Below are 55,287 nucleotides of genomic sequence, written 5' to 3'. Positions count from 1 at the left end.
CCACACTCGGCATCGTCATCACGGCCCTGAGCGTGGTGATCATGCCCTTCCTGTCGCTGGCAGAGCGGCGCGCTGGCCGCGAGCTCGGGTCGGCGACAGCGGTCGCCGACTCGAAGCAGACACTAATCTGCACCTATCTGTCGGGAGCCGTGCTCGCGGGTCTCGTGCTGAACAGCCTCTTCGGCTGGTGGTGGGCAGACGCCGTGGCAGGGCTCGTGATCGCGGTCTTCGCCATTCGCGAGGGCATCGAAGCCTGGCGCGGTGACACCTGCGCGACCTCCGTCGGCATGCTGCTCGACGACGAGACGACGAGCACGACGAGCACGACGAGCACGACGACTGAGCTCGACGACGACTGAGGAGACGCCCGCGCCCCGACCCGGCCGACCGAGCTGCCAGCACTAGTGGCTCGAGTGCCTCGATTTGTTGACGACGAAGGCGAGCAGCCCGACTCCGAGGGCGCCGACGAGCAGATTGCGCTTCGAGTTGCGAGCCTTGCCGTGCCATCCGCCCGCCACTTCGGCATCGCGGGGGTCGTCGTTGGTCGCGTAGAGGGTTCCGGCCGTCAACGGCGCCATCTCTTTGTGCGACAACTGCATCGCCTCCGTCTGCGCGCTCAGCTGCGCCTCGACGGGTCGCGGCGTGCGGCGGTGCTGACGCACGAGAGTCTTGCCGAGCGCGCCGACGACGATCTCCGGTCGTGGGCGCCCGACCGCGGCGACGATCTTGCGGGCCACGAGATCCGGGCTGTACACGGGAGGCATCGCCACAGGACGCCGACCCGTGTAGTTGGCGGCGTGCCGAAAGAACGGGGTGTCGATCGTGGCCGGCATCACCGTGACCACGTGGATCTTCTTCTGTCGCTGCAGCGCCAACTCGCTGCGCAGCGTGACATCCAGGGCATTGATCGCCGCTTTCGACATGCAGTACGCGGCCGTATAAGGCTGGGGAACCTCGCCCAGTATCGACGAGACGTTGATCAGCACTCCGTGGCCCTGTCGCGTGAATACATCGAGCGCGACCCGAGAACCGTAGACGGCTCCGTACATGTTCACGTCGATGACCCGGCGGAAGTCCGTGAGCGGCACCTCTGTAAAAGTGCCGAAGACCGATGCGCCCGCGACGTTCGCCCACACGTCGATTCGACCGAAACGCTTCTCTGCCGCTCGACCCAGGGCCTGAACAGCATGCTCGTCTGACACGTCAGTCGGCACCGAGATCGCCGTCGCGCCCAGCGACTCGCATTCCTCGACGAGCTCGCGAAGCGCCTCCGAGCGCCGGCTCGCCAACACGAGCGAGTGCCCGCTCTTGGCGAACCTGAGGGCGGTCGCACGACCGATTCCACTGGATGCCCCGGTGACGACCACGACGGATGTGCCTGACATGCGATTACCTCTATCTCCTCGGTGGATATCTCTTCATTGGGGCGTGATCAGTAACCGTGCTGCTGCGTTTCCTCGTCGGCCACTCGCACGCCGTATCGGTAGGTCAATTCGCCGCCCAAGAAGCCCGAGAAGCCGACACAGAGCATGGCGACGAGACTCAGCACGAACCCGGCGACACTCGCCTGATCGGGCTGGGTGAGCCTGACGATGAAGCTGCCCGCGAAAAGCAGAATCGCGACGGTGTTGAAGACCATGTGGGTGAGGGCGATGAGGCGTGCTCTCGTGCCGCTCGTCAGCTTCGAGAGATCCATGAGGCCGAAGAGGGCGGCCAGCAGTGCGCCGACGATGCCGATCGCGACCAGCCACTGTGCCGCAAGCGAGAAGGCCTCAGGCTCCACGCCGAACAGGGCGAGGATGTCGAACACCAGACTCGCGGTCCAGGCGCCGATCGGCACGGTGATCATCAAGGCGTGAAACGGATGCCCATACGGGCCCGCGAGGATGCTGCGGGGGCGCTTGGCCCGTCGCAGAGCCGACTCCTCGTCGGGTAGATGCGGAGCGGTCCAGGATGCTCGTGGACTCATGGTGATCCCTTCGTCTGTTCTGTTCTACCCGCCGCCGACGAGCCGGTTTCGAACCGTTGACAAAGAAGGTGCGCGCCCGATAACGACCCATCACCTCATCTACATGACCATCATTATCGATTGCATAAATACATTGTCATTTGTTTATACGTGTGGTGGACTCGAGTCATGGCAGCAGAAGCAGGACTCGAAGCCACCGCGGCACTCTTCAAGGTGCTGGGGTCGGAGTCTCGGCTGATCCTGCTGAGGCTTCTGTCGAGCAAGCCGGCGACGGTCGGCGAGCTCACGGGTCTCAGCGGAATGTCGCAGCCGCTCGTATCGCAGCACCTCAAGACGCTGCGTCAGGCGGGCATCATCACCGTCTCTCGCATAGGCCGCGAGGCCGAGTACCAGCTCGCCGACCACCACATCGCGCACGTCGTAGACGACGCGATCGCACACGTCACCGAAGACACACCCGAAGAGAAAGAGTAAACACATGAGCACCACTGAGATCCACGCCGAGCACACCGTCGTCGAGCACTCCCACGGAGCGGACTGCGGCCACGAGGCCGTCGCGCACGAGGGTCACACCGACTACGTGCACGGCACCCACCACCACGCGCTGCACGATGACCACTACGACGAGCACGAGAGCGTCGCCGAGCACACCGTCGACGAGCACGCCCACGGAGCGGACTGCGGCCACGAGGCTGTCGAGCACGGCGACCACACCGACTACAACCACGACGGTCACAAGCACGCCGCGCACGGCGAGCACTACGACGAGCACTGATCTCGCTCAGCACGTCACGACGAAGGCCCGGGTCAATGACCCGGGCCTTCGTCGTTCTCTCCGTGGCGGCCACAGCCCAAGGCCGTTAGTCTGCGGATCATGCAGAAGTACGACGTCAAGAAAGAGCATTTAACGCTCTACTCCCCGTCGTCCACGACGTTCACCGACGTGGTCGTGCCGCCAATGAACTACCTCGCCGTCGACGGCGAGGGTGACCCGAACACAGCCCCCGCCTATGCCGCGGCCATCGAGGCACTGTTCTCGACCTCGTACACGATCAAATTCGCCAGCAAAGCTCAGGGGCGCGACTTCGTGGTGGGCCCGCTCGAAGCGCTCTGGACCGCCGATGACGCCGGCGCCTTCGTGTTACGCGCCAAAGACTCGTGGCGGTGGACGGCGCTGATCAATCAGCCCGAGTGGATCACGGAGGACGACGTTGCGACCGCCCTCTCGACGGTCGCCGCGAAGAAGCAGAACCCAGCCCGGACGCTGGCGCGACTGATCACGCTCGACGAGGGGCGCAGCATCCAGATTCTGCACGTGGGGTCGTATGACGACGAGGGGCCGACGCTCGCTCGACTTCACGACGAGTATCTGCCGCAGAACGGGCTGACGTTCAACGGGCTGCACCACGAGGTCTATCTGAGCGACGCCCGCAGAACGGCGCCGCAGAAACTCAAGACGGTTCTGCGTCAGCCTGTGCGCCCGTATTGATCCAGAAGCGCATCTCGCCCTCGCTATTGAGACTGTCTTCGACGCCGCCGTTGCGCCGGACCACCGCGATCGAGGCAGCGTTCTCGGGCGCGACGGTGAGCAACGCCCGCTCGATGCCCAGGTCGGCGCACTTCACGAGAGCCTCCCGCAGCATCCGGGTGGCGTGGCCTTGACGTTGCCAGGGATACACGACGTGGTAGCCGATGTGCCCGCCTCCTTCATCGTCGGTGAGTTCGTGTCTGATCACGAGCGAACCGATGTAGTACTCGCCCGCGGCAAACCAGAAGAGCTCAGACGCGACGCCCCAACGATCCCGCACACCCACTCTCTCGGCGACGAACGCGTCGAAGTCGAGGCTCGCGGCCTTCAGCCACGACGCATCCGACCCCCGATGTCGCATGTCGGCCTGTTCGCCGACGAGATACGACGTCTTCAGCGCGGTCGACGGCGCGGTCAGTCGAGGCGGCTCGGGGAGTTCGATCATGGGATGAAGGCTACGCCCCGCGACGCTGGGGCAGGGCACGGTGTTATCGTGCCCGCATGGATGATCTGCCGGAACGCCAGCGCGTGCGTCGCGACCTCGAGAAGGCCGACAGGGGTGCGCTCATCGGGTCGATCGTCTCCGGCGTCTTCGGCGTGGCATGGGCTTTCTGGGGGTCGTCGGGACTGCCACACGTCGCAGCCCTCTGCACACAGCTCGGTGCGACGCTGCTCGGCCTCATCATCGTCATCGCGGCCCTGAAACGACAGGCAGGGATCCCCCGAAGCGACGCCTCCCGCAACCGCACCCTGTTCTCGTCTCGCGCCTACATCGTCATCGTCGTGGCCGAGGTGCTGGCGATCGTCGGAGGGAACGTGATTCTCACCGCCACAGGGCTGGATCAGATCAGAATCGCCCTCGTCTCGGCGGTCGTCGGGCTCCACTTCGTCGTGTTCGGCCGACTCTTCTGGTCGGGCTTCTACTGGCTCGGCGCAGCAATGCTCGCATCGGCAGCGGTCGGCACTGCGGTGGGGGCGATCGCCGACGACGCGAACCTCATCCTCGTCATCGTCGGGTTCGGCTCAGCGGTGAGCCTGTTCGTGGCGGCAACACCGGCGCTCCTGCGCAGGGTTCCCGCCGACGAGAGGGCGCGACCGTAGCCGCCAGGCATCCGACCCGCGTCTAGGCCCCCGGCGTCATGAACCCGCACTCGTAGGCGAAGACCGCCGCCTGCACCCGCGTGCGCGTGCCGGTCTTCGCGAGCACGCTCGAGATATGCGACTTGATCGTGGGCACGCTCACCCAGAGCTCGGCGGCGATGTCGACATTGCTGAGTCCGCGTGCCACCGCCTGCAACACCACGCGCTCACGCTCGCTCAGCTGATCGAGCAACGCGAGCTGCTCGGGATCGGGCGCGCGAGTCGCCTCAGGCCGAGCGGGTGCGACGGTCTGTTCGATCAGGGCCCGGGTCATGGCAGGGTCGATCAGCGAGTCTCCACGAGCCGCCGACCGCACAGCCGCCGCGAGCAGATCGGGCCCGGAGTCTTTCAGCAAGAAGCCCGAGGCGCCCGCCGCGATGCCATCGAAGAGGTACTCGTCGTCGTCGAAGGTCGTGATCAGCACGACCGCGCACTCGAGCTCGGCCAGGATGCGCCGGGTCGCCGAGATGCCGTCGAGTCGCGGCATCCGAATGTCGGTGACGACCACATCGGGGCGTAGAGCGAGTGCGTCGCGTACCGCGTCTTCGCCATCCGCACTCTGGCCCGCCACGTCGATGTCGAGCTCGGCGTCGAGCATGGCGGCGATGCCCGCTCGGGCGATCGGCTGGTCGTCGACGACGAGCACGCGGACGGTCATGGGGTCTTCTCTCGTCGAGCGGGGGCAGCTGAACGGGGGATCTCGGCGGTCACTGCCCAGCCGCCAGCGTCGGCTCCAGAGGAGACCCTACCTCCGAGGTGCGTGAGGCGATCCTCCAGAGAGGCCAGCCCGGATCCGCCCTTCGGCATATCGGGGAACCGCTCCCTAGCGGGCCCCGGGTCACTCACTCGCACCGTCCACACGAGCGGTTGCTCGGCGACGACGACCCGCAGCCAGCGTGACGCGGAGTGCAGCATCGTGTTGGTCACCGACTCTTGCACCACCCGGATGATCGCCACCGCGTGCGCTGGCGGAACATCGCCGCCGAGCTGCACACTGCTGTCTACTCGGTAGCCGATCGATCGGACCCGCTCGAAAAGTGCCTCGAGTTCGTCGGCGAGGGGCAACGGAGCATCCGTATCGCGCACCGGCGTCGATTTGAGAACGCGCACCACGGTCCGGATGCGTGCGAGAACGTCCTGGCCGCCCTCGGCGATGTCCTTCACAGCCTGGGTGAGTTGCTCGGGCTGTGTGTCGGCGACTCTCATGGCCGCCTGCGCGCGGATGACGAGGGCGGCAACGTGGTGGGCGACTTCGTCATGCATGTCGCGGGCGATTCGCGTGCGCTCCTGCTCGGCGATACGGGCGATCTCTACGGCCCGAAGCTGGGTGAGTTCCAGGTTTCTCAAGGCCAGCTCGGCGGCGACTCGTCGCTGTCGACGCAGCATCAGGGCGAAAATGACCACCAAGACGCAGGCGACCAGTTCCGCCAGCAGAACCGACCTGTCTTGCCCGCTGTCGAGCAGGAGGGCCTGATCCAGCGGTTGGTTCTCGAGAAGAACGCCGACGATGTCTCGCCACGGCAAGATCGTGATCAGGGCGAGGGTGCCGAGGGTGGCGACCGGTGCGATCACGGGGCCATCGTCCGAGATCATCATGAATGCGACGATCGCGAGGGGCACGAGGGCCTGCGGCGCTCCCACGTACAGACCGTAGAGCTCCACCGGCAGAGGAACCAGGGTCGTGTACGCCGTGAACGAGGTGACGAGCACCAGGGTCTCCACTGGCCAACGCCGCGTGGTCGCAGCGCCGGCGACCGCGACTACCCCGAGGTAGACATAGCCCGGAAGCCCTTGCGGGTACCACTCGAAGCGCAGTGCGACCGCCAGCGCGACGAGATACGCGGCCCCCGCAGCACCGATGACGACGAGGCGTCGTCGCTCGGATGCGGCGAAGAACGCGCGAAGCCGCCCGGTCGTAAACACGCCGCTCACGCTACCGTCACCGTCTCGTCGACCTCTCGTTCGTGGGGATGATTCCCACGAGGGCGGCGAGCTCGGCGGCTTGGCCGGCGGGGTCCGCCCCTGTCGGTTGGGGAAACGGACGAGGGTCGAGGCACCGCACGAGCAGCGCCTCGACGAACGCGGCTCGGTGAACGATGTCGGCCGCGTGCAGCGAGCCGGGCAGGATGCGCACTTCCACCGTGTCGCGCTGGGGCGCGTCGGTGAGCAGCGCGGTGAGGTTGACGTCGAAGTACTTGGTCAGGCCGGTGGCCTTGGCGGCCGTCTGCAGACCGCCCCAGTGTTCGGCCTCGGCGAGGCCGACGGCATCCGGTTGATCGACGAGATCGACCAGCGCCGGTGGCAACGGTTGCAGCCGAGTGCACGCCGGATTGGTTCCGAGCGCCGCGCGCAGCGCTTCTCGCCAGTGCCCGAAAAGTCGCACCAGGTTCGAGAACGCCGCCACCGAGCGGTACGGAGCCCCGTCGAAGTGCAGATGCACCGCCGCTTCGACCGGCACCGTGAACCCGAGCTCACGAGCCGGCCGAAGCAGCGTCTCGAGAGTGGCCTCGTGATCGCGGCTCAAGGGCGTCGTGACGATCTCGCACGGGCGCTCCCGCCCTCGTGCCAGCGACGTGGCCATCGCGATGCTCGCTCCCGCACGATCGCGCAATCGGCGCACGGTGTCGATCGTCTCGACCCGGGTGCCGAAGAGAACGCCCACATCGTCGAGCACCCTCGTGAAAGGCGTATCCGGATGCGTGTGGTCTGCGACGAGACGCAGCAAGCGCCCGTCGTCGGAGAGGATGCGATACGAGTCTTCGTCGGCCCCCGCCCGCGAGCCGGGGGCCTGGTACCCGGTGGCCCGCGGCACGTCGAGCCTCAGGTCGGCGACGATCGTGATGTCGTCGACGAGCGAGGCGAGAGGCGCTCCCTGCCCATCGTGCACCGTGAACCCGGGGGTCAGGTGCCAGAAGTGCCCCATTCCCGGCACGAGCGACGGCTCAGAGTCAGTGTGAAAGAACCGCTCGACCTGCCCACCCCGATCCCGGGCGATGCGCTCCGCGAGAGTGCCTCGATGGGCTCCCGCCGGGGCGAGGAGCTCGATCTCGAAGCCGATGCGCTCGTTGAGAAGAGTCGTCACAGAGGAAGTTCGTGTTCCGCGAGCAGCTCCGCTCCGGCGCGCAGGATCGCACTGTGCGTATCGGTCTGCCACAGGCCGGCGAGCTTGACCGCATCGTCGTCTGTGTATCCGCTCAGGCCGAACACGCGAACCTTATCGTCATCGGAGAAGACTGCCGGCGGGGCGGGCAGCGATTGATGTGCGAGAAGGAGAGAGCCCATCTTGGCTTTCGCGCTGTCGAGATCTGTCGAACCCCAGACCGCGGCTACCCGCGCGATGCCATGGAAGTCCACAGTCGTCAGCTGCAGCGCGAGGCGCTCCTGGTCGGGCGTATAGGCGACGGTCGTCGCCTGCCCCGCGGCGAAGGGCAGGGGAATGCCGGCCGCAATCTTGGCGCCGGCCTTGCCTTCGGCCCACTCGACACCGGTTCCCCATATCACCGCCAGGTTGAGGGCCTCTTCGGCATAGGGTGATGCCGCGAAGGCAGCCCGATCTGCATCGGTGAAGGTCGCCTTGGCCGCCGAGTGCGACATCGAGTCCGACTCCGACGCGTCGGCGGCTGCCGGTGTAGCGACCGATGAACTGCTCGGCACTGCGAGGGCGCCCATGGCGCCGAGCCCGATGATCGAACCAGTCACGGCACACGCCACCGCGACCGTTGCTCCGACCCTGCGGAAGGCCGATCCTGTGCTGCGGCCGCTCGAGCCGAGGCTGTCCTGTGAGTGATCCATGTCGTTCTCCTTGCGTTGGGCCGGCGGGGTGAGACGGAGCACGTCTTGTGCCGACAGAGCTAGACGCTACGAGCCGCCCAACACCGGCGACAAGGCTTACAGCCGCCGTTCGTTCGCACGTCTTCCAGTCTTATCCCCACGAACGACCAAACCCGCCTACAAGCTCATCCGAAGGGATGAATTACGGTGCCGAGTTGCCAGTTCGGGCCACCTGGAGTGCGCGTGTTGGCAGTTCGCGTCAACCGAACTGGCAACTCGCGAAGCGACCGGCACTACCGGCACTACCGGCGCGACGAGCTCCGCCCGCGTCAGCTGAACGACCCCAGCTGCTGCTCGATCGGCACAGATCTCTCGGATGCGACGTCGCCCGTGTGCGCGGTGGTCACCGTTTCGATGAGTACGATCTCGACCTCGCTCTCGGCCACGGGGTTGTGCCGCACCCCACGGGGCACGACGTAGAACTGGCCCGGGTCGAGCACGACCTCGTCGCCGCCCTCCAACTGGATGCGAAGACGCCCCGAGACCACGAGAAACATCTCGTCCTCCTGGTCGTGCGCGTGCCACACCAGCTCGCCGAGCAGCTTCGCGACCTTGATGTACTGGTCGTTCACTCGACCCACGACCCGAGGCGTCCAGTGCTTGTCGACCTGCTGCAGTTCGGCGGCGACATCGATCCCGAAAACGTTCGTCATGCATCCAGTCTCGACGATGCCAGGCGATCCTTCTACGCGTCTCCGCTTCGGCGATCGCGGTCGCCGATCTTCAGCAGCCGCTCGTTGTAGGCGCGCAGCTCGGCGTCGCCGTCGCGGTCTGCCGTGCGGTCGGTGCGCTTCGCCGTGCGCTCGTCTGACACCACCCACTGCCGCACCACCATCAGGGCGACCAGCACGACCGGAAGCTCACCCGCGCCCCACGCGATCGCGCCGCCCACCTGCTGATCGGCGAGCAGCGCCGCCGTGTCGGTGTAGCCGAGGGCGTGCCACCAGTCGATGGCGAGCACGTTCGTGGCCGACATGATGGCGAGGCCGAAGAAGGCGTGGAACGCCAGCGTCGCGAGCAGCAGGATGAGCCGCAGCGGGTAGCTCGGCCGGCCCGGTCCGGGGTCGACTCCGATGAGCACCCAGAAGAACAGGTAGCCGCTGGCGAGAAAGTGCAGACACATGAGGATGTGCCCCTGGTGGGTCTGCAGCGAGTACTGGAACCAGTCGGTGTAGTAGAACGCCACCAGGCTGCCGGCGAAGATCACTCCCGCGACGGCCGGGTACGAGAGCACCTTGAGATAGCGCGAGTGCACCATGATCAGAATCCACTCGCGCGGCCCGCGGCTGCCGTCGTGCCGCTTCGGCAGAACCCGCAGGGCGAGCAAGATCGGTCCACCGAGAACGAGCAGCGGCGGAACGAACATCATGAGTCCCATGTGCTGGATCATGTGCGTGCTGAAGTGAACGGCGCCGTAGACCCCGGGGCCGCCGCTGGTCGTATAGATCAGCCCGACGCATCCGGCCACCCAGCTGACCGTGCGCATCACGGGCCACGCGTCGCCCCGCCGACGCAGCCGAACGACTGCGGCGATGTACAGCCCGGCCAGAACGACGCCGGCCGAGAGGAACAGCCAGTCGACGTGCACCGAGGTGAGCATGCGCCAGGTGTCGACGGGCTCGGGAAATGGGAAGCCGAGCAGCCCGCGGCGGGTGTCGCCGGCGCCGACGGGCTCCTGCGACACGGGTGGCTGACTGCGAGACAAGGCGACCGAGACACCCATGGCCACGGCCATCAGCACGATCTCGGCGACCGCGAGGCGGGCGAACAACGAGGGACGATCGGGGTGCCGCACGAGCTGCGGAATGACCCGCCGTCGGTGCCAGATTCCGGCGAGTCCGAGAAGAACGAGGATCACGATCTTGATGAGAATGAGCAGGCCGTAGCCGCCCAGCAGATCTGCGGGTGACGAGAGGCGCAGCATCGCGTTGATTGTGCCCGACACCGCGACGGCCACGAATGCCCACCCGGCCAGCAGCGAGTAGCGAGCCACGACGACGGGCAGGCTCGACCCCAACCGTCGCCGCAGCAGAATGAGGGCCGTGAGTCCCCCCGCCCAGACGGTGACTCCGATGAGGTGGATCGCCAGGCTGTTGACCGCGTTGGCGTGCTCGTCTGATCCGGCGGCGTGGCCCGACAGCGACAGGGGCAGCAACGACAGGATGCTCATGACCGTCGCGAAGGCAACCCACGACACGCGCCGGGTCAGCAAGAGTGTCACGAAGGCGATCAGGATGCAGACGATCGACACGAGCAGCGACTGACCGAGTTCGAGTTCGGTCGCGAAGAAGATGAACTGGGTCGTGAACACCGACGACGAGACCGGGCCCATGGCGTTCGACGCGGTGAGAAAGAGGCCCACGATCGCTGCTGCGGCCCACACGGCGGCCGATCGGGCGGCCCAGCGCGCGGCAGTCCACTGCGTGTAGCTCACGACGCCGGGCACCTTCTTCTGCCCGGGTAACGCCACCGACGCCAGCACGAGAAGCCCGATCGTCACGGCGGCGGCGGCGTCGTGCACCACTCGGGCGATGGGCAGGCCTCGGGTCGTCAGCACCCCGGGGTCCATGAGGATGTTCGTGAACGCGCCGGTGTAGACCATGCCGGCGAGCGCGAGGGCGACACTGCCCGGCACGCACAGCAGCAGCACGATCTCGATCCAGCCGATGTGGGCGAGCGACACGGTGCGTGTCGTCATCTCGCCTCGTGTGGTGTCGACGTCTGTCTGTTGGGTCACGACGGATGCTCCTGGTTGCGCGGCCGGACGGAAGGCTGAGAGCCGCGCGTTCGCGCGTGCCCGGCTGCAGATGATCTGCGGAATCGAGGGGGACGACTCCCGCCGAGGCGCGCGTCGCAGAGAGCGGCGCTAGACCAGGGAGGAGACGGCGGAGAGCGCACCGACCGGCGGACCGCGGTGCCTCAGCGCCGAGAGCACGACCCCGAGGTCGTCGCGCAGGGTGCGAACGGATGCCGGCACGGCCGCGAGCGCGGCGCCGGTCGTGCGCACGGGCACACCGACGAGCGTGCCGATCAGAACCACGAAGAGACGACGGGATGCCGTGGCCAGCACCCGCCAGACGGCGCGTTCGCCGCGCCAGAGGAAGGCGATGGTGAGCACGGCGGCGACCGCGTGCCAGACCCACATCGACGCGTCGCCGTGAGTCATCTGCGTGCCGGTGCCCGCCGCACCCGTCGTCACCGAGACCACGCCGTGGTGGCCGGCCTGGTGGAATGTCGAGGTCGTCGAGGCTCCGACAGAGAACAACAGGTGGAAGGCGAACTGGCTCGCGATGACCGACGCGGTCATGCGAACCACGTTCAGACGCCTGCCCACCATCGCGATGCTCGCCAGAGTGGCGAACGTTAGAGCAAGCCCCAGGCCGACGCCGCCGGGAGCAGAACCGCCGGCGATCGCGTGCGAGAACATGGCCACGAAGACGGAGAAGGCGGCGACGAGGAACCCGCGCGCGACTCGCGCCCACCTCGAACTCATCACGCGTCTCCGACCATCAGTGAGTCCAGACTATCCCGCGAGGCGGCGGGGCCTGCCGAAAGAGCTACTCCGCGTCTTCGAGCTCGGGCACGGTCAATGCCCAGGCATTCATCGACTCCAACACCGGGCCGAGTTGCAGGCCGAGCGGCGTCAGCTCGTACACGACGCGCGGCGGGATCTCGGGGTACGAGGTGCGGGTGACCAGCCCGTTCTCTTCGAAGCGCCTCAGCCGGTTCGTGAGGGTGTGGGCGCTGATTCCGACGAGACCGTCTTTCAGCTCGCCGAACCGAGCAGGGCCGTGAAGCAGGTTGCGTACGATCAGCGTCGCCCACGGGCCATCGAGCAGAGTGAGAAAGCGCGCGATGCCGCATTCAGGCCACGGCTCGTTCGAGAAGGTCATGACCAAAACCCTATAGTGCATTTGACGTAACTGGTGCATCGTATGCACTAATGAGGTATGACAACAATTATCCACGGCGCCACCGGCGCCCAGGGCGCCCCTGTGGTCGCCGCCCTCCTTGCCCGAGGCCAGTCCCCCATCGCTGCCGTTCGCACTCCCGCCTCGTATAGCGGCCCCGCCGAAGCGATCGCCGTCGACCTGTCGTCGGTCGACTCGCTTGCCGAGGCTTACACGGGAGCAGACGCGATCTTCGCCCACCTTCCGATCGGTCCGATGGAGCTGCAGCGCCAGCACGCCGAGACCATCGTCGAAGCCGTTCGTCGAGCACGCCCCGCTCGCGTCGTCGTCTCGACGAGCGGATATCCCTTCGGTGCCCCGGCCGGCGAGGAGACCCCCATCGACACACTCGTCAACGGCCTGCGCACCACGGGCGTCTCGGTGGCGATCGTCGCCCCGAAGCTGTACCTCGAGAACCTCTTGCTGCCCGTCGTGACCGCGGGCATCGAGGCAGAGGCAATTCTCCGCTACCCGATCCGTGACGACTACCGCGTGTCGTGGAGCTCGCATCTCGATGTCGCCGACGTCGTGGCGCGTCTGATCGCCGACCCCGAGGTGACGGGCGTGATCGAGGTCGGGGCTCTGCCCGGGCTCCTCGGTAACGACCTCGCGGCCGGCTTCTCGGAGCACTCCGGCAAGACCGTCACTTTCGAAGCACAGTCGCCCGACGACTTCCTCCGCGCGATAATTCCGCTCTTCGGCGAAGCGTCCGCTACGCCGGTCGTCGATTCGTACCGGTGGCGTGCGACCCAGCCCGAGGAGCTCATCTCGAGCGAGACGAGCGCGCAGTCGCTGCTGAACCTGCAGCCCCGTAGTGTCGCGGCCTGGTTGAAAGACATCTCGGCCTGATGCCGAGCCCGGCCCGGATGCCGTCACGATGCATCCGGGCCGAGCCCCACGGCCGGGCCCCACAGCTCGGCCCGGCGACCCTACGAACTGAGCGTGACCTTGATGAGCGCGATGCCCACGCCGACGACCGCGAGCCCAACGCCCGCGACGAATGTACGGAACGACGCGGGTTCGCTGCGAATCGAGGCCACGACCGGGCCGATCAGCGCGAGACGCACGATGAGGTAGGCCATGGCGGCGATCTGAGCCAGCAGGCCTGGCACGTCGGTCGCCCACGCGAGCGCCAACGCCGCGACGGGCACGAAACCCGAGGTGAGCACGGGCAGGGAGTCGCGCAGCTCGGCGCGGATGATCGCCGGAGTCAGCGGCTCGTCACTGCGTGCGCGACGCCCGATGGATTCGGCGAAGGTGTGCACGAGGAACGTCGAGAACGAGGTCGCCAGCACGTACCAGAAGCCCAGCCCGCTGTTCGCGCTGGCGGTCGTGAGCGCGGCGACCGTCGCCAGCGTCACGACGTTGCCGTAGACGTAGGCGGTGATGCGGCTCGATGCGTCCTCGCGGGACAGGGGCGATCTCGTCGCGGTCGGCTTCATGGGTCTCACCGTAGCAACCACTAGTCGATCGTCTGATGAAAGGTCGCTGAGCAGGTCGCCTATGTCCTCACCGCGACGACTGTTCTATCGTGGAGCCATGGGCACCTGGAGCGGACAACCTTTCGGAAGCGACTCGGCGAGCGACTGGGCGTACGACCTGGCCGAAGCGCCTGACTGGTCGATCGTGCGCGAGGCGCTGACGACGGTCGCAGGCGAGACCGAGGTCGACTCAGACGACGCGGTCATCGCGATCGCGGCAGCCGAGGTGGTCGCGCACGGCCTCGACCGACCGACGCAGACGGATGCTTACACCGAGTCCGTAGCGTCGTTCGCGCAGCGAGCCGGTCGCCCCGATGCCGACCTCGTGGCTCTGGCACTCGACGCGCTGACCGCCGCCACGTCTCCCGACAGCGAGCTGACCGAGCTGTGGGAAGACGAGGACCCCGAGGAGTGGGTCACGGCAAACGCGACGTTGAAGCAGGCCCTCGCTTCGGCCGGGCCTGCCTGACCAGCTCGTCGACCACGAGCTCCGGTCGAGTGATGAACGGGTGATGCCCGGTCTGCACCTCGACCGAACGGGTGGCGCGCGCCGCGTGGAACCTCTGCAGATCGAGTGAGGTGCTGCGATCGTGCGTGCACACGAGGTACGTCGAGTCGACTCCCTGCCATCCGACCGCGGTCGTCGGAGTCACGAACGCGCTCGCATCCTGAGCCGTGACGCGCTGCCACGCTTCGAGCTGGGTCGCCGCATCGGCATCCTGCAGGAACCGCGCCCCGAACGACGCGACGTCGTAGCCCGAGACACCGAGCGTGCCATCGCCGTTGTCGGCGATCGACACCGGGTCGGGCTCGCCACTCATGATCGCGCCCTGCGCCTGGCCGATGTCGGGTAGATACGACGAGATATAGAACAGGCCCTTCACGGCGGGGTGCGCTCCGGCCTCGGCGATGACCGTTCCGCCATAGGAGTGACCGACCACGATCACCTCGTCGCTGTTGTCGAGTTCGCGGCGCAGCGCCGCGGCGTCCGCGACGAGCCCGCCCGCGGCATCCGAATCGCTCTCGCCTTCGCCCGCGGCACGCTCGCCGCACGACGGCAGCGCCACGGCGCGACTCCGGATGCCCGTGCGCCGCTCGAGCAGGTCGGCTGCGGGCCGCCACCACCAGGCTCCGTCACGAACGAGCGCGCCGTGCACGAAGAGCAGTTGCATGGTGGAGTCCTTTCGAGAGCAGTGATGACTCAGACACTAGGGCTCGACGTACTCGGCACGCCCGGCCAGCGTCGAGGTTCGCTCTCGGCGCTCGTCGGGATGCGCGATTTGGAACCCCAAGAGTGGCGCGCGCCGCGTTGGCAGGAGACGCGCGCCACAGCTTAGATGTCGCCGAGACGTGCTCCTCGACGATTCGGCAGTTCGACCGGTGCAGCGTCGACAAAGCTGCGTGCGAGCACAGCGCCGTCAGCATCGACGAAGTGCAGAGCCAGCCGGGCCGCAGCGGTCGGCGGTTCGATGGTGATTACGATCGGTGACCCCAACTCGAAGGGCTCCACCGGCGGAACATCGACCGTGGTGGTCGCCACGAGAGCATCGGGCAGTGGCGACCCAGCGGCGATCCATTCGGCTGAGAGCCGACCGCCCACCGGATGCCGACCGTGATGCGACACGTGCAGCACCAGATCGAAAGGCTCGGTGGGTACCTCGATATCCGCACCCGCAGCTCGGGGAACGAGGTCGATCACGAGCACGGTGTCGGCGTTGACATCGGCGGGTTGCAGTCCGCCCCAGTCCTTTCGCCGACGCGCGGCGTCGAGCAGGCCCGCGTTCTCGTGCTCGACGTCGGCGAGCTCGGTGTAGACGTAGCCCGAGTAACGCGCGTGACGGCGCAATTCCTGGGTCTGCCAGCGCAGGTGCCAGGCTCGTTCGAGGCTTGTGTAGCCCTCGCCGTACTCGCTGTTGAGAAGCGGCACTCCCGTGCGAGGAAAGTCGGCTGAGCCGTAGAGGCTCTTGTCGACCACGAAGTCGGGCCCGAGCTTCACCGGGAACGTCTCCCGCTCACCCGAGGCCAGGTCGCGAACACTTGCGGCCCAGATTGCCGGGTTCGGCTCGTAGTAGTGCCAGTCGACGATGTCGCTCTTCACATGCGCCCATCCGGAGTTCTCGACCAGGGGCCGCGTGTGGTCGATGCTCGCCATTCTGTCGTAGGCGTGCACGGCCGCGTCGGCGCGTCGGCGACTGCCCGGGATGTCCCAGTCGAGTCCCCATTCCTCGTTGTAGAGGCCCCATACGACGATCGACGGATGATTGCCGTCGCGTGCCACCATCGGCTCGAGTTGATCTTCGAACAGAGCTGCGGCCTCTGGGCTGAACCGGCTCGGCGCGGCCGGTTCCGCCCAGACCAGCATGCCGATCTCATCGGCGCGGTGGAGCCATCGCGGCTCTTCGAGTTTGAGGTGTTTGCGCACCATTGTGTAGCCGAGCTCTCGGGCCAGGTACAGGTCATCGACGAGGGCCTCGTCGCTCGGTGCGGTCAGGCCGGTGTCGGGCCAATAGCCCTGATCGAGCACACCGCGCAAGAACAGGCGCTCGCCATTGAGATACAGCAGCCCGTCGCGCGATTCGATTGAGCGCAGGCCGGTGGTCGCGACGACTCGGTCGGCCGCAGCATCCTCGCCGACGCTGACCTCGACCCGATAGAGGTGCGGGTCGACCGGCGACCACAGGCGAGGCTCGAGCAACTCGATGCGGCCCGTCGCCGTCCCTTCCGCATTGCCGGTCAACTCCAGCACGATCGGTTCGCCAGCCCGGGCACCCAACAGCTGGATGCGAACGGGCGCGTCTCGAGGCGCATCACCAGCCAGCTCGACGGCGACGTCGATCCCTGTGAGGCTGTCACCGCGTAGCGTCACCGATTGCGCGTAGGTGCGGCCGCGCGCCTCGATCCACACGCTCTGCCAGATTCCCGACGTGGGCGTGAATGACACCCCGTCGTAGTCATCCCGAGGAATAGACCGCTGCTTGCCGTGCACGATCGACCGTTTGTCTGCCGGTGATTCGACCGCCACCTCGACGGTGAAGTCTGATCCCGCGTGCACGTGCGAGGTCACATCGAACTCGAACGAGGTGTACCCGCCCACATGCTCGCCGACGATGACACCATCGATCGAGACCGCCGCCCGGTGGTGCACCGCTCCGAAGCAGAGCACGACGCGCGAGCCGGCCCACGACGACGGCAACGACACGATTCTTTTGTAGGTGGCGGACTCGAGCCAGGTGCGCTGGACTCCCGACGCGGGCGTCTCCCAGGCAAAGGGAACGGTGATCCGGGTCGAGCCATCGATGCTAGAAAAGTCCCACAACCCGTTGAGGCTGAGCCACCGCTCCGACCGGTCGAGGTCGGGTCGCGGGTATTCGGATTTCGGGGTCACCGAGGCCCTCTCGTCATTGGGAGACGAGGGTGCGATGTCTGTGGTGAGTGTCATGTGTGGTTCAGCCCTTCACGCTTCCAGCGAGGATTCCGTTGATGAAATGACGCTGCAAGGCGATGAAGAGCACAAGCAGCGGAATGAGTGCGATAGAGCTCGCGGCGAGAAGCTCGCCGGTCACCGTCGCGTAGTCGGCACCGATCCGGTTGCCGGTGATGTTCTGAGAGAGGGTCGAGAGTACGACCTGCAGCGTCGCCATGCGCTCCGACGAGGCGATCACAACCGGCCACACGAAGTCGTTGTAGATGTTCATCACGGTCAGCACCGCGAGTCCAGCGAGTCCGGGGCGAATGACCGGCAGCACGATTCGCCAGAAGATGCCGAATTCGCTGCAGCCGTCGACCCGCGCGGCGTCGAGCAGTTCGTCGGGCACCGCGCTGATCACCTGCCGCATCCAGAAGATCGCAAAGGCGTCGACCGCTCCCGGCAGAATGAGCGCCTGATAGGTGTTCACCCACCCCAGCTCCTTCATTTCGAGCAGCAGGGGAATGATCAACACGATCGTGGGCAGCATCAGGCTGATCAGCACTGCGCCGAAGATCACGTTCTTGCCGATGAAGGTGTACTTCGCGAACGCGAATGCGGCCAGGGGCGCGAAGAACACGGTGATCGCGCCCTTGAACACGAGCACGATCGCCGTGTTCATGAATCCGGATGCGATGGGCACGTCTTGGAACATCGCGACATAGTTGTCGAGCGTGAACGTCGACGGGTCGAACGCGAGCGGCGAACGGATGATGTCGTTCGCCGGCTTGAACGCCGACAGCAGCGCCCATGCCACGGGTGAAAGGAATGCGACCGTGAGCAGCACCAGAAAGAGCTGCGAGCCGATGGCGGGTCGGCTCCGACGTGTGGTGCGCGTCGCGCCGGTCGCGGCTTCGGCATTCGCCATCGGCGCTCGCCGGGTGAGTAAGGTCATGCGTTCAGTCCTTCGCTCGAAGCAGTCGCACGAACACAAGCGACAGGGCCATCACGATGATCACGAGCAGGAACGAGTTCGCTGCTCCCGTGCCGAGATCTGCACGCGTGATGTGGTTGTAGAGGTAGTAGCCCGCGGTGGTGGTCGAGTTGTACGGTCCGCCCTGGGTCACTACGAACGGTTCCGCGAACATCTGGAACACGGCCAGCGTCTGCAGGATCACGGCGAACATCAGGGTGCGACGCAGCAGGGGCACCGTGATGCTCCACAGAGTGCGCAGGCGGCTCGACCCGTCGAGTGAGGCGGCCTCGTACACTGCCGAGTCGATCGATTGCAGCCCCGACAACAGGATGATGATGATGAACCCCGTCGTCTTCCAGAGAAAGAGCAGGGCCAGCGTCGGTTTCGCCCATTCACTTGTACTGAGCCAGCCGACATCCGGCAGCCCCACCAACCCGAGGAGACCGTTCACGGCGCCGTAGTTCGTGTCGAACACCACCACCCAGATCTGTGCCACGGCGACCAGCGGAGTGACGAACGGAACGATGAACGCCACCCGGTAGAACCCGCGCAGGCGCAGCTTGGCGTTGTCGAGGAGCACGGCGGCGATCAACGCGATCACCAATTGCGCCGGGATGATCAACAACCAGAGGACACCGGAATTGGCGAGCGAGTTCCAGAACCCCGGGCTCGTGAGCAAGTAGGTGTAGTTGTCCCATCCGACCCACTCCGCCGCGCCCGTGCCTCTCCAATTGGTGAAGCTCAGGCGGGCGGTGAAGATGAGCGGGTAGACACTGAAGGCGATGAATACCGCTACGAACGGCAGCACGAACAGGTAGGGAGCCAGTTTTCGCCGGGCTCGCGCGGCAGTCATCGTCGTCATCGTGTGCCGTGCGCCCTTACTGCCGGTCGATCAGATTGGACTGGATGTCATCGGTGGCCTGCTTGAGCACCTCGTCGGGAGTCAGATCACCGTCGAGCATGCGCTGCAGGTCTGTGCCGAGGTAGTCGACCGCGCCTCCCCACCACGACGGTGTCGGAACGCTCGCGGGGATCTCCGTGCTGGCCTTGGTGGCGACCGCCCACAGATCCTGATCACCGAGGGCGGGAACAGGCTCGAACAGGGGAGCCTTCGGGTCGGCGGCCGGAAGGTAGCTCGGAATCGAGGTGTTGAGGCCGGTCGGGTAGACATCGCTCGCGCCCCAGACGGCGCTGTAACCCGCCTCGTCGAACATCAGGAAGCTGTAGAACAGGGCCGCGAGCTCGGAGTTCTTTCCGTCACGCGGGATGGCGAACGACGAGCCGCCCATCGCTCCGCTGCGTGCTCCGCCGTCTTCCCATGCAGGAAGGGGCATGGCCCGCCAGTCGCCCTTCGTCTGGGTGAGCAGTTGCTGCGGCGCGAAGTCGAACCAGATGGCCCAGGGATAGAAGACCTGGTTGCCGTTCTCGAGTTCGGCGATATCGGTCGGGCTCAAGTATTCGGCGCGTGTGCCGAGGCCCTCTTTTTGCACCGTGTCGAGATAGGTCAGAATCTGCTTGTATTCGGGGCTGTCCAGTCTGAGCTGACCATCGGCATCCGCGATGCTTGTTCCGAGCTGGCTGGCATACATCTCGAGCTGCAGCTGGCTCAGGAACCCGGCCTGCTCGAGGTGGATCGGTGCCGCCGATGGCACGGCCTCCTTGTAGGCGCGAGAGGCCTCCAGCAGTTCGTCATACGTCGTGATCTTCGTGGCGTCGATGCCTGCGGCCTCGAGTGCCGCGGCGTTGTAGTAGAGCAGACCGGGGTTGGAGTCGAACGGCACCCCGTAGATGCCCCCGCCCACCGAATTCACGTCGAGCTTCTGAGGTGCGATCTGCTTGGAGTAGGGCGCGAGAACGTCGGTGAGATCCAAGAGGTAGTCGGAGAAACCGGCGATCTTCGCGTCGTCGAGGAATACGCCATCTGGAACGTCCGTACCCGTGATGAGCGTGTTCTGAAGTTTCGCGTCGATGTCGACGGCCTCGTGATGAACCACGACATCGGGGTACTTCTTGTTGAAATCGGCGATGGCTTCATCGAACACCCCATAGAGGTCGCCCGACCTGTCCCAGATGGTGATCTCGCCGGACGGTGATTTTTCGGCAGGGAGCTGAAGCAGGTTGCTGTCGGCATTCGTCGAGGATGCGGATCCGATGTCGGGTCCGCACGCCGTGAGCCCGAGGGCGACCGCGGCCGCAAGCCCGAGCGCGATGGCTCGAGTTGCCGATCTGGGTAGGTGCTGGTGCAAGAGACACTCCTTTGTGACTGTGTGGCGATGCGTTTGCCAACGTGTGCAAAAGCATATCCCGCGTTTGCTCACGATGCAAACGATATGCTGGCGAGACCGTTTTGAAGGAGGCGACCGCATGCCCGCTACACTCCGTGACGTCGCCGAGCGTGCCCGGGTATCCATCCGCACCGTGTCGAATGTCGTGAGCGGCTATGAGCATGTGAGCGAGCAGATGCGTGCCCGGGTCAACAAGGCGATAGATGAGCTCGACTACCGACCGAACCACGTCGCCCGCACCCTACGAACAGGGCGCACCGGCGTGCTGGCACTCGTTGTTCCCGAGATCGACGTGCCCTACTTCAGTCAGCTCGCGCGCGACGTGATCAATGCGGCGGGCGAACTCGGCTACCGCGTGATGATCGACCAGACCGGCCATGATCATCAGCGCGAGCGCGACCTTTTGACCGGCGGCAACCGTTCCATGCTGTTCGACGGCGTCTTGTTCAGCCCTCTTGTCACAAAAGCCGAGTTGAGTGACATGAATGGTGATGGCGGCACACCTCTGGTCTTGCTTGGAGAGCACGACTTCGACGGACGATTCGACCACGTCGCCATCGACAACGTGCAAGCGGCACACGACGCCGTTATGCATGTGACCGGTGCGGGCAGGACGCATATCGGGGCACTCGGTGCGCAACCGGCCGAAGGCTATGCCACCCCGCAGCAGCGCTCAGCGGGCTACCGCAATGCTCTGCACGATTCCGGCCTGGACTTCGTGCCAGAACTCACGCGCCCGGCCGCGCACTACAGCCGCACCGAGGGGTATCTCGCCACCCGCGACCTCCTGGACTCGGGCCGCGAGCTCGACGCGATCTTCTGCTACTCCGACCTCCTTGCGATGGGCGCCATCCGTGCTGTCTTCGATGCCGGCCGACGAGTGCCGGAGGACATCGCCGTCATCGGAGTCGATGACATCGAGGAGGGTCGGTTCTCACGACCGACCCTCAGTACGATCTCACTCGATACGCCTTACATCGCATCGCAGGCGGTCTCCCGAGTCGTGGAACGAATTGCAGACCCCGGCCGAGAGGCCGTCGAGGTCGTCGCACCCCATCGCCTCATCGTGCGGGAGAGCACCGCCTGAAGACGACATCTGCGCACGGACGGTCTATGCCCCGAACGCGCACGTCCGGGGCATAGACCTCGTTGAGCGGCTCAGGCGGGAAGGCTCCACACCTGGGTCGCCAGACCATTGCAGTCATAGATCTGCAGATCGGTTCCATCGGTGTAGTTCGCCTGCGGAACGTCGAGGCACCTGCCGGACTGCGGATTGCGCAGACTTCCGTTCGGCTGCGGTACCCACTGCTGGGCGCCGGCGTTGGGAAGACAGTCCCACAGCTGCACCGGGCTGAAATTGGCGGTGCCGTTGTTCGAGATATCGAGACACTTTCCAAACGAGCGAATAGTTCCGTTCGCTGACACCGACCACCGCTGACCCTCCGCAATGCCGCAGGTATAAAGCTGCACGACGCGTCCTGCCACCGCGGTGTTGGTGTCGACATCCAGGCACTTGCCCGTGGAGGTCTTGATAGCGCCAGTGCGGCCGGTAAGGCTACCGATTCCGAACTTCAGTTCGCACTGCGTACCCTGCTTGAGCGTTGCTGCGAAATACACGAAGCCGGTGCCGTCCTCACGCGGTATCGCGGGCGTCGAATAGCCCGGGCACGACGGCGCGCCTGGCGCGTAGCCACCCGTAGGATTCACCGTCACCGGCGCCTCCAGTTCAGTCCACGGGCCCACGCCCAGGTTCGTGTTCTGAAAGAGAACGGTGCCCGATTCAGCAAGAACGGTCTTGTTTCCGGTGGGCCCGGACACAACGCGTTGGCCCGAGATCAGCAACGTTCCGTTCGGACCTCCGCCCGACGCCCATGACACGTAGGGCGTGTGAAGCAGCTCGCGTGCATCGGACGTCGCGACCAGCGTTCCCGCGTTGCCCAGCGAGCCCCAGTTGAGCCCGTCATCGCTGAACTTGATGTAGACCTCGCAGGCGTGATCGGGGTTGGTAGCGTCGCGGCACATCTCGTACGACATCACGAACTGTCCGTTCGGCAGCTCGGCGAACGTCTGCATGCCAGGACGGCGAAGATTGTCGGCGGGGAAAGCGACATCCGGCGTGGCGCTTGCACTCCACGATGCGCCACCGTTCGTCGATGTGTAGTGGCCGATGCTCTGATTGTTCGTCGCCGAGTTCGCGGGTCGCTCGTCAGAGATGAAGCAGGCGAGCGTGTTGTTGTCAGCGACAAGGAAGCTCGGCTCCCAGATGCCGTGCCCGATTGAGTTCGGAAGCCCGGAGGTCTGGGTGCAGTTCGATAGGTAGCTCCAGGTCTGACCCTTGTCTGTGCTACGGAAGACTTCGACCTTCTGCTGCGTGTAGTTCCCCGTGGACCACGCGGTTCCCGCCGCGAGAATGTCTCCCTGGTTGAGGCCCGGAATCGTTCGAGGCACCTCGAAGATGGTCGGCGCTTCGATAGTCCAACCGGTCGTGTTCGACGAGATCGACGAGATCTGACTCCAGCTCGCCCCGGCGTCTGTGCTGCGGTAGATCGGCATAGTGCCCGGACCGTTGTGACCGCTCTGCGCAAACGTTGCGAGCATCGTCTGTGCGGATGAGCCGTCGTGGTCTACCCGGATCGCGCGCGGGTAGCCGACCGTGCCGGAGGGAAACGCGCTGAGATTCGGAGAATACAGAACTTGCCCCGCCTGCGCGGCGTCCGCGGCAATTGGAGATCCGCTCACGGAACCGGCGATCATGACTGCACCAAACAATATGGCGGTGATTGCAGCGATTCGTGGCTCGCGCCTGAGGCGTTCGAATAACGACATTATTATCCTTCGATTGGAGAACGCGCCAACGCACTGATCACTATGTCCAATCTTTGCCAACGTTGCAACCGCCAGTTTTCGGCGAGATCGGCGACTTCGTCATCCAGATCGGTCGAGCCAGTAGTCGACAGCCTGCGGGGAGGGGCGCGGGGCGACAGAGGTGACGTCACCGAACTCGAGCACGACATCCGGAGCCTCTTGCACGGAGGGCCAGCGATCGATCCCCGAATGGTTCGGGTCGTGTCTGGAGGTGAAGGCGATCCACGACCCGGTCATCTCTGATTCGAGTCGGTAATCGACGTCTGTGTATTCGGCGTCGCCGTCGGCGCCGAGGTTGCCGTAGGCGTACATCACCTCCGAGCCGTGATAGGCGCCGTACTCGAGAAGATCTGGATCCGGTGGGGTTCGAGTGAAGTAGTAGGCGTAGACGGGAGCGCGCCCGGTCTGGGCGGCCGCCATCGCCCACCGTCGCATAGGAGCGGTCATCGATTGATCCGTGCTGGCGCGGATACGTGATGCGACGACCTGCTCGGGGTCGCGTCCGGGATACAGCTCGAGAAAAAGGTTTGCATCATCACCGTGCTCGTCACGGACTTCCTGCACGTAGGTCTCCGGATTCGAGTCGATCCCGCTGATCCTGTCGAGGGAGGTTTCATCCTTGTTGCTGCCAAGCAGAAGCGGGACGTCGTTCTGTCGACCCGCGTCGTATATGGCGGATGGCGTCTCAGGCAGTACGACATCGTCGATGGATGGCCACCAGTGCGCCGTGAGGCCGCTGGCTGCGGACGCGATTCGTGCCGCGGGCATCGCTCGCATCTCGGCGAGAGTCGCACCGCCGAGAGCATCGCTGAGTTCGCGGGCTGCGTCGCGGGCTCGCTCGGCACTGTCGTACAGGTCGCCGGCTTCACGGTCGCCTTCGGTTCCCAGGCATCCCCCGCTCTCCCCGATGATGCCGTGAAGGAGACCGGCCGCCAAAGGTGATGCACCGAGGATGCACGCGCTGCCCGACCCGGCCGATTCTCCGGCGACGGTGACATGGCTCGGGTCGCCACCAAAGGCGGCGATGTTGTCGTGCACCCAGCGGAGGGCCGCGAGCTGGTCGAGGAGCCCCTGATTGCCCGGCGTCGAACCGCCGAGTGCATCGTCGGAGAGGAACCCGAACACCCCGAGCCGGTAGTTGAGGGTGATGACGACCGCCTCTTGCCCTGAAGCGAGAGCGGTGCCGTCGTAAGCAGGCAGGGAGCCCGAGCCCCCGACGAACGATCCGCCATGCAGATACACCAGCACGGGGCGAGGATCAGCCTCGGATGCCTCCGCCGGACGCCAGACATTCAGCCGAAGGCTGTCCTCGTCGACTGCGTAGCCTCCGAGCAGCGTCTCTTCGAGCGGCAGGTGCAGCAAGCGGGTCGCGGCTCGCGTGGTGAACGTGGGTTCGTTCTGGATGGCTGACGGCCCGAAGTCGTCCGCGATCAGGGGTTCCGTTCGCACGAGCGCCGGAGCCGGCGGACGCCATCGCAGGTCTCCGACCGGTGGAGCGGCGTAGGGAATCCCCGCGAAGACGTCGACCTCGGCATCGTCGTCCCGAAGTCCGATCACGTCACCCTGCGCCGTCGCGACCGGGTCCGTGTGCGGACCATCGATGGTCCGCGTTCCTGGGATCGGGCCCGCTGTCAGGGCGACGGCAACGACGAGACCCGTCACCGCCAGCCAGGCCGCTCCACGGACGAACCACCGACGGCGCCTCCAGACCCGAGCTGAGAAGTACGCCCCGGTCACGACCCCGCCGACGAGGATCCATCCCCACCATGGCGCGCCATTGAGCCAGGCGAGAGCCCCGCCCATGAGCGCGACAAGAACCAGGGGTATCCATCCGCGAACGTTCCACGTGCGTTGCCGATCATTCATCCGGAGCCCTCTCAATACGATATGTACTCAATGCATATCGTATCGAAAATCGCACGGGCCCGTCCACGACACGTAGGCTGACGCCATGAACGAGGGCGAGCCCACTCCGGTGCGGCGCAGAAGCGAGACTCGTCGACGACTCCTGTCAGCCGCGGCGACATTGTTCGAGGCGACCGGCACGATCACACAGAGCGTCGAAGAGATCTGCAGTCGTGCCGGCTTCACACGGGGAGCCTTCTACTCGAACTTCTCGTCGGTAGATCAGCTGTACCTCGCTCTACACCAGGAGCAAGCGGCGATTGTCTGGGAGCGGCTCCACACCGCTCTCGACAAGCAGTTGGCAGAGCCCGGACGCGAAGCAACCCTCGACGACGCGGTAGGCCAACTTCTGGGCTCGCTCCCCGCCGGGCGGGAGTGGTTCTCATTGCGCGCTGTACTCTTGGCGAAAGCGGCAGCCGACACGTCCTTCGCCGAGAGCATGATGATCGATGACGAGCACGTCGCCGACGAGTTGGGCAGCCGATTCATCGCTCTTGCCGCAGCGCACGGGCGAGTTCCCGTCGTCGAGCCGTCCCTCCTGGCGAAGGCCGTCGTGGCCGCGCACGTGGGAGCGGTGAGTCAAGCGCCTGTCGATGTCGACCCGACCCGCACTCAGCGCGCCGCCGTCGCCGGGGTCATCCGAGGACTCACCGTCGCCGAATCGGAACCGCCGCTCCCCGCTGAGTAAGAACGCTCTGAATAGCGGTGCTTCATCTCATGCCGAAACATGCTCCCAACCGTCGCGCCGGGCCCGGGGCTGAGACACGAATAGGTGATCTCCCGTGACTCCTGTCTTAATAGGAGCATGCAGACATTCGGTATCGATCGTCTGATGACCCATTTCCAGCCCGTGGTCGACATCGATACCGGTCGGGTCGTTGCTCACGAGGCGCTCAGCCGTGCGTCGTCGTACGGGGTGCCGGTGGCGCCGGATCGACTCCTGCACGATGCCTATCAAAGTGGCAGGGCCGACGATCTCGACTCGCTCTTCATCGAGTCCGCCCTGCGCGCCGCGGCAGCGCAGGGGCTCCTCACACCGCACTCCCTCTTCGTGAACGTCGAACCGATCAGCCTTGCCAACGGATTCATCACCGCGCCACTGCTCAGCGCTCCCCCGCTCGTCATCGAGATCACCGAGCGGGCTCTCACCGCCGATCCGGGAGCTCTCCTGACCGCCGCGGCCGCCCTGCGTGCCGCCGGCCACCTCATCGCCATCGATGATCTGGGCGCCGAACCCGCCTCGCTCGCCCTTCTCCCGCTGTTGGCACCCGAGATCGTGAAGCTCGACATGAATCTCATCCGCCGCCAGCCCGACCGCACCACCGCGGCGATGATGACCGCGGTCGCGGCGTACGCCGAGAGAAGCGGTGCCCTCGTTCTGGCCGAGGGGGTCGAGACCGCTGAGCACATCACGAGGGCGCGGGCGCTCGGCGCATCCGTGGCCCAGGGCTGGCACTTCGGCAAGCCGAGCGAAACCGCAGAGGATGCCCCCGGCGTCACCGTTCGATCGTCGGGGCCGGGCCGGCACAGCGCGATACGAGAACGCGATTCGAGCGACGTCACTCCATTCGGCGTCGTCGCGGCGAGCACGCCGTTGCGCGTCGGCGACCGCGCCATGCTCGTGCAGGTCAGCATCCTTCTCGAGGAGCGAGCCCTGGCGGCCGGCGACTCGGCGGTGCTGCTCTCGACCTTCCAGTCCGAAGACAACATCACCGAGAACACGCGGCGGCGTTACGACCGCTTGATCGAATCCGGATGCCTGCTGACGGCCTACTCGACCGGCGCGTCGGCCGCCCTCCCGCATCCGGCCCGCAGTGTGACGGTCGACGATGCCGACCCGCTGGCCGCCGAGTGGGACGTCGTTCTGCTCACCGCCGACTACGCCGCCGCGCTCACGGCGAGGGAGATCGACCCGTCGCGGCATCGCGAGGGCCTCTACGAGTTCGTGCTCACCACCGATCGCGACCTCGTCACCCGCAGCGCGCGGGCTCTGCTCGCACGTTGACTCGTCAACCCCTGACGCCATCGGGGCGACGGGCGTAACGTCGCGTATGGAAAGGAGCACGCATGACGACGAATGAATCCAAGAAGCCGGATGCCGAAGAGATTCCCGATGGCTCGGGATCTGACGGAAGCAACCCCGAAAGCGGAGAAGACACCGCATCAGGAGGAGGAGCAGACGATGAGTGACCCTCGCCCCGAGCACACCCCCAAGCCCGACGAGATCGACCCCGAAGAGGGAACCGAGCCAGATGGGACTCCCGTGGAGAACCCCTCCGGCTCGTGGGCTGCACAGCCCGAGCTGATCGCGGCCTAGCGCCGCCTTCACGCACGAAGAAGTCAGAACGAAAAACGTGTCTGAGACGGGGTCTGTCGACGACGCTCACTGGCTGGTCATCAATGGCCGCAAGTGGCGTCGCACAGACCCCGTTCTCGATGACGACACTCTCGCTCGGCTGAAGAGTCACCTCGGCCGGGGTCGCTCCGGCGTGCGCACCGCGAAGAAGGCGGGCGACGACGAGGCAGTGGCCGCAGCTCGTCGGCGCACCGGCCTGGCGAAGCACGGCCTGGGCGAGCGCGGCCCCTACTGGTGGGACTCGCCCGAACACGACCGGATCGATCGGGCGAACGACGCTCTGAGGGAGCTCGACGCTCTCGACGACTGACCCGCGCCCGCGCTATTACAGGGCGGATCGCCACCACGCCGCCGCCCAATCGAGGACAGACCGCCCCTGCGTCAATACGTCCTGTCGAACGTGCGGGATCGAACCATGTGCACCTCGAACCCGTAGGGCGGGTCCTCTCGCCTCTGCCCGTCGAGACAGAATCCGTGGTGCTCATAGAAGCGTTGCGCTCGCGCATTGCCCTCGAATACCCACAACTCTGCGGTGGCTCCCCGCAGGCTTTCGGTCAGTAATCGCGTTCCGAGCCCCGAGCGCCAGTGACTCTGCCGCGTATAGAGCGAGAGCAGTTCCGTTTTCGGCGTGATGGCAACTCGGGCAAAGCCGACCACTGCGTCATCGTCGACGGCAACGAGCACCTCGTCGCTGGCTATGCGCTCCGCCCACCGCGCAGCGCGAGAATCCGCAGGCTCGTCGTGGCGTCGACGCAATGCTTCCTCATCGATCATCTCGCCGTACGCCTCGTCCCACATGGTGAGGCTGACCCGCGAGAGCTCGCCGGCGTCCGCGGCCGTGGCGGGGCGAATGAGAGGGTGCATCAATCCATCGTGACATCAACGAGCTGCACATGATCACGTCGTCCGTCGTCGTGGACCCGCGCATCGGCGCAGATTCAAAGCTCACGAGCGCGTGCTGGTAAGCAGCCGCGTACCGTGGCCCGCTAACTGAGGACACTTTTGTCCCGGACCCCTGAGACGGATCAAGTTGCGCAGCACTCACGCTGCCCCGGGATTATTGTCCTCCCGTGGAGCGAGCATCAACCACGAACTCGACGAACTCGACGCTCTCGACGACTGAGCCCCTAGTTAGCTATTACAGGGCGGATCGCCACCACGCCGCCGCCCAGCCGAGGACACGCCAGCTCTTCGTCAAAACATCCTGTTGAGCGCGCCAGCGGCGTCACTTACTCGTCGGCGTCGCGAAGTGCAGGAAGAACCTGCTTGGTTTCCGCGACTCGGGTCAGCTTTGCCGCGATAGGCCTCAACAAGCGCGACGCGATCACCTTGTCGACGACCCCGCGGGCCGCCAAACCGAGTCTCGTTTGCGGGTAGGCGAAGTATTGGAGCCCCCGAGGCAGGCTCTGAACGTCGTCAACCAGCGGGCGGAGCCACTTCTCGTACGAGGTGAGGGCCGTCTCGAAGTCGTGTGGATTGGTCGACAGGTAGGCGGCGAGCACGTATCCACTGGTAAGCGCGAGGGATGCGCCCCCGCCGCCCATAGGGGTTACACACCAGCCAGCGTCTCCCGCCATCACGACACGGCCTCGATGCCAGGTGCTCATTCGCACCTGGGTCAGCTGGTCGATATAGACGTCGTCAGACGTATCGAACGCGTCCAAAATACGGGACGCTTCCCACCCTGCATTCTGGTAGCGGGCCCTGACGACCGAGAGGGCGCCGGCTCGGTCGAGGCCCTTGAGGTCCTCCCCGCGCGAGTAGGCGAGAATCGCACGGATGGTGCCGTAGTTGTCGGGCCGGAGATGAATCTGTCGCCCGCCGATCGCGTTGTACCAACGCCACCGATTGTCGTCGGTCGGGGTGCGCGGAATGGTGCCGAACACCATGTTGACGCCGAGCTCTTTCTGGTCGACCACGTCGCCGAAGAGCCTGTCTCGGGTGGCAGACCGCACACCCTCTGCGATGACGAGCAGATCCGCTCGCAGTGACAGCCCGCCGACCGTGCTGATGTCCACGGCGTCGAACACGTCCGAGACCTCGGCGATCGTGTCGCCGTAGATGAATTCGACACCATCCGGCAGATGGTCGAGGATCGTGCGGGCGAAGTCGCCTCGCAGCACCTCGAGCTCGGCTGTCGCTCCGTCTTCACCGCCGAAGGGCAGTTCAGCCTTGACCTTGCCCGTGGAGGTGACCAGCACGGTGCCCATCTCCGTGGTGTTCTGCGTTTTGACGGCATCGAACAGTCCCATGCGGGTGAGCACCTCGCGAGCGATTCCGCGTACGTCGACATTCTGGCCGCCGTCGCGAAACGCGTTCGCGCGTTCGATGACGGTGACGCGCCAGCCGACCCGGCGAAGCCAAAATGCGGCGGAGAGCCCAGCGATGCTGGCTCCGGAGATCACGGCGTGGGATTCAGGCATGTCATAACTGCTTTCTGATCGGTTCTGCGTGTGCAGAAGATCAGTATGACACGTTTACTTCACCGTGAAGTGACTTCTTTATGAATCAATCTGGCAAGTGGACGCGTCAGCGGCGCGCATTGCGCAATCTCTTATTGGCCTCGTCAATGCTGCTGGTGATATCGCTGAGGAACCCTGCGATGATGCGAGCCGATGTCGGATCCAGGGCCCGCAGGCTTTCCTCGAGTCCACCCCCCGCCTGCGCGGCGAACTCGCCGACGCTCGCAGCAGCCTGGGGTGTCGGACGAAGCGTGACGATGCGGCGGTCGTCACTCTCGCGACTCCGCGTCACCAGTTCACGGCGTTCCAGCCGGTTGATCAGAGCATTCGTCGCACCCGACGTCAGCCCGACATGCCGAGCGAGGCGTGCGGGTGTCATCGGCTCCCCCTCGCTGGCAGCAATCGCGATCTCGGCAAGACCGGCAGCATCCGACGCGGGAAGATCGATGGATTCACCCATGTGACGGGTGAGCTCGCCGTACCCGACGATGAAATCACGCAGGAGCTCGCCCACTCGATCCTGTTCATCCGTCATGGGGCAATGATCCCACGCCTCAGACGGCGAGGTGACTTCATAGTGAAAGAGGGAGTGTTCCTAATATGGCTGCGAGCAGCTTGTCAGCGCTCCCGCACTCTGCGACCGTTGAGCCATGCCCGCCCGCGACGATGACACCGTGCGCATCGGCACGCATCCAGGCCTCGTCAATCTGCGCTTCATCGTGCTGTCTGCGGGCACCATCGGTGCCCTGCTCGGCTCGGTCGCGTCGATTCCCTTCGACGTGCTCGGCGCGGGCGAGCTGAGCTGGCCCCTCGGAGTGCTCTCGGTCTGGCTCCTCTTCACCGCCGGACTGCTGCTCGGCGTGAGCCTCGCCTACGACGTCATCGAGTGGAACCCCAGCGCACAAACGGTATCTCTCCGCCACCATGCACTCTCTCTGCGTCGCCGTACCGTGCCGCTCGACACGATCACCGAGGCGCGGCGCTCTCTCTCGTCGGCCTCGAACGGCGCCGACTACGTCGTCTATCGCTTCACCTCCACCTCGGGCGCGACCTCGCGCGTGCTGGTCAAAGGCACCCCGATGAAAGGCTTGGATGCGCCCGACCTGCGTCGGCTCGCTGCTTTCGTCAGCGAGCTGCAGCTCGAGGTTCCGGATGCCGCGGCGCCAGCCGCTCGCGCCGGCTCGCGTGACGCACGCGCTCGCGCGGGCGACGGCATCCCGCCCCTGACCGAGCGCCAGCTGGCCGCAGCGGTCTCGCGCACGACGGGCGGAGGTTCGTCGCGGGTGAGTCGAGACACTCTTCTCGATGAGCTCGACACGCTGATCCGGGCGGCGGAGTTGAGGGGTCCGCAGGGGGTCATCAGCCCGAACGACCCCACTGCGTCGACCGCTCATGGCAAGGCAGAGCGCGCGGAGCTGCCCTCGCGGGCGAAGGACCGGCGGCCGTTCGGCGGCATCCGCAGCCTGATCGCGATGCTCAGAAGCGAGCGGTTCGACCGCGAGTGTCTCGACGACGATGCCGAGGCGCTCGAGGTTCTGGCTGCGAATCCGTCGCCGACGGCGCGGCTGCGCGGGGTGCTGATGCGCGCGCTGGTGGGCTGCATCGCGGCGGGCCTACTGGTGATCGCGGTGGCCGTGGTGCTCGAGGTTGTGGGGTCGCGGCTTCTCGGCTCCGAGGCGAACGACGTCGTCGCCCTGCTGGCGCTCTGCGCGATGCTGCTCTCGTTCGTTCTGTACCTCGGCTGGTGCGCCGCGGCCGACGCCGACGTGCGCCACCGCCGCAAGCTGGCGCGATCGTGGATGGCCCGGCGCGACGACGGCGAGCGTGAGCGAGGCCTGGCCGAGCCCTTCGTGGCGGCGTGGGAGGCGCAGGAGCTTCGGCTGCGGGTGGCCGGGGCTGCGATCGTGATCATGATCGGATCGACCGCGATCGTTGCCGCCGTGATCGTGTTCGTCACAACGACACTGCCGCTTTTGACGAGCGTGGGAATCCTCGTGAGCGGGGCGGCCCTCACCGGAGCGGGCATCGCGCTGTTCGTGGGGATCACCCGCCGGCGCAGGGCAGACGCCGAGGAGCTCGTGTACCTGGGCGGCCTCCGGCTGCTGCCGCCCGCGCGTCAGGAGTGAGCCAGCGGGGCTAAGTCAGCACAAACGGGTGGACTCGCCGGGCAGGAGCGCCCACTCATCGGCGCGTCGACGAAATCGTGCTGACTTAGCCCGCCCGAGCCCTTCGACAGGCTCAGGGAACGGATAGGCGAAGATGGTCGCATCACACGATCAGCGATAGGAGCGCCATCTTGAATGCAGCGAGCACCCTGACCGAATACCTCAGCACCCTCCCCGCCGATCGACGTGACGCGTTCGACGAACTGATGTCTGCCGTTTCAGCGGTTCCCGTGCCCCCGTCGAACAACTCCTTCGTCTTTCTCGCCGGGCAGACAGCGCACCCCGAATTCGACGACGCCGAGTCTGTGTTCTGGAAGGCCGTCGAGCAACTGCAGCTGCGCAACGCCGTGAGCGATGGCGAAGTGCCCCTGGTCTACTGGGGTTTCCACTCCATCGACCTGTTACTCCGCCGCCGTTCCAACGGCATTCTCGTCACCGATCGCACGGTCTACCTCGACGACGTGGGCAACAGCTCAGCCCAGTTCGCGATCGAGAGCATCGACCCCGCCACCATTCGGGTGGCGGGCGAATCGCTCGAGGTGGGCGGCGCATCCATCGGTCTCGCGCAGATCGCCGGCATGCTCGAGCCGACAACCGCTTCGGATGCCGCCGCCTACGTCGCCGCCGTCGTCACGGCCGTGCAGGCGGCGGGTCGCTCCGTCGCCGGAAACGGGAGTGCAGCCAGCGCTGAGACCAGTCAGACAGTCGAGCAGCTCGTTCTCGCGAGCCGGATGGGCTCCGACTTCAGGCTTCCTGCTCGCCCCAAAGACGCCAAGGCGCTGAACAAGCTGTCGGCCAAGTGGAACCTTCCCGCCGACGAGGTGCTGCTCGTCTCGCTGTCGAGCGCCACATTCGCGGGTGTGTACGGCATCGCCATCACGAACAAGGCGGTGTACTCCAAAGACCTCATGGAGCCGCTGCTCCGCACCGCGTTGGAAGACGTCGAGGGCTTCGTCTGGGAGGCCGAGACGAAGACCTTCCGGGTGTCGAACGATCACGCTGCCCCGACGCATCCGGCCATCACCGACGACAACCGCGACTACGCGGCGAGCCTGCTGCACAACCTCGCCCGCGCGGCGGCCCGCGAATAGAGGCCGCCGAGCCCCGTCGAGCAGCGGGTGAGGAACGAACCCCGCGCACTGCGTTACGCTTCTCGAGACTTCGACGCGGCGCAAGCAAGCGCGCGCTCGTGTCGAGCAACTCAGTTCTCACCGCGGCAACCGACGACGCCGTTCCCTCGGCCTCTGTTGCCGTACCGATCGATCCCTTCCAGGAGTAAGCGAGTAAGCATGGAGAGCGACACCGGCAATCCACTCGTCGTGGAGTTCGACGGCGAACAGCACGAGCTGCTGTGGCCGCCAACCGTTCCGCTCGCCGTCTTCTTGAAGTCCCGTGGCATCAAGGTTCCCTACGCGTGCGGAGAGGGCTATTGCGGCGGGTGCATCGCGCGCCTGACCGGCGGCAGCGTGACCATGGCCATCAACGAGATCCTCGACGACGACGATCTGGCGAACGACCTGATTCTCGGCTGCCAGGCAGTGCCCGACGGAGACGAGCCCATCTCGGTCCGCTACGACTGAGCGCCGCCGCGAGAAGCACCGCTCTGCGCTGATCGAGTAGCGGCGCGACGAAGGAGCCCGCGTATCGAGATCACCAGCGTGGTCTCGATACGGTCGCTGAGCGACCTACTCGACCAACGCAAGGAGTTCACCCCCGTGGTCTCGATACGCTTCGGCCGCAAGCGGCCTCTGGCTACTCGACCAGCGCAACGAACCTAGTCGAGCAGCAGCGCCGGCTCCTCGATGATGCTCGCGACGTCGGCCAGGAACCGGCTCGCCACGTCACCGTCGACGACGCGGTGATCGAAGCTCGCGCCCACGGTCGTCACGAAGCGCGGACGCACCTCGCCGTCGACGACCCACGGCTTCTGCTTGATCGTTCCCAGAGCGACGATCGCGACCTCGCCCGGGTTCAGAATCGGCGTGCCCGTGTCCATGCCGAACACACCGATGTTCGTGATGGTGATCGTGCCGTTGGCCTGATCCGCCGGCGAGGTGCGCCCCTCGCGCGCGGTCAGCGTGAGCTGCTCCAGCGCCGTGGCGAGCTCGAGCAGCGACATGTCCTGCGCATCCTTCACGTTCGGAACGATGAGCCCCCGCGGCGTCGCAGCCGCGATGCCCAGGTTCACGTAGTTGCGAACGATGATCTCCTTGTCGGTCCACGCGGAGTTCACCATCGGGTTGCGGCGCACGGCCCAGATCATCGCGCGCGCCATGATCAGCAGCGGCGAGACCTTCACGCCCGTGAAGTCGGTCGACGTCTTCAGACGCTTCACGAACTCCATGGTGCGCGTGGCATCGACGTCGACGAACAGGCTCACGTGCGGCGCCGAGAAAGCGGAGTGCGTCATGGCCTTCGCGATCTGCTTGCGCACGCCCTTCACGGGAATGATCTCTTCACGCGTGTCGGCCCACTGCGGCGTCTCGATGTTGTGGAACACCTTCGCCTGCTCCGCGTGACGCACCACGTCGGCGCGGGTGATGTCGCCGATCGGGCCCGTGGGCTGCACCTCGGCCAGGTTCACGTCGAGGTCTTTGGCGAGCTTACGAATCGGCGGCTTGGCGATGATCGGCAGTCCGGTCAGCACGGGCACGCGCGCGGCGCGGGTTGCGGATGCCTGCGGCTGGCTGCTCGAGGCGGGCGCCGCGGATGCCGTGGCCGGCTTGGCCCCGGCCGTTGCGGCGCCAGCGCGGCTGGGCCGGCGGCTGGCGACGTGGCCCTTGATGCCGTACCCGACGAGGACCGCACCCGAGGAGCTGTCTGATTCCTTCGAGACGGAAGCGGCGGCATCCGCTCGCACCTGCTCGGCTTCGACGACCGCGGGCGACGATGAGGCGGGCGGCGCGACGTGGTGCGCCGTGGGCGCGGGCGCGGCGGGAACCGATGCAGGCGCCGACGCAGGCATGGCCGCCGAGGTGATCGGCGTCTCGAAGCCGGGCATGGGAGCGGGCGCGACGGCGCCGCCGCCCGAGGAGTTCACGCTGATGATGGGCGTTCCCACGTCGACTGTGTCGCCCTCGGCCACGAGCAGACCCTCGACGACGCCCTCGAACGGAGAGGGCAGCTCGACGAGCGACTTGGCGGTCTCGATCTCGACGAGAACGTCGTTGATGGCGACGGTGTCACCGGGGGCGACGCGCCACGAGACGATCTCGGCCTCGGTGAGGCCTTCGCCGACGTCGGGGAGGTTGAAGTGCGAGGTGGTCACGATGCCATCCTTTGCGATTGGAACGGGCCCTTCGACAGGCTCAGGGAACGGCTCGTTCCCTGAGCCTGTCGAAGGGAATTCATAGGTCTAGAACGCCAGCGACCGGTCGACCGCTTCGAGGATGCGGTCGACGTCGGGCAGGTACAGGTTCTCGATGCGAGGAGCAGGCATGGGAACGTCGAAGCCCGACACCCGGATCACCGGAGCCTGCAGCGAGTAGAACGCCCGCTCGGCGACGGTGGCCGCGATCTCGGATCCGACGCTGACGAAGCCGGCGGCCTCCTGGCACACGACCAGGCGGCCGGTCTTGGTGACCGAGTCGAGAATGGGTGTGTAGTCGACCGGGCTCAGAGAGCGCAGGTCGATGACTTCGAGGCTCACTCCCTCGGTGGCGGCGAGCTCGGCGGCCTGCAGCATCATGGTGACCATGGCGCCGTGGCCGACCAGGGTCGCATCCGTGCCCGTGCGCGCGACGCGACTGGCGTGCAGCGGCGAGGCCGAGGCATCCAGTTCGACCGGGCCCTTGGGCCAGTAGCGGCTCTTGGGCTCGAAGAAGATCACAGGGTCGTTCGACTCGATCGACTCCTGGATCATCCAGTAGGCGTCGTTCGGGGTCGACGGGCTGACCACGCGCAGGCCGGCCGTGTGCGCGAAGTACGCCTCGGGGCTCTCCATGTGGTGCTCGATGGCGCCGATGTGGGCGCCATAGGGGATGCGGATGACCACGGGCATGCGCAGGGTTCCGCGGCCGCGGTTGGTGAGTTTGGCGAGCTGCGTGGTGATCTGGTTGAAGGCCGGGTAGACGAAGCCGTCGAACTGGATCTCGCAGACCGGACGGTAGCCGCGCAGGGCGAGGCCGATGGCGGTGCCCACGATGCCCGACTCGGCGAGGGGCGTGTCGAGCACGCGCGTGGAGCCGAACTCGGCCTTGATGCCCTCGGTCACGCGGAACACTCCTCCGAGCGTTCCGATGTCTTCGCCCATGAGCAGCACTTTGTCGTTATCGCGCATGGCTTTGCGCAGACCCGCATTGATGGCCTTCGCCATGGGAAGTTCTTCGACAGCCATTACTTGTCTCCTCCGAACGACGCCTCGTAGTTCGCCAGCCAGGCCTTCTGCTCGGTGATGAGTGGGTGCGGCTCGCTGTAGACGTGGTCGAACAGGTTGTCGATCGTGGGGTTGGCCAGTTCGAGCGTGCGCTTGCGGATGTCCGCCGCGAAGTCGGCTGCCTCTTGCTCGACATCGGCGAAGAAGGCCTCGCTGGCGCCCTTGTTCTTGAGGAACGTCTCGAAGCGCAGAATCGGGTCGCGGGCGACCCAGTGGGCCAGCTGCTCGTCGGTCTGGTAGCGGGTGGGGTCGTCGGATGTCGTGTGGGCGCCGATGCGGTACGTCATGGCCTCGATATAGCTGGGCCCCAGGCCGTTGCGGGCGTCGTCGAGGTGCTTGGCGCTCACCGCGTAACTGGCGAGCACGTCGTTTCCGTCGACCTGCACGCTCGGAATGCCGAAGCCGCGCGGGCGCAGGTAGAGAGGGACTTTTGCTTGGGTGCTCACCGGAACCGAGATGGCCCACTGGTTGTTCTGCAAGAAGAAGACGGTGGGCGTCTGGTAGCTGGCGGCGAAGACCATGGCCTCGTTCACGTCGCCCTCGCTGGTGGAGCCGTCGCCGAAGTAGACGACCACGGCGGTGTCGGTGTCGGGATTGCCCGTGCCGACGGCGCCGTCGAAGTTGACTCCCATGGCGTAGCCCGTGGCGTGCAGTGTCTGCGTGCCGAGCACCAGGGTGTAGCCGTGGAAGTTGCCGTTCTTCGGGTCGTTCACGTCCCACCCACCGAGGGTGGTGCCGCGCATCAGGCCGACGATGCCCATGAGGTCGACTCCGCGGATCTTGGCGACGACGTGCTCGCGATAGCTCGGAAAGATGTGGTCTTGCGCGCGGGTGGCGCGGGCGGATCCGACCTGCGCGGCCTCCTGTCCGTGGCTCGGCGGCCACAGGGCCATCTGCCCCTGCCGCTGCAGGTTGGTGCACTCGGTGTCGAAACGCCGGATGACGAACATGTCGCGATAGAACTGCTCGTGTTGAGCGTCGCTGAGCGCCTCTACATAGGGCAGGTACTCGTCGCTCCCGGCGCTGGGAGCGAAGGTGCCGTCTGTGGCCAGAAACTGAACCGCGGGCGGAGGAGTGGTCATGGATGAACCCTCTTGTCTTTCGCTTGTATGCCTACGCTATCGGGTGCGTCGAGGGGCCATCTGAGAGGGTAGCCACAAGCTTTGACGACACAGCGATGAGTTTCTCTACAGATTCGTGCTCGCCGATCGAAATCCGCACGCCCTCGGGGTGGAACGCGCGTACGACTATTCCATTTTCGGCATATACCTCGGCGGCGTGTGCGGTGTGCTCGCCGGTGGGTAGCCAGATGAAGTTTCCCTGCGGCCTCGGGGCGTCCCAGCCCTGGTCGATGAGCGCGGCCCAGAGGGCGTCGCGCCGCTGGGCGATGTCGCTGACGCGTGCCTGCAGCTCGGTGTCGTCGTTCAGAGAGACGGTGGCGGCGAACTGCGCCTGGTCGGTGATTCCGAGCGGAATAGCGGTCGTGCGGGCGGCCTGCAGGATGGCGGCGGGTCCGATGCCGTAGCCGACCCGCAGGCCGGCCAGTCCGTAGGCCTTCGAGAAGGTGCGCAGCACGACGAGGTTGGGGTAGTGGCCGAGTAGGGCGGCACCGTCGACGGCATCCTCATCGGTGACAAATTCGGCATAAGCCTCGTCGAGAATCACGAGCAGATCGCTCGGAACGGCATCCATGAACTCTTCGAACTCGGTCTGGGTGACGATCGTTCCGGTGGGGTTGTTGGGGCTGCACACGATGATCAGGCGCGTGCGCTCGGTGATGGCGTCGAGCATGGCCGGCAGGTCGTGCCGGTGGTCGTCGGTGTTGGGAACCTTGACACTGACGGCCCCGGTGAGTGTGGGCATCCAGGGGTAGGCCTCGAACGACCGCCACGAATACACGACCTCGTCGCCAGCGCCGGCCGCGGCCTGCACCAGCTGAACGAGGAGCGACACGGAACCCGCCCCGATGATGACCTCGTCGGCACTCACGCCGAACCGCTCGGCTAACTTGGCGGTCAGGTCGGGGGCGGCGGCATTCGGATAGCGATTGAGCGAGGCGCTCGCCTGCTGCACGGCCTCGAGCACCCCGGGCAGCGGCGGAAAGGGGTTCTCGTTGCTGGAGAGCTTGAACCCTCCCTCTATAGAGGTGCCCTGCTTATATGGGGGCAAAGCGAGGATTTCGGGGCGCAGCTTGACGGGGGGAATGGAGGAGTCACTCACTGGGTCAGTCTATGTTGCGGCGAACACCAGGTGCCGGCGCTTCTCAACGCGTCAAGATTCGGCCACAAACCCATCGAGCTGTTCAACGAGGTGAAGGCTGCCGCCGTCAAAGGACCCGACTCCGCCGTCATCACTTCGAAACGATCACCACATCCGCAGCAGCTGTCGAGGGCTACGTAGGTGAACATTCGCATCAGCGCGTTTGGTAAAGTTGTGACCGTCACCTTTCCATCATTTCCTCCGAGTAATCCGCTTCTTGGAGGTCGCGGAAGGCGGGGAAACATTCGCCTGAAGTCGGACAACAACAAGGGCGTGCTGTCGCGAGGTAGCGTCGAGCCTCAGGGGGGTTACGTGAAATATCCCTTTGATGTCACGGCGGATATCTCTCGGGTAGTAGTCGGCCACAACAAGAACTGCGACGGGGATGTCGGTCACGGCGTACTGGACCGCCTGCGTGCCGAAGTCGGCGACGAGTTCGCCATCGGAGCGATCCCGGTCGACTGTCTTTACCTCAATGTAGATCGTGCAGCGCCCGGCGAACCTGACTGCGATGTCTACCCTGCCACCTGCAACGTTGGGCAATTCAACAGCCGAATCTCGACCGGCCATCACCAGTTTGACGTTGAGGTCGTCCGCTAGTTCGTGCTCATCGGGCCAGGGCTGCCCTCGCACCATCCACGGCGGCAGTCTGCTAGACGACTGACTGATGTTGAGGTGGTGGCTGGTGTATCGAATGACCTCAGTGAGGAGTACCTTGAGTTCGGTGCGAAAGGCCCCGGTTCCTCCTTCGGCGTGCTCCTCGCACTGGGCCAAGAGGCTGAACAAAAGGTCGTCCTCTGCGAGGTTCAACGAGCGGCTTTGGACCGCTATCTCCTCCAAGACCGGGACTAGGGACGGTTCAGCGCTCGCCGCACGTTCGAGCTCAGAGAAGGCGGCGTCTGTCAGGCGGAGGTTCTCGCGAATCACATCCGGAAGACGGAGCGACTCGCTACCTGCTTTTTTTGGGGGCGCCTCCTCCAATCGAGCAAGGAGCCGCGCCACGGCCCCTCGGGTCGCTGAATCGACGGGCGCGGCATTCGCCGTCAACCACCGTTTCAAGTGAGTGACGACTGAGGCATTCCCATGGGCGATCTCCTCGATGCGTGGCCATACGAGCTCGCGCACGCCGATCTGAGGCGCTGGCGCGGTAAGGCCCGGATTAACGACAAGCTCCATGGTCTGCTCGGCAGCGAACGCATGAGCCAGCGCGACCAATGTGGTTCCGGTATCAAACCATTGGTCGTTCTCCGCAGTCCGGAGCTGCACCAGGAGGTCCAGCCAGGCACCGGTCGTACCAGCGCGAGCTCCACGCCAGCTCCGCTCTACCCCTCGGTAGCCATCGAGGTACCCGTACACCGCGTCGGCAATGGCGTCGAACCGCTCATCGGTGACGGCATGGCCCGATACTTGGTCGGCGACACCTGCGACAACGGCCCGAAACGCAGTGGCATCGGGTCGAGCGTCGTCGAGACACGCGGCGCTGAACCAGCGCACTGCGTCGTCGAGTTCTACGCGCGCGGCGTCAAGATCGATGGACGCAGCTGCGGACGCGATCTTCTGGAAACCAAGTTCCATCGCTGCGTCCGCATCGAGCGAGTCGTGCGATGAGAGTGCCGTCAGAGCGCTAAGTAGCTCAACGTCGTCCCACATTGAGCAGGCGGCACCGAGCGCCCGAACAAGTGGCGCAGTGGCATCTGCTGCTTCGCTCCCGACGTAAAGCAATCCGCGCAACTGGAGTGTGTTGATGGTCCAGCGCCCTAGCGCCAGACGCGTCCACCCCTCTAGCGCAGTGTCCCTCTCAAATCCCTGTCCGCCAGCACGCGCTTTGAATGCGCCTTCGAGGTCAGATGCGATCCGTGGAAGCACCGACTCGGCAGCGAGCAGCACGTTATACAAGTCACCGACTGCAAGCACTGGGACGGCGATCGCGGCGTCGATGAGTAGCGCGCCCGCAGCCTTCTGATCTTCAAGGTCTGTCCACTCAGCGCACAGCGCTACGGCCACCTCGACTACTCGGGTGTCGCGAACCAGTTCGTCAGACGACGCATAGATCGTCTGCTCGCCGCCAAGACTCGTGATAGACGGAGTTTCCCCCAAAGAGTCAAGGAAGTCGAATACAGTACGCGTCACAAGGAACTCGTCCTCACCACATCAGGTCTTCGGTGGTGGGCCTTTGAATGGCGTCGTCCGCGAGGACAGCAGCCACCAACTCACTGTGGGCCGTGCTTGTGATGATCTGAAGCCCGTATGTCTGTGCCACCCGAAACAGCTCGCGCAGCAGCAGTTCGCCGTTTCCGCGGTTGAGCTCCTCGGTGGCGAGAGAGTCGACGATGAGAAGTCCCGGGTGGCGGCCAAGACCTGATGTCGTGCCGACGTCCAGAAGTGCAACGACAAGAGCGATCTTTAGGCGGAGCTTTTCTCCATCGGTGAGCTTCCCGAACGGGGTCTTCTCCCCACCCTTCACGACTGGGAGCTGCGCGTTCGCTTGAAGAGTCGCCTTCTCGAGGTTGCTGATTCCTAAGCTCTTGCCGAGCGACGTGATTTGTGCACTCACCGAGGACAAAGCCTCCGAGAAGACGTTCTTCGCGGAGACACCCGCGAAAGCCTCGGCCGCCTCGAGGACGCGTGCGTCGGTCGTCAACGCTTCCTCCTCGGGGTCTTCGTCGAACGGTTCGGAACGCTCCTGAATACGGCCATCGAGCACCGCGATCCGGCGTTCGAGAGCACGACGCTCAATAGGGTCTCCATGAACATTATTGATGACCTCTGACGCGCGCTCGAACTCGGTCTCGGCAGCCTTTGCCTGCGATATCGCGTCGTCGTAAAGTGCGGAGAGGCGGAGCGAGTCGGCAGTGTGTTGGGTGACTCGCTGCCCTGCCATCGTCACGGGATCGAGATCATCATCGATGTCGTCGCCTTCGACGGCGCCCACAGCTGTGTCCGGCGCCGCGCCGGCTTCATCTATCGGATTGTTGCAAAGGGAACAAGAGCCTTCCTGCTCCCTCTGCCACTGCTCGGGTTGAACTTTCGCGTCGCATCGCGGGCAACAAGACGGCTTCAGCGCGTGCCAAAACCGCTTAGTGACGGCCGCCTCCTTGAACGCCGTGAGATCCTGCTCCGCCGCATGCAACTCTCGCTCCGCAGACCCATACGCGAGGGCGGAATCTGACACGGCGCGCTGGGTCCGGGTAAGCGCAGCCGTCGCGGCCGTCACAGCCGACAGCGCCGCCTCAACCTCCTCCGCAGTCATACCTGACACGGGGATGGATTGTAACTCTGACTCAGCTTCGACTTTCTCGGCGCGGAGTACCTGAGCGCTGGCCTCTCGCGATTCCGAGTCGCGATTGCGGCGCCGATGGATACCGGCGAGCCGGCCGTCCACCGCCTTTTTCTGCGCCCGGGCACTCAACTTCGTCGCGCCCCACTCCGTTGCGAGAAAGGTGTTGAGCACATTCCTCGCATGGAAGGGTGACTCGCCGATGACGGAGGACTCACTTGGCTTCGTGATGGCGAGCGCCTGCGACCAGAGATGCCAGCCGTGGTCGACAAGATTGCCGTCATCGGCGTCGGTTGCGCCTGCGACACGGGTCCACTGCGTGAGTGCATCGAGGCCGAGACGCTGAAGCATGAAGTCACTGACGGAAGACTCCATCTCGTCATGCCCGTCGAAGCTGTCGATTGTAAGAGCGCCCTCGTTTAGGAGGCGCTCGATCAAGCCGTCAACCGGGGCCTCCAGGCCGGAGAGGGACTCCCCTGCCGTGGCGGCCTGGTCGCTATGTTCGGTCATCACGGCGATTGTGGCAGCACTGAAAGCGTCGAGCCCAGGTCCGACTGCGACGGGGAGGACGAGGATCTGTCCCTTGGGCACCCCGTCGTCCACCCTCCACGCGATCAGAATCCGCTCGCCGCCGATAGTCAGCAGCAAGCAGACTTGGCGCAGCCACTTCTGAACGTCGCCAGCCACCTTCGACGAGCCGCGCAGGCCCCACTTGAGGATCTCGAGTGTCGAACTTTTTCCGGCATCATTCTTCCCGTCGCTGACGAAGGCGGTCACGGGGGTGGCGAAAGAACGGTGGAAGGAGAAAGGTACGAACCGACGAGCCTCCTCGTCCACATCGGCGAGAAGATTCTTGACGCCAGCAAAGTGGATCGCGTCGACCCGCAGCTGGCGCCTGGTCGGAACTGCCTTTGGCCCGACGACACCGTATCGCGTAAATACGTCCGTCACGAGGTCGCGATCTGTCTCTGCGTTCTGTGCGACAGTGTCCACCCAATCCGCGACGATTTCCTCCATCAGTCCACCACCACCTTCAGCGCCAACGCGCGACTTCGTACACGTATGAGAATCGAGGGAATGACATCCCCGTGCGCCGTGTCCACGTACTCAGACTGCAGATACTGCCGGCGCTTGGCGGTCGCGCCCATCGCAGCATCGGCAACGAGCCCGATCGCCGTAGCCTGCTGCACGTACCAATCCAGCTCCGGGATGTCCGCTCGCATCGCAGCGATCGTGTCTCGTCCCTTCTGCAGCAGGAAGTAGTCCCTCCGTGAGAGGGCGCCTGAGTCAGCGGCACGTCGATGCTCGATCTGTTCGTAGAGCTTTAGCACCGCGAGAGCGTCGTCGATGAACTCGTACGCGCCATATATATAACGCTCCATCGGGTAGGTGTGCAGGTAGGGTGCATCACCGTCCAACATTCGGACGACGTGCGGCTGAATCTGATCGAAGGAGACCAATCCCTGCTCGAACTCGGTAAGCAACTCGTCTGCGAGGTAGTCAGGATTCCGAAGCCAGAAGTCGAGCTTTTGCAGACGGATCAGCGACGAAACGACGGCCACCGCATCCTCAACATCACAGGATGGCGAGACAGGTGTCCCGAGAACGTCGAGCAGCACAAGCACCCGCGTCGCGGTTTGACTTGTCGATCCGCCGCGGCGGCGTGCGTCAGACGGCGGCATAAAAACCACGGGCATCGATGCCCCCCCCCCCCACAGTTGTAGTCAGCGTCCCAGATAAATGCTGAGCGCGACTTCCCGACACGCCCAACCCACCATCACACGTTACTGAGGGGTACGGAGCCGCGCCGAGTTGCAACGGCCTTGACCCTTAGGCGAGGAAGCGCTGCAGCCGTTGACTACGCCAGGCTTCAAGCTCACGTCGGGGTCGACGTGTTCGCATTGACTGACCGCCGAGCGCCCGAGGCTGGTCGGCGTACGGAAGGCTGCTGGCAGACGTGCGGCCCCTGTCCTCACAAGACTCGACGCTCGTACGCGATCTTCAAGCCATAAGCATCCAAAGCGCTGCATACCTCATCGAGTACTCGGTCGTTGAACGCACACACCATCCAAGGCACATCTCTGAACCTCCCCACCAAGTTATCGAAGTAAGGCTTGTCCACGCTCCCAAAGGAGTGGCCGTAGACCAAGACTCGACTCGGGGGCCAAGCAACCCTACTGGTGAACTCAGTCACGGCGCCGTGCTGATACACCTTTTCGAAGTCGGCAATTCGTCGTGAAACGGCACAATAGGCCCGAGAACGATAGAACTCGAAGTTGTCCTTGTCATCCCATTGGCGCAAGATTTTGGTTCCCAGAAGCGCACCAGGCGCATAGCCAAGAACGAGGGTGCTCACACCAACCTCTCCGTGCAGGTGCAGAACTCTCGACGAATCTACGCCGTACAGACGCTCAAGCGTGTGAGTGTAGTTGAACGTCAGAAAGTAGTCATCGGGGCGGAACAAGCCAGTGAACTTTTGGAGGGCTATAGCGCCCTCGAGCTTGTCATCTGCATTCTGCGCGAATTCCACTAAGGGAAAACTGAGGAGCCGCTCTGCTTCGTGGATGATCCCATCCCGGTCACTCTCGCGATCCGAAAGGAGGTCCGGACTGAACTGGTCCAAGTGCTCCAAGATCAGGTCGAGATCGGGGTAGGCGAGTTGCTCCTCGACGTTGGACCAGAGATCACCTCCAATGCTGTAGCTCTCCCATTCCCCGGGGAATCGCTCGTCTCTAATGGCAAGCGTTTTCAGATGAGGGTCGTACATGGTCGGCAGACCGTGCTGCAGGTCGAAACCGTTGCCGAGCACAAACAGGGTCGACACTGAACACCCTCTCTCCAGACACCGGACCACCCGGCCTGAAGCGTACAAGCTCTTTCGTGACGGCGAATTCCTGCACCCACTGAGACAAGCCAGCGTCGGCGTGCTCGTCGAGTTCGCGCCAGTTGTCTACATCATCGCTCGTCGAGAGACTCAGATGTCCGGGACGAGAGCAACAGGGACGCCTCTGATATTGGAATACATATTACTTTTCGCCGTCCGGCCTATTGGGTGAGATAGGATCCTGAGAAATCTTCCGCAATGAGCGAGGAATCCTATGAATGCCACGCAGCTCCCTCATGACGCCGCCGCGGCGCACACGGCGATTATCCGAGACGTCCTGAAAGTAGGGATGCAAGTTGGTGAGGTCGGCGAGAAAGGTTCTTCCCGCGAGATCTTGGGATACACCACTGGGATGTCGAATCCGTTGGCACGCGTCAGTGTTAGCGAAGGGAGTGCCCTGAATGTTGTAGCTGCCGTCGCCCGGTTCGTATGGATGGTCTCCGGTTCCGACCGGGTCGCCGACATTGCATACTACGAACCACGGGTGCGCTCCTACACTGACGATGGGCTTGCGGTTCCTGGCTCAAGTTATGGTAAGCGCATCTTCAACGCCAGCCCAGGGACCAACCAAATGACCGGCGTGGTGAAAGAATTGAAGGCGAACTCAGACTCTCGTCGCGCCGCGGCCGTCGTCTGGCTACCGGAGGACGCCGTCCGCAAATCCGGCGACATCCCCTGCACCTTCGGACTGTTCTTCCACATCCGCGAGGGTGGTCTGACGATGACGACGGTCATGCGTTCTAACAACGCTGTCACGCTAGTCCCGTACAACTTCTTCGAATTCTCCATGCTCGGTGAATTGGTCGCTAGTGAGATCGGAGTTCCCTTTGTTCGTTACGTCCACTGGGCGGCGTCCATGCACATCTACGACAATATGACCGAACGGGCCGGCGCTATCGCCGGACAGGCTTCCCCACGCGCAATCACCATGCCGCCAATGCCAGCGGGTAACGCCATGGAACAGGGAAGGATGCTAGCCATCCACGAAGCCGCGTTGCGCCATGCAAACACGCTCGATGAACTCCGGGACGTCGCAGCGGCAGCGCATGAGGAACTCGACGAGTACTGGACCGCACTGTTCGATGTTCTCCATGCTTACGGCCTGGCCAAACGGCAGCACCGCGAAGAGGCGAAGGACGTCCTGGAAGGGCTCCCCGACTACTTCGCGCAGGGTGCCGCAGGCTCAGTCCTGAAAGCGTTGAAACCGGACGAACCAGTGCTGAGTGGCAGCGACAACGCATTGTTCGACCTCGACGACATCACCGCGTTAAATACGCCTGGGTCCGCGGCATCTGTTGCAACAGTTGTCCGAGCGGCCGATGTCGACGATGTGCTCGAAATGCTCGAGACGCTGTCCAGTGAAATTGATCCGGTCACAATTACGGAAGCTAATGCCGTCCGTCGGATTATCGCGGAGGACGGTTACGCCCTTGCTGCTCGCGGCTCAAACGCCGCCCCGCGCGTAGAAATCGACCAGGTCAGCGCCGCCCTCGAGAAGTTGCGCCGGAGGCCGTCCTGAGCGGCGACGTGCTCGAAGTCTTCAGTAAAAGGTGGAGGGGAAGCACCCCAGCACAAGCAATGGCGAACGCCGCCGCCCACACAACCCTGGGCTTTGCTGAGTACCCGCCCGTCGACCCGGCAACGGTCGCGATGCGCTTCGGGGCAACCGTAATCGTTCGGCCCGGACGGCGCGGGAGCCCTGGGAGTGCCCTGCAAGAACACGGCAGGCTGAGCGTACGTGAGAACCGGTGGGTTGTCGAGGTACCCGTGGAGACCACCGCCGAGCGGCGACGGTTCTCAATCGCCCATGAAATTGGTCACATCCTTCTTTTTGATGCTGCCGCAGATAACCCCGACTTGGTGGCACAGCTGCGGTCTCCTGTTCTCTGGAAGCGGGTTGAGCGGCTGTGCAATATCGGGGCCGCGCATCTCCTCATGCCGACCGCCGTGTTTACCGCAGCAGTCATGGAGCTTCTACCGCCGGATAGGGACAACGTGGAGATGCTGGCGAGCCGTTTTTGGGTATCCCTGCCTGCAGCCGCCCGGCGAATCGCCGAAGTGCAGAATGACTGGTCGGTTATATTTTGGGAGCACTCACTAAAGCACCCCCGAGGGCCTGCCTGGCGAACCGCCTCGTCCCAGCATCAGGTCGGCCCCGCCTTCCTCCCGAAAGGCCTGTCGTCGTCGCGCCTGCGACCGGACATCGTCGAAGACGCAGCCCGTGAAGGTTATTCCCAGGCGCCAATCGTGCTTGCGGATCTGCCAGGGCTTGAAAGAATGAACTGTGCAAGGGCATGGCGTGTGCGGAGTTCGCGACCCGAGCTGCTCAGTTCCGACGAAGGCCTCAGCGCCCGACAAAAAGAGCGAGTCTTCATGTTTTTCAAGTCAGCCGAACAGCCCGAAGGATAGAACAGGCATGAGAATCTACATTTCCGGTCCATTGCAGGGTGCCCGGGACATTGATGTCGCCCGCCGCTTCTACGACGAGATAGCTGCCATCGTCGAAGGAGCGGGATGCGAGGCCTACGTCCCGCACCATTTCACCGACCCAATTCAGGCTCGATCCTTATCCGCGTCGTCCGTGTTCGCGTCGGACCTCGCTGCCCTCAGCGCCGCCGACGCCGTTATCGCCCACATCGGCCTGCCATCGACCGGAGTCGGCGCGGAACTCGCCCTCGCCGCCGCATCGCACCGAAAAGTCCTCGGTCTGAAACGGCCTGGTGAACCCGGTTCTCGCTTTGCCGAAGGGCTCATCCTCGATGCCGGGGGAAGTGTCATTACTTTTGGCGCTTCTTACGAGCTCGAATCGGAGATCCGGCGGTGGCTGCACCAGCCCCACGGGTGGTTCGGACAGCCACACAGTATCCATCTCCACAGCCGGGCTGTCGCTTGAGCACCCAGTACGTCGTTACCACTGGTGCTGTCGCGGCGGGTGCCACAACCTTGGCAAACGTCATCAGCGATCACTGGTCGACCACCACCCTCCTTGAAGGTCAAATTGAGGTCGATAACCCCTTCTTCACGGATGCACAGCAGAACCCAGAACGATGGATGTTTCACAGCCAGCTGCACTTTCTCGCCGCGTCCGCCCGCCGGCACGAGGAGTTGAGACGCCTTTTGTCCGGAAGCGAGTCGGCGATCGTTCTCGAAGACCGCACCCCTTTCGAACACCACGGCGTCTACAGTCAGGCAGCGGTCAAGGCCGGGTACCTGCAACCACGAGAAATGGGACTGCTCACCGAAGTTGCGCAGACCTACGAACAGGGCTACCTAAACCCAGACCTGCTCATCTACCGAGAGATGAGCACTGAGCAGCTCCTTTCGCGCGTCACATCTCGCGGACGGGCGGGTGAAACCGTTGATTTTGACCGCCTGCAGACCATACTCGAAACCTTCGAAGAGTTCATCTCCGCCTGGGACCGATCTGACGTCGTCCGCGTCCCGGCCGATGTGGACCTACTTTCCCCTGACGGGCAGGATCAACTCATTGCACAGTTGGAGGGCAGACTGCCCCGTTTATGAATGATCTGCTGACGGCGACCGTGGCCTTCTCCGCCGGACCGAACGCCTGCAATTTTTATCAGGACGACAGCGACACTTATTCTCCCTTCGTGACTACTGCCGGACAACGACGGGCTGCCTTTCAAGCTTTCTACGAGCGGGTCGAAGGCACAGACCTCATCCTGGTGGGTGAGGCGGCAGGCTGGCGTGGCGCCCGACAATCCGGGATTCCATTCACGTCGCCCACCGACGTCGGGCTGCCAGGAACCACAGAGGCGAGCGCCACTGTTGTGCAAGCTGTCCTGGACGAACTTCGCATACATCACAGGGTTTTGTTGTGGAATGCATTTCCCCTCCACCCGTTCAAGCCGGGTGCACCCGCTAGCAACCGCACCCCGACGCGCTCGGAACTAATAAGTTCGACGGACCTACTCGATCTCGCGGTACAGCGCAGGAAAATCGTCTGTGTTGGCCGAAGCGCCGCAAACGCCGTTGAAGGCCTCCTCGGAGTCAGCGTCCGGGATGCCGCTATATCCAGGCCCTCTGATCGGGCCGTGTCGGTGCGTCATCCAAGCTACGGCGGTGGTCCACGGTTCAGGTCAGGACTGGCCGCTGCAATGAAAATTTGGGACGTCCGGGATGTGATTAGGCCAGTTTGATGGCAGATCTACTGGACATCCATTCTGCGCAATGCTCGGTCGCGGACGAACGGACAATGCGGAGGTTTGTTGATTACGGGTGTCCGAAATCGGCATAATCGCGAGTATCAAATGGGACGCCCCGACCTCGAGGCGGGATGAATGATGAATGACGGACGCGTTAAACATCAGGCATAGAGCCCGCCCGCAACGTGAACTTCACAGTTGCGCCGACCTTTTTAGATGCGCTTCATCCAGAATCATTCAGCGGCTCGACTATCGAGATCCAGGCGCCGACACGAAGTATCTCCGACGCTCTCAGCGTTATCGCAGAGTGCACCGATATCCGGGCCCAACCGCCATCATCGTGACACTCACGGCGTCGAACTGTTGCGAGGTGACCACACCGGGGAGAACCTGCTCTCTTCCCTACAACCAGTCCCCGGCCATCAGAACCCCGCACAAATGCCGGCGCGCCGCATCCACTGAAACGGCCTTGAAGCTCTGTCACAGCGTCGGGCATGCTGAGTTCCATGTCCAATCGACCCGACGGCTTCACGTACGTGTTAGTTCGCGGCGACGTCGTGATCAGCCATCATGGACGCCGCGCCGTCACCCTGCGAGGGGCCGCCGCCAGGCAGTTTCTGTCCGATGTAGAGCACGAGCCTCAGCAGTTCATGGCGCGCATCACGGGGAACTACAAGCTTGGCAACGAGAGAGTCGCCAAGGAGCACCCGCGCAACCAGAGACGTTGAGCTGACAAGCCGAGCCGGGTTTGGTGGAGGCCTCTGGCTTCCGGATCTACGGCTCTTGCACGAGCCTTCGAAGAACCCGCTCGAGCGTCGACCGCTGCTCCTCATCGAGCGGGGCGAAGAGGTCTTCGAGCACGTGCGTGGCGACGCGGTGTCCTTCTCGCAGTGCCTCCCGACCAGAGTCAGTGAGGGCGTGTTCGATGCGCCGCCCGCGACCTGCGGCGCGCGAGATGAGCCCTCGGTCGACGAGTCGGTTCGCCAGTGTGCCGAACGCCTGGTCGCTCTGAAATGTCGCAACCGCCAGATCGTGTCCGGATGCGCTGGGCATGCGGTCGATGGCGCGCAGTGCGTCCCACTGCACCAGGCTCACCCCGACCTCGCGCAGGGCGGCATCCATCGTGCGGTGATTGCGGTACTGCGCCTGCTTTATCGCCTGCCCCAGCGATTCCAGATTCGTCGTCATCGTGTTAGCGTATCAATACCAGTATATAATCATGTTTAGATAGGCATAGGATGACTCCCTCGCTCCCCCAAAACACGCTCGTCGTCGAGTCCGGCAATCCGGATGCGCGCACCGCGTTGGTGCTGCACGGCGGCGGCGGACCCCAGACCGTCGCGCCGATCGCACGCCACCTCGCCGCGACCATGCATGTTCTGGCCCCGACGCACCCAGGATGGAACGGCACGAGCAGGCCCGACGACATCGCATCCGTCGCCCAGCTCGCGACCGCCTACCTCGACAGCCTTCTGGAGCGCGGCGAGCGCGACGTCGTGGTGGTCGGGTCGTCGATCGGCGGCTGGATCGCACTCGAGATGGCGATCCAGTGCGCTGCCGACGAGCGTTACGTCGGCCTGGTCGGCGCCGTGATCGATATCGACGGCGTAGGCGCTGTCGTCGAGGGCGAGCCCGTCGCGGACTTCTTCGCGCTCGACGCCAACCAACTCGCCGAGGCCGCCTGGCACAACCCCGAGCTCGGATACAGAGACCCGGCGGCGTTCACCGACGAACAGCGCGCGATCCAGCAGTCCAACGGCAAGACCATGGCTGCGATCGCGGGGCGCGGCATGAGCGACGCGACACTCCTTGAGCGCCTCGGCGCGATCACCGTGCCCACGCTCGTTGTGTTCGGCGCCAGCGACCGCATCGTCACGCCCGCCTATGGCCAGGCTGTCGCCCGCGCCATTCCCGGCGCGGAGTTCGCCGTCGTCGCCGAGGCAGGTCACCTTCCTCACCTCGAGGCGCCGGAAGCGACCTGGGCGGTCATCGACCCGCTCGTAAACCGCATCCGGTAACCGGCATCGGCCGACACGTCGGCCCTCTAGCTGACCGGCACTTCGGATGCGCGGCGCCGACTCGGGTCGGCGGGCCGGGCGGGCGACGGCTCAGCCGCGCGGCCCCGCCGCATCCGGCTCAGCAGAAGCCTGCGACCCGGGATCTCGACCAGCCGGTGCAGCAGCGCTGCTGCAGCCAGCGCGATGGCCAGCGCCCCGATCACGTGAACGACCGAGACGATGGCGCTGGGGTTCTGATGAGCGCCCGGTACGAGCGCGACAAAGCTCTGAATGATCAGCAGGTGCACCAGGTAGAAGGGGAACGAGAGGGTTCCCAGAATCGTGAGTGGTCGCGCGGCGAGAATGGTGGGCCGGCCCTCTTGGTCGGCGCGGGCAAGCGCGGCGATCAGCATGCAGAACCCGATGATGGTGAAGCTGGCGATGCGCAGCGGGCTGTCGGGAAAGCTCTGAGCTGCGGCATACCCGGCAATGGTCACCAGTAGGGCGGGCACGAGGCGAGGTCCGCGCCACGCCTTCGTGGCCATGAGCTGCGCCAGCACAACGCCAAGCACGAACTCGGGCAGTCGCACGATGGGCGAGCTGTTCGGCGAGATCTGCGGCACCAGCACGGAGACAAGCGGAGACGTGGCAAGCACAAGAAGCGCGGTCGACAGGGCAGCAGAGATGAGCGCCCTGCGGCTCAGTGCGCGCACCCCGACGATGATCAGCGGGAACGCCAGATAGAAGAAGGCCTCACAGACCAGCGACCAGCTCACGGGATTGCCCGCCTGCCACCAGTCAATGTTCCAGGCGCTCGTGAGCGTGGCATTCGCGAACAGTGCCCACGGATCGCCTGTCGCTATCTGCGGAAGCACCGTGGCCGACAGCAGCAACGCCGCCGCGAGCGCTACGACATGGAGGGGGTAGATGCGCGCGAACCTGTGCCACCAGAAGCTCCGCGCCGACTGGTTCGGCTTGTGCGACCACGACAGAACGAAGCCTGACAAGACGAAGAACAACGAGACCCCAATGGCGCCGGCTCCGAAGATGCTCGTCATAGCCGATTGCGCGTCACCGCTGAATAGGTTGGCATTTCGCACGTGGTAGGCGAAGACCACCAGAGCTGCGAGCCAGCGAAGACCCGTCAGCGACGGCAGCGCTTGAGCGCGACAAACGGGGGCGGGCGTGGTGATGATGAGGTCCTCCAGACGACGCCGAGTGAATGGCGTACCTTGAGCAAACCCGACCCAGTGTTGCGAGATCGTCTGGGAGAACCCTCACCGTGCGCGCAAAGACCGGTTAGGCAGCCCGCTGCTCGAGCGCACGGGCGAGCGAGCGTCCGTGTTGGGCGGCCTGGTCTTCGGCGAGCTGCTTCAGTTCGTCAGCCATCTCGGTGAACTGGTCGAGGGCGGGGTTCACACCGACGAGAGTGAACTCGCGCGTCACGACCTCGACGTCGAGCAGCCAGACGTCTTCGAGAATGCGCCGCATCCAGGCGGTGGCATGGTCCCATCCCTCTTTGGGTGTGCCGGCGGAGTAGTTGCCGCCCTGCACCGTCACGAGCACCGCCGGCTTGTCCTTGGTCGCCGGAGTGGCGCCGGGTGCCATGCGTGGGTCGGTCAGCACGAGGTCGACATACGACTTGAAGTGCTGCGAGACCCCGAAGTTGTACAGCGGCACCGCGAACAGCAGAGCGTCGGCCCCGACCAGCTCGTCGGTCAACTCGCGTGCCAAGTCAGCCGCGGCCGACTGTTCGGCAGTGCGCTCGGACTCGGGCGTCATCGATGCAGCGACGGCGTCGGACCAGGCGGTTGCGGGCAGCGGTTCGGTGCCGATGTGCCGACGGGTGATGGCGGAATCCGGGTGGTTGGCACTCCACTCTGCCTCGACGATGTCGCCGAGCGCACGGCTGGTGGAACCCTCGGTACGGATACTGGCATCCAGGCGGAACAGTGACATAACACTCCTTGTGATCGATTCCCGGTCGGCGACCGGGCTTATAGTTACGATTGGTAACTCTGCACGCTGGGCTCCCGTTACCGCAAACGATCCCCCGTTACCCGGCGGTAACCGAAAGAGAGCGAATGGCACAGCACACGGCCGTCGACGCCCTGCAGGCACGACTCTCTGAGACCATGCCGACCATGGCCGAGCTGTGCACGAGCCAGGATCCCGAGATCTTTCGGTCGCTGCTCTCTCGCATCGGAGACAAGTGGACCCTGTTGGTCATCGGGGTACTTGGCAACGAGCGACGCCGGTTCACCGAACTCTGCGAGACCATCCCGGGCATTTCGCGCCGGATGCTCACGGTCACCCTGCGCGCGCTCGAGCGCGATGGTCTCGTGGCGCGGACGGTCTACGCGGAGGTGCCGCCGCGGGTCGAGTACGAGCTCACCGCTCTCGGCCGGTCCCTCCAAGAGGTGGCCCTCACGATGGGCGACTGGGTGAGCGAGCACCAGCACACCATCGTGGATAATCGGCGACGCTTCGATGGCGACCCGGACGACACCGACATGGACGAAGCCAGACCGACGTCGAGTTGACAGGCCCGTAGGGTTCAGGCCAGCATGAGCCGACCTACTGCCTACCGATTGGAACTCCGATGGTACGGCGAATTCGCATAGGCGCAGCGCTCACGTTGGTTTCCGGACTAGTGGTCGGACCCGCCGGCTGCTCGGATGTGATGGATCTCGACCCGCCGAGTCGGATTCTCTACGAGGGGCCCTACGAGGAAGCCGTCGTGCTGTGCGCGCAGAACACGCTGTCTTTCGCCGATGTCACCGACGATCATGGCTACTACTCGGAGGTTTTTGACGTCGTTGTGCGCGCACCACGTGAGGACGCAGAATTCGGCATGTACTGGGTCAGTGGCACGTCGACAACGTTCCCTTCGAAGGGTCCCAAACTATTTCGAGACTGGATTTGCGAGCTGAGAACCACGGGCAAGAAGCTGGGCGCACCGACGGTCACCCAGTTCGACGTGTACGAAAAGAAGTAGTCGCGACGAGTGTCGAGCAACGTCTCGACGTGGTCCGAGCACGCGGATGACGATGACGACCTCCGGCTAGCCAGTCGCCGTGCGGATGCGCACCTCCCGTTCCATGCGTTTCTCGTGTCGCTCGCGCCCCTTCACCGCCTCGAGCTCGCGGCTCTTCGGAGGGGCGTTTGTCACCAGGCCATCGAGCAGTCGCCGCGTCGCATCCGCGATCTCGTCGATGGCCCGCTCGAATGCCTCGGTGTTCGCCCGGGAGGGGTGGGTGGATCCGCTGACCTTGCGCACGAACTGCAGCGCGGCCTCGCGCACCTCGTCGTCGTTGGTCGGAGGTTCGAAATTGTGGAGTACTCGAATGTTCCTGCACATGCGAGCGAGATTACTCCTCAGCGCAAGCGACTTCGAGGAGCCCTCACGGCATCCGGCACGGTGATCGACTACCGGCGCAGAGCCGCTCGAATCGTGAACGGCCCGCGCACCGAGCCCGGGTCGATGGCACGTCCGTTCTGAACGATGTCGACCTCGCCGCGGTGCGCGAGCCGACGGGCCGCGCGGCGGGCGGGTTCGTAGAGCGGCTGCCAGTCATCGGGCGCCGCGGTTCGTGCCGCGAGCTCCGGGGTGACGGGTGCATCCCGGCCCTCACACACGAGTCTCACGATGGTGGCCTCGAGCCGCCGGTCGGTCTCGTTAACACCACGACGCCGACAGGCGTCGGAGCAGTACTTCACCTCGGCCCAGTTCTGGGCCCACTTCGCTCGCCACTGCATCGGCCGACCGCAGGATGCGCACACCTTCTCGTGCGGCTCGTTCTGCGGAGCGGACTGACGGTGCGGCACGTGTCTATTGTGCCAATCAGAGCGTCGCCGCCGTCGCGAACTAAACGGAGTCGACAGCTGTCAGCGCGCGGAACGTGTCGTGCAGTTTCCAGAACTGCGAGATCGGCAGCGGGTCACCCTCGACGGCGGCTTCGAGAAACGTCAGATGAGTCATCCACCCTGCCTCGTACGACCTCTCGAGA

At 64.8% G+C, this 55,287-nt stretch carries 61 protein-coding genes (2 of these 61 only partly in view); 25 read left to right on the top strand and 36 right to left on the bottom strand.

The features are described from left to right. On the top strand, window positions 1-359 hold the 3' portion of the coding sequence (locus tag ASF79_RS16080; protein ID WP_055857284.1) for a cation diffusion facilitator family transporter. It extends 340 nt beyond the left edge of the window; the window shows 359 of its 699 coding nt (coding positions 341-699); its start codon lies off the left edge, out of view; it ends in the stop codon at window positions 357-359. Window positions 360-401: 42 nt separating this feature from the next. On the opposite strand, the gene ASF79_RS16075 is transcribed toward ASF79_RS16080, so the two are convergent. Together ASF79_RS16075 and ASF79_RS16070 are read right to left on the bottom strand one after the other, a co-directional pair. Beyond that, window positions 402-1,385, bottom strand: a complete 984-nt coding sequence (locus ASF79_RS16075) for an SDR family oxidoreductase (RefSeq protein WP_055856961.1) — start codon at window positions 1,383-1,385, stop codon at window positions 402-404. Between the two features lie 47 nt (window positions 1,386-1,432). Next, window positions 1,433-1,969, bottom strand: a complete 537-nt coding sequence (locus tag ASF79_RS16070; RefSeq protein WP_055856959.1) for a DUF2231 domain-containing protein — start codon at window positions 1,967-1,969, stop codon at window positions 1,433-1,435. 168 nt (window positions 1,970-2,137) lie between these two features. Between ASF79_RS16070 and ASF79_RS16065 the strand changes: the two genes are divergently transcribed. The 3 genes from ASF79_RS16065 (at window position 2,138) to ASF79_RS16055 (ending at window position 3,458) form a co-directional block, all read left to right on the top strand. Beyond that, on the top strand, window positions 2,138-2,443 hold the full coding sequence (locus ASF79_RS16065) for an ArsR/SmtB family transcription factor (protein ID WP_055782409.1): 306 nt from the start codon (window positions 2,138-2,140) through the stop codon (window positions 2,441-2,443). A gap of 4 nt (window positions 2,444-2,447) precedes the next feature. Beyond that, the gene (locus ASF79_RS16060) at window positions 2,448-2,744 is read left to right on the top strand and encodes a hypothetical protein (RefSeq protein WP_055856955.1); all 297 of its coding nucleotides are present in this window, start codon (window positions 2,448-2,450) and stop codon (window positions 2,742-2,744) included. 99 nt (window positions 2,745-2,843) lie between these two features. Then, a complete protein-coding gene (locus tag ASF79_RS16055) occupies window positions 2,844-3,458 on the top strand; it encodes a GyrI-like domain-containing protein (protein ID WP_055856953.1) in 615 nt (204 codons plus the stop codon). Here the strand turns inward: ASF79_RS16055 and ASF79_RS16050 are convergent. Next, window positions 3,421-3,942, bottom strand: coding sequence for a GNAT family N-acetyltransferase (locus ASF79_RS16050; protein ID WP_055856950.1), 522 nt, complete (start codon window positions 3,940-3,942; stop codon window positions 3,421-3,423). The genes ASF79_RS16055 and ASF79_RS16050 overlap by 38 nt on opposite strands. Window positions 3,943-3,998: 56 nt before the next feature. On the opposite strand from ASF79_RS16050, the gene ASF79_RS16045 reads away from it, so the two are divergent. Then, window positions 3,999-4,598, top strand: a complete 600-nt coding sequence (locus tag ASF79_RS16045; protein WP_055856947.1) for a hypothetical protein — start codon at window positions 3,999-4,001, stop codon at window positions 4,596-4,598. A gap of 22 nt (window positions 4,599-4,620) precedes the next feature. Here ASF79_RS16045 and ASF79_RS16040 read toward each other — a convergent pair whose 3' ends face one another. The 8 genes from ASF79_RS16040 to ASF79_RS16005 form a co-directional block, all read right to left on the bottom strand. Beyond that, window positions 4,621-5,295, bottom strand: a complete 675-nt coding sequence (locus tag ASF79_RS16040) for a response regulator (protein ID WP_055856945.1) — start codon at window positions 5,293-5,295, stop codon at window positions 4,621-4,623. Further along, the gene (locus ASF79_RS16035) at window positions 5,292-6,560 is read right to left on the bottom strand and encodes a sensor histidine kinase (protein WP_156366304.1); all 1,269 of its coding nucleotides are present in this window, start codon (window positions 6,558-6,560) and stop codon (window positions 5,292-5,294) included. The genes ASF79_RS16040 and ASF79_RS16035 overlap by 4 nt, the downstream gene beginning before the upstream one ends. A 16-nt stretch (window positions 6,561-6,576) precedes the next feature. Continuing rightward, the gene (locus ASF79_RS16030; RefSeq protein ID WP_055856941.1) at window positions 6,577-7,719 is read right to left on the bottom strand and encodes an amidoligase family protein; all 1,143 of its coding nucleotides are present in this window, start codon (window positions 7,717-7,719) and stop codon (window positions 6,577-6,579) included. Then, window positions 7,716-8,429 (bottom strand): hypothetical protein, encoded by a 714-nt coding sequence (locus ASF79_RS16025; protein WP_055856937.1) that lies wholly within the window; start codon window positions 8,427-8,429, stop codon window positions 7,716-7,718. Before ASF79_RS16025 ends, ASF79_RS16030 begins: the two co-directional genes overlap by 4 nt. Before the next feature lie 308 nt (window positions 8,430-8,737). Then, a complete protein-coding gene (locus ASF79_RS16020) occupies window positions 8,738-9,121 on the bottom strand; it encodes a cupin domain-containing protein (RefSeq protein WP_055856934.1) in 384 nt (127 codons plus the stop codon). 32 nt (window positions 9,122-9,153) lie between these two features. Next, window positions 9,154-11,205, bottom strand: coding sequence for a cytochrome c oxidase assembly protein (locus tag ASF79_RS16015; RefSeq protein ID WP_235500796.1), 2,052 nt, complete (start codon window positions 11,203-11,205; stop codon window positions 9,154-9,156). Window positions 11,206-11,334: 129 nt separating this feature from the next. Continuing rightward, a complete protein-coding gene (locus ASF79_RS16010) occupies window positions 11,335-11,961 on the bottom strand; it encodes a hypothetical protein (RefSeq protein ID WP_055856931.1) in 627 nt (208 codons plus the stop codon). A gap of 64 nt (window positions 11,962-12,025) precedes the next feature. Beyond that, a complete protein-coding gene (locus ASF79_RS16005; RefSeq protein WP_055783160.1) occupies window positions 12,026-12,361 on the bottom strand; it encodes a winged helix-turn-helix transcriptional regulator in 336 nt (111 codons plus the stop codon). A gap of 57 nt (window positions 12,362-12,418) precedes the next feature. On the opposite strand from ASF79_RS16005, the gene ASF79_RS16000 reads away from it, so the two are divergent. Further along, complete coding sequence (locus tag ASF79_RS16000; protein ID WP_055856928.1) at window positions 12,419-13,267, top strand: SDR family oxidoreductase; 849 nt, start codon at window positions 12,419-12,421, stop codon at window positions 13,265-13,267. Between the two features lie 80 nt (window positions 13,268-13,347). Here the strand turns inward: ASF79_RS16000 and ASF79_RS15995 are convergent, their stop codons facing one another. Continuing rightward, window positions 13,348-13,860: a hypothetical protein gene (locus ASF79_RS15995; protein ID WP_082466404.1), complete on the bottom strand. Its 513-nt coding sequence runs from the start codon at window positions 13,858-13,860 to the stop codon at window positions 13,348-13,350. A gap of 97 nt (window positions 13,861-13,957) precedes the next feature. On the opposite strand from ASF79_RS15995, the gene ASF79_RS15990 reads away from it, so the two are divergent. Next, a complete protein-coding gene (locus tag ASF79_RS15990; protein WP_055856925.1) occupies window positions 13,958-14,368 on the top strand; it encodes a DUF4259 domain-containing protein in 411 nt (136 codons plus the stop codon). Here ASF79_RS15990 and ASF79_RS15985 read toward each other — a convergent pair. The 5 genes from ASF79_RS15985 to ASF79_RS15965 form a co-directional block, all read right to left on the bottom strand. After that, the gene (locus ASF79_RS15985) at window positions 14,316-15,071 is read right to left on the bottom strand and encodes an alpha/beta hydrolase (RefSeq protein ID WP_055856922.1); all 756 of its coding nucleotides are present in this window, start codon (window positions 15,069-15,071) and stop codon (window positions 14,316-14,318) included. The two genes, ASF79_RS15990 and ASF79_RS15985, sit on opposite strands and share 53 nt — an antisense overlap. Window positions 15,072-15,232: 161 nt before the next feature. Beyond that, a complete protein-coding gene (locus ASF79_RS15980) occupies window positions 15,233-17,338 on the bottom strand; it encodes a glycoside hydrolase family 2 protein (protein WP_055856917.1) in 2,106 nt (701 codons plus the stop codon). Between the two features lie 7 nt (window positions 17,339-17,345). Beyond that, the gene (locus ASF79_RS15975) at window positions 17,346-18,260 is read right to left on the bottom strand and encodes a carbohydrate ABC transporter permease (protein ID WP_235500795.1); all 915 of its coding nucleotides are present in this window, start codon (window positions 18,258-18,260) and stop codon (window positions 17,346-17,348) included. A 4-nt stretch (window positions 18,261-18,264) separates the two neighbouring features. Continuing rightward, window positions 18,265-19,134 (bottom strand): carbohydrate ABC transporter permease, encoded by an 870-nt coding sequence (locus ASF79_RS15970; RefSeq protein WP_235500794.1) that lies wholly within the window; start codon window positions 19,132-19,134, stop codon window positions 18,265-18,267. A 25-nt stretch (window positions 19,135-19,159) separates the two neighbouring features. Next, the gene (locus ASF79_RS15965; protein WP_055856909.1) at window positions 19,160-20,527 is read right to left on the bottom strand and encodes an ABC transporter substrate-binding protein; all 1,368 of its coding nucleotides are present in this window, start codon (window positions 20,525-20,527) and stop codon (window positions 19,160-19,162) included. A gap of 118 nt (window positions 20,528-20,645) precedes the next feature. Between ASF79_RS15965 and ASF79_RS15960 the strand changes: the two genes are divergently transcribed. Further along, window positions 20,646-21,653: a LacI family DNA-binding transcriptional regulator gene (locus tag ASF79_RS15960; protein WP_055856904.1), complete on the top strand. Its 1,008-nt coding sequence runs from the start codon at window positions 20,646-20,648 to the stop codon at window positions 21,651-21,653. Between the two features lie 71 nt (window positions 21,654-21,724). Here ASF79_RS15960 and ASF79_RS15955 read toward each other — a convergent pair whose 3' ends face one another. Further along, on the bottom strand, window positions 21,725-23,452 hold the full coding sequence (locus tag ASF79_RS15955) for a sialidase family protein (protein ID WP_235500793.1): 1,728 nt from the start codon (window positions 23,450-23,452) through the stop codon (window positions 21,725-21,727). Between the two features lie 39 nt (window positions 23,453-23,491). Next, the gene (locus tag ASF79_RS15950; RefSeq protein WP_082495992.1) at window positions 23,492-25,297 is read right to left on the bottom strand and encodes a carboxylesterase/lipase family protein; all 1,806 of its coding nucleotides are present in this window, start codon (window positions 25,295-25,297) and stop codon (window positions 23,492-23,494) included. Between the two features lie 85 nt (window positions 25,298-25,382). Between ASF79_RS15950 and ASF79_RS15945 the strand changes: the two genes are divergently transcribed. The 5 genes from ASF79_RS15945 to ASF79_RS15930 all read left to right on the top strand — a co-directional run bounded on the left by ASF79_RS15945 (window position 25,383) and on the right by ASF79_RS15930 (window position 28,002). Continuing rightward, on the top strand, window positions 25,383-26,024 hold the full coding sequence (locus ASF79_RS15945; protein WP_055856892.1) for a TetR/AcrR family transcriptional regulator: 642 nt from the start codon (window positions 25,383-25,385) through the stop codon (window positions 26,022-26,024). Window positions 26,025-26,141: 117 nt separating this feature from the next. After that, a complete protein-coding gene (locus tag ASF79_RS15940; protein ID WP_055856888.1) occupies window positions 26,142-27,341 on the top strand; it encodes an EAL domain-containing protein in 1,200 nt (399 codons plus the stop codon). A 62-nt stretch (window positions 27,342-27,403) separates the two neighbouring features. After that, window positions 27,404-27,526 (top strand): hypothetical protein, encoded by a 123-nt coding sequence (locus tag ASF79_RS17820; RefSeq protein ID WP_268751151.1) that lies wholly within the window; start codon window positions 27,404-27,406, stop codon window positions 27,524-27,526. After that, window positions 27,519-27,653 (top strand): hypothetical protein, encoded by a 135-nt coding sequence (locus ASF79_RS17815; RefSeq protein WP_268750591.1) that lies wholly within the window; start codon window positions 27,519-27,521, stop codon window positions 27,651-27,653. Before ASF79_RS17820 ends, ASF79_RS17815 begins: the two co-directional genes overlap by 8 nt. 37 nt (window positions 27,654-27,690) lie before the next feature. After that, entirely contained in the window at window positions 27,691-28,002 is a 312-nt protein-coding gene (locus tag ASF79_RS15930) for a hypothetical protein (protein ID WP_055856883.1), read from the top strand. Between the two features lie 71 nt (window positions 28,003-28,073). Here ASF79_RS15930 and ASF79_RS15925 read toward each other — a convergent pair whose 3' ends face one another. The 3 genes from ASF79_RS15925 to ASF79_RS15915 form a co-directional block, all read right to left on the bottom strand. Further along, a complete protein-coding gene (locus ASF79_RS15925; RefSeq protein WP_055856882.1) occupies window positions 28,074-28,556 on the bottom strand; it encodes a GNAT family N-acetyltransferase in 483 nt (160 codons plus the stop codon). Window positions 28,557-28,921: 365 nt separating this feature from the next. Then, window positions 28,922-30,115, bottom strand: a complete 1,194-nt coding sequence (locus ASF79_RS15920; RefSeq protein ID WP_055856878.1) for an FAD-dependent monooxygenase — start codon at window positions 30,113-30,115, stop codon at window positions 28,922-28,924. A 106-nt stretch (window positions 30,116-30,221) separates the two neighbouring features. Continuing rightward, window positions 30,222-30,689 carry a MarR family winged helix-turn-helix transcriptional regulator gene (locus ASF79_RS15915; protein ID WP_082466407.1) on the bottom strand — a complete coding sequence of 156 codons (468 nt, stop codon included), beginning with the start codon at window positions 30,687-30,689 and terminating at the stop codon, window positions 30,222-30,224. A 115-nt stretch (window positions 30,690-30,804) separates the two neighbouring features. Between ASF79_RS15915 and ASF79_RS15910 the strand changes: the two genes are divergently transcribed. From ASF79_RS15910 to ASF79_RS15900, 3 genes are all read left to right on the top strand, one after another. Next, window positions 30,805-32,280 carry a hypothetical protein gene (locus ASF79_RS15910; RefSeq protein ID WP_055856874.1) on the top strand — a complete coding sequence of 492 codons (1,476 nt, stop codon included), beginning with the start codon at window positions 30,805-30,807 and terminating at the stop codon, window positions 32,278-32,280. 170 nt (window positions 32,281-32,450) lie between these two features. Beyond that, the gene (locus ASF79_RS15905) at window positions 32,451-33,410 is read left to right on the top strand and encodes a hypothetical protein (RefSeq protein ID WP_055856871.1); all 960 of its coding nucleotides are present in this window, start codon (window positions 32,451-32,453) and stop codon (window positions 33,408-33,410) included. A gap of 198 nt (window positions 33,411-33,608) precedes the next feature. Beyond that, entirely contained in the window at window positions 33,609-33,899 is a 291-nt protein-coding gene (locus ASF79_RS15900) for a 2Fe-2S iron-sulfur cluster-binding protein (protein ID WP_055856868.1), read from the top strand. Window positions 33,900-34,093: 194 nt separating this feature from the next. Here ASF79_RS15900 and ASF79_RS15895 read toward each other — a convergent pair whose 3' ends face one another. The 8 genes from ASF79_RS15895 to ASF79_RS15860 all read right to left on the bottom strand — a co-directional run bounded on the left by ASF79_RS15895 (window position 34,094) and on the right by ASF79_RS15860 (window position 45,054). Beyond that, a complete protein-coding gene (locus ASF79_RS15895; RefSeq protein ID WP_055856863.1) occupies window positions 34,094-35,587 on the bottom strand; it encodes a dihydrolipoamide acetyltransferase family protein in 1,494 nt (497 codons plus the stop codon). An 87-nt stretch (window positions 35,588-35,674) separates the two neighbouring features. Continuing rightward, on the bottom strand, window positions 35,675-36,655 hold the full coding sequence (locus ASF79_RS15890; protein ID WP_055856859.1) for an alpha-ketoacid dehydrogenase subunit beta: 981 nt from the start codon (window positions 36,653-36,655) through the stop codon (window positions 35,675-35,677). Further along, window positions 36,655-37,776: a thiamine pyrophosphate-dependent dehydrogenase E1 component subunit alpha gene (locus ASF79_RS15885; protein WP_055856856.1), complete on the bottom strand. Its 1,122-nt coding sequence runs from the start codon at window positions 37,774-37,776 to the stop codon at window positions 36,655-36,657. Before ASF79_RS15885 ends, ASF79_RS15890 begins: the two co-directional genes overlap by 1 nt. A gap of 31 nt (window positions 37,777-37,807) precedes the next feature. Beyond that, window positions 37,808-38,914 (bottom strand): histidinol-phosphate transaminase, encoded by a 1,107-nt coding sequence (locus ASF79_RS15880; RefSeq protein ID WP_082495991.1) that lies wholly within the window; start codon window positions 38,912-38,914, stop codon window positions 37,808-37,810. A gap of 231 nt (window positions 38,915-39,145) precedes the next feature. Next, entirely contained in the window at window positions 39,146-41,083 is a 1,938-nt protein-coding gene (locus tag ASF79_RS15875; RefSeq protein WP_055856851.1) for a hypothetical protein, read from the bottom strand. A 13-nt stretch (window positions 41,084-41,096) separates the two neighbouring features. Further along, a complete protein-coding gene (locus ASF79_RS15870) occupies window positions 41,097-43,247 on the bottom strand; it encodes a hypothetical protein (protein WP_055856848.1) in 2,151 nt (716 codons plus the stop codon). Next, window positions 43,247-43,927, bottom strand: a complete 681-nt coding sequence (locus ASF79_RS15865; RefSeq protein ID WP_156366302.1) for a hypothetical protein — start codon at window positions 43,925-43,927, stop codon at window positions 43,247-43,249. Before ASF79_RS15865 ends, ASF79_RS15870 begins: the two co-directional genes overlap by 1 nt. A gap of 275 nt (window positions 43,928-44,202) precedes the next feature. Further along, window positions 44,203-45,054 carry a bacteriophage abortive infection AbiH family protein gene (locus tag ASF79_RS15860; protein ID WP_055856839.1) on the bottom strand — a complete coding sequence of 284 codons (852 nt, stop codon included), beginning with the start codon at window positions 45,052-45,054 and terminating at the stop codon, window positions 44,203-44,205. 274 nt (window positions 45,055-45,328) lie between these two features. Between ASF79_RS15860 and ASF79_RS15855 the strand changes: the two genes are divergently transcribed. The 6 genes from ASF79_RS15855 (at window position 45,329) to ASF79_RS15835 (ending at window position 50,008) form a co-directional block, all read left to right on the top strand. Continuing rightward, a complete protein-coding gene (locus ASF79_RS15855) occupies window positions 45,329-46,633 on the top strand; it encodes a thymidylate synthase (RefSeq protein WP_055856836.1) in 1,305 nt (434 codons plus the stop codon). A gap of 59 nt (window positions 46,634-46,692) precedes the next feature. Further along, a complete protein-coding gene (locus ASF79_RS15850) occupies window positions 46,693-47,523 on the top strand; it encodes an ImmA/IrrE family metallo-endopeptidase (protein ID WP_055856833.1) in 831 nt (276 codons plus the stop codon). A 7-nt stretch (window positions 47,524-47,530) separates the two neighbouring features. Beyond that, a complete protein-coding gene (locus ASF79_RS15845; protein ID WP_055856830.1) occupies window positions 47,531-48,007 on the top strand; it encodes a nucleoside 2-deoxyribosyltransferase in 477 nt (158 codons plus the stop codon). Continuing rightward, window positions 48,004-48,636, top strand: a complete 633-nt coding sequence (locus ASF79_RS15840; RefSeq protein ID WP_162239101.1) for a deoxynucleoside kinase — start codon at window positions 48,004-48,006, stop codon at window positions 48,634-48,636. The genes ASF79_RS15845 and ASF79_RS15840 overlap by 4 nt, the downstream gene beginning before the upstream one ends. Further along, window positions 48,633-49,274, top strand: a complete 642-nt coding sequence (locus tag ASF79_RS17900) for a uracil-DNA glycosylase (protein ID WP_082495988.1) — start codon at window positions 48,633-48,635, stop codon at window positions 49,272-49,274. The genes ASF79_RS15840 and ASF79_RS17900 overlap by 4 nt, the downstream gene beginning before the upstream one ends. A 512-nt stretch (window positions 49,275-49,786) precedes the next feature. Next, entirely contained in the window at window positions 49,787-50,008 is a 222-nt protein-coding gene (locus tag ASF79_RS15835) for a hypothetical protein (RefSeq protein ID WP_055857277.1), read from the top strand. 46 nt (window positions 50,009-50,054) lie between these two features. On the opposite strand, the gene ASF79_RS15830 is transcribed toward ASF79_RS15835, so the two are convergent. Next, window positions 50,055-50,468 (bottom strand): MarR family winged helix-turn-helix transcriptional regulator, encoded by a 414-nt coding sequence (locus ASF79_RS15830; protein WP_055856823.1) that lies wholly within the window; start codon window positions 50,466-50,468, stop codon window positions 50,055-50,057. 50 nt (window positions 50,469-50,518) lie between these two features. Between ASF79_RS15830 and ASF79_RS15825 the strand changes: the two genes are divergently transcribed. Beyond that, window positions 50,519-51,298 (top strand): alpha/beta fold hydrolase, encoded by a 780-nt coding sequence (locus tag ASF79_RS15825; protein WP_055856816.1) that lies wholly within the window; start codon window positions 50,519-50,521, stop codon window positions 51,296-51,298. 26 nt (window positions 51,299-51,324) lie between these two features. Here ASF79_RS15825 and ASF79_RS15820 read toward each other — a convergent pair whose 3' ends face one another. Together ASF79_RS15820 and ASF79_RS15815 are read right to left on the bottom strand one after the other, a co-directional pair. Next, a complete protein-coding gene (locus ASF79_RS15820) occupies window positions 51,325-52,425 on the bottom strand; it encodes an acyltransferase family protein (RefSeq protein ID WP_268751154.1) in 1,101 nt (366 codons plus the stop codon). Between the two features lie 151 nt (window positions 52,426-52,576). Next, window positions 52,577-53,236, bottom strand: coding sequence for an FMN-dependent NADH-azoreductase (locus ASF79_RS15815; protein WP_055856809.1), 660 nt, complete (start codon window positions 53,234-53,236; stop codon window positions 52,577-52,579). A gap of 125 nt (window positions 53,237-53,361) precedes the next feature. On the opposite strand from ASF79_RS15815, the gene ASF79_RS15810 reads away from it, so the two are divergent. Beyond that, window positions 53,362-53,820 carry a winged helix-turn-helix transcriptional regulator gene (locus ASF79_RS15810; protein ID WP_442853865.1) on the top strand — a complete coding sequence of 153 codons (459 nt, stop codon included), beginning with the start codon at window positions 53,362-53,364 and terminating at the stop codon, window positions 53,818-53,820. Window positions 53,821-53,930: 110 nt separating this feature from the next. Continuing rightward, window positions 53,931-54,275 carry a hypothetical protein gene (locus tag ASF79_RS15805; RefSeq protein WP_162239100.1) on the top strand — a complete coding sequence of 115 codons (345 nt, stop codon included), beginning with the start codon at window positions 53,931-53,933 and terminating at the stop codon, window positions 54,273-54,275. 66 nt (window positions 54,276-54,341) lie between these two features. On the opposite strand, the gene ASF79_RS15800 is transcribed toward ASF79_RS15805, so the two are convergent. The 3 genes from ASF79_RS15800 to ASF79_RS15790 all read right to left on the bottom strand — a co-directional run. Beyond that, complete coding sequence (locus tag ASF79_RS15800; RefSeq protein ID WP_055856803.1) at window positions 54,342-54,638, bottom strand: DUF2277 domain-containing protein; 297 nt, start codon at window positions 54,636-54,638, stop codon at window positions 54,342-54,344. Between the two features lie 68 nt (window positions 54,639-54,706). Next, window positions 54,707-55,105: a DUF2256 and DUF3253 domain-containing protein gene (locus tag ASF79_RS15795; RefSeq protein WP_082495986.1), complete on the bottom strand. Its 399-nt coding sequence runs from the start codon at window positions 55,103-55,105 to the stop codon at window positions 54,707-54,709. Between the two features lie 40 nt (window positions 55,106-55,145). Next, on the bottom strand, window positions 55,146-55,287 hold the 3' portion of the coding sequence (locus ASF79_RS15790; protein WP_055856795.1) for an SRPBCC domain-containing protein. It continues 338 nt past the right edge of the window; only the last 142 of its 480 coding nucleotides appear in the window; the start codon falls outside the window, past its right edge; it ends in the stop codon at window positions 55,146-55,148.

The organism is Agreia sp. Leaf335 (genome assembly GCF_001423605.1).
In the GTDB taxonomy this organism is placed as follows: domain Bacteria; phylum Actinomycetota; class Actinomycetes; order Actinomycetales; family Microbacteriaceae; genus Agreia.
This window is presented reverse-complemented; position numbering and strand designations above follow the sequence as displayed.

Coding starts and splice junctions, on each gene's coding strand:
- ASF79_RS16075 (WP_055856961.1), bottom strand. CDS start 1,385: ATGTCAGGCACATCCGTCGTGGTCGTCACCGGGGCATCCAGTGGAATC.
- ASF79_RS16070 (WP_055856959.1), bottom strand. CDS start 1,969: ATGAGTCCACGAGCATCCTGGACCGCTCCGCATCTACCCGACGAGGAG.
- ASF79_RS16065 (WP_055782409.1), top strand. CDS start 2,138: ATGGCAGCAGAAGCAGGACTCGAAGCCACCGCGGCACTCTTCAAGGTG.
- ASF79_RS16060 (WP_055856955.1), top strand. CDS start 2,448: ATGAGCACCACTGAGATCCACGCCGAGCACACCGTCGTCGAGCACTCC.
- ASF79_RS16055 (WP_055856953.1), top strand. CDS start 2,844: ATGCAGAAGTACGACGTCAAGAAAGAGCATTTAACGCTCTACTCCCCG.
- ASF79_RS16050 (WP_055856950.1), bottom strand. CDS start 3,942: ATGATCGAACTCCCCGAGCCGCCTCGACTGACCGCGCCGTCGACCGCG.
- ASF79_RS16045 (WP_055856947.1), top strand. CDS start 3,999: ATGGATGATCTGCCGGAACGCCAGCGCGTGCGTCGCGACCTCGAGAAG.
- ASF79_RS16040 (WP_055856945.1), bottom strand. CDS start 5,295: ATGACCGTCCGCGTGCTCGTCGTCGACGACCAGCCGATCGCCCGAGCG.
- ASF79_RS16025 (WP_055856937.1), bottom strand. CDS start 8,429: ATGGATCACTCACAGGACAGCCTCGGCTCGAGCGGCCGCAGCACAGGA.
- ASF79_RS16020 (WP_055856934.1), bottom strand. CDS start 9,121: ATGACGAACGTTTTCGGGATCGATGTCGCCGCCGAACTGCAGCAGGTC.
- ASF79_RS16010 (WP_055856931.1), bottom strand. CDS start 11,961: ATGAGTTCGAGGTGGGCGCGAGTCGCGCGCGGGTTCCTCGTCGCCGCC.
- ASF79_RS16005 (WP_055783160.1), bottom strand. CDS start 12,361: ATGACCTTCTCGAACGAGCCGTGGCCTGAATGCGGCATCGCGCGCTTT.
- ASF79_RS16000 (WP_055856928.1), top strand. CDS start 12,419: ATGACAACAATTATCCACGGCGCCACCGGCGCCCAGGGCGCCCCTGTG.
- ASF79_RS15995 (WP_082466404.1), bottom strand. CDS start 13,860: ATGAAGCCGACCGCGACGAGATCGCCCCTGTCCCGCGAGGACGCATCG.
- ASF79_RS15990 (WP_055856925.1), top strand. CDS start 13,958: ATGGGCACCTGGAGCGGACAACCTTTCGGAAGCGACTCGGCGAGCGAC.
- ASF79_RS15985 (WP_055856922.1), bottom strand. CDS start 15,071: ATGCAACTGCTCTTCGTGCACGGCGCGCTCGTTCGTGACGGAGCCTGG.
- ASF79_RS15980 (WP_055856917.1), bottom strand. CDS start 17,338: ATGACACTCACCACAGACATCGCACCCTCGTCTCCCAATGACGAGAGG.
- ASF79_RS15975 (WP_235500795.1), bottom strand. CDS start 18,260: ATGACCTTACTCACCCGGCGAGCGCCGATGGCGAATGCCGAAGCCGCG.
- ASF79_RS15970 (WP_235500794.1), bottom strand. CDS start 19,134: ATGACTGCCGCGCGAGCCCGGCGAAAACTGGCTCCCTACCTGTTCGTG.
- ASF79_RS15960 (WP_055856904.1), top strand. CDS start 20,646: ATGCCCGCTACACTCCGTGACGTCGCCGAGCGTGCCCGGGTATCCATC.
- ASF79_RS15950 (WP_082495992.1), bottom strand. CDS start 25,297: ATGAATGATCGGCAACGCACGTGGAACGTTCGCGGATGGATACCCCTG.
- ASF79_RS15945 (WP_055856892.1), top strand. CDS start 25,383: ATGAACGAGGGCGAGCCCACTCCGGTGCGGCGCAGAAGCGAGACTCGT.
- ASF79_RS15940 (WP_055856888.1), top strand. CDS start 26,142: ATGCAGACATTCGGTATCGATCGTCTGATGACCCATTTCCAGCCCGTG.
- ASF79_RS17820 (WP_268751151.1), top strand. CDS start 27,404: ATGACGACGAATGAATCCAAGAAGCCGGATGCCGAAGAGATTCCCGAT.
- ASF79_RS17815 (WP_268750591.1), top strand. CDS start 27,519: ATGAGTGACCCTCGCCCCGAGCACACCCCCAAGCCCGACGAGATCGAC.
- ASF79_RS15925 (WP_055856882.1), bottom strand. CDS start 28,556: ATGCACCCTCTCATTCGCCCCGCCACGGCCGCGGACGCCGGCGAGCTC.
- ASF79_RS15920 (WP_055856878.1), bottom strand. CDS start 30,115: ATGCCTGAATCCCACGCCGTGATCTCCGGAGCCAGCATCGCTGGGCTC.
- ASF79_RS15915 (WP_082466407.1), bottom strand. CDS start 30,689: ATGACGGATGAACAGGATCGAGTGGGCGAGCTCCTGCGTGATTTCATC.
- ASF79_RS15910 (WP_055856874.1), top strand. CDS start 30,805: ATGCCCGCCCGCGACGATGACACCGTGCGCATCGGCACGCATCCAGGC.
- ASF79_RS15900 (WP_055856868.1), top strand. CDS start 33,609: ATGGAGAGCGACACCGGCAATCCACTCGTCGTGGAGTTCGACGGCGAA.
- ASF79_RS15890 (WP_055856859.1), bottom strand. CDS start 36,655: ATGGCTGTCGAAGAACTTCCCATGGCGAAGGCCATCAATGCGGGTCTG.
- ASF79_RS15885 (WP_055856856.1), bottom strand. CDS start 37,776: ATGACCACTCCTCCGCCCGCGGTTCAGTTTCTGGCCACAGACGGCACC.
- ASF79_RS15870 (WP_055856848.1), bottom strand. CDS start 43,247: ATGGAGGAAATCGTCGCGGATTGGGTGGACACTGTCGCACAGAACGCA.
- ASF79_RS15865 (WP_156366302.1), bottom strand. CDS start 43,927: ATGCCCGTGGTTTTTATGCCGCCGTCTGACGCACGCCGCCGCGGCGGA.
- ASF79_RS15855 (WP_055856836.1), top strand. CDS start 45,329: ATGAATGCCACGCAGCTCCCTCATGACGCCGCCGCGGCGCACACGGCG.
- ASF79_RS15850 (WP_055856833.1), top strand. CDS start 46,693: ATGGCGAACGCCGCCGCCCACACAACCCTGGGCTTTGCTGAGTACCCG.
- ASF79_RS15845 (WP_055856830.1), top strand. CDS start 47,531: ATGAGAATCTACATTTCCGGTCCATTGCAGGGTGCCCGGGACATTGAT.
- ASF79_RS17900 (WP_082495988.1), top strand. CDS start 48,633: ATGAATGATCTGCTGACGGCGACCGTGGCCTTCTCCGCCGGACCGAAC.
- ASF79_RS15835 (WP_055857277.1), top strand. CDS start 49,787: ATGTCCAATCGACCCGACGGCTTCACGTACGTGTTAGTTCGCGGCGAC.
- ASF79_RS15830 (WP_055856823.1), bottom strand. CDS start 50,468: ATGACGACGAATCTGGAATCGCTGGGGCAGGCGATAAAGCAGGCGCAG.
- ASF79_RS15825 (WP_055856816.1), top strand. CDS start 50,519: ATGACTCCCTCGCTCCCCCAAAACACGCTCGTCGTCGAGTCCGGCAAT.
- ASF79_RS15815 (WP_055856809.1), bottom strand. CDS start 53,236: ATGTCACTGTTCCGCCTGGATGCCAGTATCCGTACCGAGGGTTCCACC.
- ASF79_RS15810 (WP_442853865.1), top strand. CDS start 53,362: ATGGCACAGCACACGGCCGTCGACGCCCTGCAGGCACGACTCTCTGAG.
- ASF79_RS15800 (WP_055856803.1), bottom strand. CDS start 54,638: ATGTGCAGGAACATTCGAGTACTCCACAATTTCGAACCTCCGACCAAC.